This is a genomic window from Streptococcus sp. oral taxon 061, from assembly GCF_964211575.1.
Classification (GTDB): Bacteria; Bacillota; Bacilli; order Lactobacillales; family Streptococcaceae; genus Streptococcus.
Genome location: NZ_CAXOQQ010000002.1, coordinates 115344 through 173014, shown reverse-complemented (window position 1 = coordinate 173014; position 57671 = coordinate 115344). Strand labels below are relative to the sequence as shown.

Annotated in this window: 58 protein-coding genes, 1 tRNA gene, 1 pseudogene and 1 riboswitch (2 of these 61 cut by a window edge); of the genes and pseudogenes, 9 read left to right on the top strand and 51 right to left on the bottom strand. The window is 36.8% G+C overall.

What is annotated here, in order from left to right:
- From AB8E63_RS02465 to AB8E63_RS02340, 26 genes and pseudogenes are all read right to left on the bottom strand, one after another.
- Nucleotides 1–254: the 5' portion of a hypothetical protein gene (locus AB8E63_RS02465; protein ID WP_084857427.1), read on the bottom strand. The gene continues 553 nt to the left of window position 1, outside the view; 254 of the gene's 807 nt are visible here — the first part of the coding sequence; its start codon is at nucleotides 252–254; its stop codon lies off the left edge, out of view.
- A 33-nt stretch (nucleotides 255–287) separates the two neighbouring features.
- Complete coding sequence (locus AB8E63_RS02460) at nucleotides 288–599, bottom strand: hypothetical protein (RefSeq protein WP_368909778.1); 312 nt, start codon at nucleotides 597–599, stop codon at nucleotides 288–290.
- A 4-nt stretch (nucleotides 600–603) separates the two neighbouring features.
- The gene (locus tag AB8E63_RS02455) at nucleotides 604–786 is read right to left on the bottom strand and encodes a hypothetical protein (protein WP_368909777.1); all 183 of its coding nucleotides are present in this window, start codon (nucleotides 784–786) and stop codon (nucleotides 604–606) included.
- Between the two features lie 14 nt (nucleotides 787–800).
- Nucleotides 801–1685, bottom strand: a complete 885-nt coding sequence (locus AB8E63_RS02450) for a DUF4300 family protein (RefSeq protein WP_368909776.1) — start codon at nucleotides 1683–1685, stop codon at nucleotides 801–803.
- Between the two features lie 176 nt (nucleotides 1686–1861).
- Nucleotides 1862–2383 carry an RDD family protein gene (locus AB8E63_RS02445; RefSeq protein ID WP_368909775.1) on the bottom strand — a complete coding sequence of 174 codons (522 nt, stop codon included), beginning with the start codon at nucleotides 2381–2383 and terminating at the stop codon, nucleotides 1862–1864.
- A gap of 39 nt (nucleotides 2384–2422) precedes the next feature.
- Entirely contained in the window at nucleotides 2423–3304 is an 882-nt protein-coding gene (locus AB8E63_RS02440) for a diacylglycerol kinase family protein (RefSeq protein WP_368909774.1), read from the bottom strand.
- 242 nt (nucleotides 3305–3546) lie between these two features.
- Complete coding sequence (locus AB8E63_RS02435) at nucleotides 3547–4119, bottom strand: hypothetical protein (RefSeq protein WP_368909773.1); 573 nt, start codon at nucleotides 4117–4119, stop codon at nucleotides 3547–3549.
- A 104-nt stretch (nucleotides 4120–4223) separates the two neighbouring features.
- On the bottom strand, nucleotides 4224–5447 hold the full coding sequence (locus AB8E63_RS02430; protein ID WP_368909772.1) for a hypothetical protein: 1224 nt from the start codon (nucleotides 5445–5447) through the stop codon (nucleotides 4224–4226).
- 258 nt (nucleotides 5448–5705) lie between these two features.
- Nucleotides 5706–6524: pseudogene (locus AB8E63_RS02425) on the bottom strand (ADP-ribosylglycohydrolase family protein).
- Between the two features lie 11 nt (nucleotides 6525–6535).
- A complete protein-coding gene (locus AB8E63_RS02420) occupies nucleotides 6536–7342 on the bottom strand; it encodes an alpha/beta hydrolase (protein ID WP_368909771.1) in 807 nt (268 codons plus the stop codon).
- 267 nt (nucleotides 7343–7609) lie between these two features.
- Nucleotides 7610–8101, bottom strand: a complete 492-nt coding sequence (locus AB8E63_RS02415) for a nucleotidyltransferase (RefSeq protein WP_287294299.1) — start codon at nucleotides 8099–8101, stop codon at nucleotides 7610–7612.
- An 88-nt stretch (nucleotides 8102–8189) separates the two neighbouring features.
- Complete coding sequence (locus AB8E63_RS02410; RefSeq protein WP_368909770.1) at nucleotides 8190–8942, bottom strand: lysostaphin resistance A-like protein; 753 nt, start codon at nucleotides 8940–8942, stop codon at nucleotides 8190–8192.
- Between the two features lie 259 nt (nucleotides 8943–9201).
- The gene (locus tag AB8E63_RS02405; RefSeq protein WP_368909769.1) at nucleotides 9202–10884 is read right to left on the bottom strand and encodes an ABC transporter ATP-binding protein; all 1683 of its coding nucleotides are present in this window, start codon (nucleotides 10882–10884) and stop codon (nucleotides 9202–9204) included.
- Nucleotides 10885–10886: 2 nt separating this feature from the next.
- Nucleotides 10887–11624 carry an ABC transporter ATP-binding protein gene (locus AB8E63_RS02400; protein ID WP_368909828.1) on the bottom strand — a complete coding sequence of 246 codons (738 nt, stop codon included), beginning with the start codon at nucleotides 11622–11624 and terminating at the stop codon, nucleotides 10887–10889.
- Between the two features lie 135 nt (nucleotides 11625–11759).
- Nucleotides 11760–12500, bottom strand: coding sequence for a hypothetical protein (locus AB8E63_RS02395; RefSeq protein ID WP_368909768.1), 741 nt, complete (start codon nucleotides 12498–12500; stop codon nucleotides 11760–11762).
- A 279-nt stretch (nucleotides 12501–12779) separates the two neighbouring features.
- Nucleotides 12780–13409, bottom strand: a complete 630-nt coding sequence (locus AB8E63_RS02390) for a TetR/AcrR family transcriptional regulator (RefSeq protein ID WP_368909767.1) — start codon at nucleotides 13407–13409, stop codon at nucleotides 12780–12782.
- A gap of 137 nt (nucleotides 13410–13546) precedes the next feature.
- Nucleotides 13547–14902 (bottom strand): 23S rRNA (uracil(1939)-C(5))-methyltransferase RlmD, encoded by a 1356-nt coding sequence (rlmD, locus tag AB8E63_RS02385; protein ID WP_368909766.1) that lies wholly within the window; start codon nucleotides 14900–14902, stop codon nucleotides 13547–13549.
- Between the two features lie 74 nt (nucleotides 14903–14976).
- A complete protein-coding gene (locus AB8E63_RS02380) occupies nucleotides 14977–15951 on the bottom strand; it encodes a DUF1002 domain-containing protein (RefSeq protein ID WP_368909765.1) in 975 nt (324 codons plus the stop codon).
- Between the two features lie 81 nt (nucleotides 15952–16032).
- Nucleotides 16033–16635 (bottom strand): lysozyme family protein, encoded by a 603-nt coding sequence (locus AB8E63_RS02375; RefSeq protein WP_368909764.1) that lies wholly within the window; start codon nucleotides 16633–16635, stop codon nucleotides 16033–16035.
- Nucleotides 16635–17609 carry a nucleoid-associated protein gene (locus tag AB8E63_RS02370; RefSeq protein ID WP_368909763.1) on the bottom strand — a complete coding sequence of 325 codons (975 nt, stop codon included), beginning with the start codon at nucleotides 17607–17609 and terminating at the stop codon, nucleotides 16635–16637. Before AB8E63_RS02370 ends, AB8E63_RS02375 begins: the two co-directional genes overlap by 1 nt.
- A gap of 6 nt (nucleotides 17610–17615) precedes the next feature.
- Nucleotides 17616–18872 carry a serine hydroxymethyltransferase gene (glyA, locus tag AB8E63_RS02365; RefSeq protein WP_368909762.1) on the bottom strand — a complete coding sequence of 419 codons (1257 nt, stop codon included), beginning with the start codon at nucleotides 18870–18872 and terminating at the stop codon, nucleotides 17616–17618.
- Entirely contained in the window at nucleotides 18869–19315 is a 447-nt protein-coding gene (locus AB8E63_RS02360; protein ID WP_368909761.1) for a GNAT family N-acetyltransferase, read from the bottom strand. Before AB8E63_RS02360 ends, glyA begins: the two co-directional genes overlap by 4 nt.
- A gap of 1 nt (nucleotide 19316) precedes the next feature.
- Complete coding sequence (locus tag AB8E63_RS02355) at nucleotides 19317–19919, bottom strand: L-threonylcarbamoyladenylate synthase (protein WP_368909759.1); 603 nt, start codon at nucleotides 19917–19919, stop codon at nucleotides 19317–19319.
- Complete coding sequence (gene prmC / locus AB8E63_RS02350; protein WP_368909758.1) at nucleotides 19903–20739, bottom strand: peptide chain release factor N(5)-glutamine methyltransferase; 837 nt, start codon at nucleotides 20737–20739, stop codon at nucleotides 19903–19905. Before prmC ends, AB8E63_RS02355 begins: the two co-directional genes overlap by 17 nt.
- Complete coding sequence (gene prfA / locus AB8E63_RS02345) at nucleotides 20739–21818, bottom strand: peptide chain release factor 1 (RefSeq protein ID WP_368909757.1); 1080 nt, start codon at nucleotides 21816–21818, stop codon at nucleotides 20739–20741. The genes prmC and prfA overlap by 1 nt, the downstream gene beginning before the upstream one ends.
- Nucleotides 21815–22405: a thymidine kinase gene (locus AB8E63_RS02340; protein WP_016465889.1), complete on the bottom strand. Its 591-nt coding sequence runs from the start codon at nucleotides 22403–22405 to the stop codon at nucleotides 21815–21817. The genes prfA and AB8E63_RS02340 overlap by 4 nt, the downstream gene beginning before the upstream one ends.
- 123 nt (nucleotides 22406–22528) lie before the next feature.
- Here AB8E63_RS02340 and AB8E63_RS02335 point away from each other — a divergent pair, with 123 nt between their 5' ends.
- The 3 genes from AB8E63_RS02335 (at nucleotide 22529) to pepT (ending at nucleotide 25455) form a co-directional block, all read left to right on the top strand.
- Complete coding sequence (locus tag AB8E63_RS02335) at nucleotides 22529–22711, top strand: 4-oxalocrotonate tautomerase (RefSeq protein ID WP_156012064.1); 183 nt, start codon at nucleotides 22529–22531, stop codon at nucleotides 22709–22711.
- A gap of 124 nt (nucleotides 22712–22835) precedes the next feature.
- Nucleotides 22836–24209, top strand: a complete 1374-nt coding sequence (gene mnmE, locus AB8E63_RS02330) for a tRNA uridine-5-carboxymethylaminomethyl(34) synthesis GTPase MnmE (RefSeq protein ID WP_368909756.1) — start codon at nucleotides 22836–22838, stop codon at nucleotides 24207–24209.
- 22 nt (nucleotides 24210–24231) lie between these two features.
- Entirely contained in the window at nucleotides 24232–25455 is a 1224-nt protein-coding gene (gene pepT / locus AB8E63_RS02325; protein ID WP_368909755.1) for a peptidase T, read from the top strand.
- 26 nt (nucleotides 25456–25481) lie between these two features.
- Here pepT and AB8E63_RS02320 read toward each other — a convergent pair whose 3' ends face one another.
- The 12 genes from AB8E63_RS02320 to AB8E63_RS02265 form a co-directional block, all read right to left on the bottom strand.
- Complete coding sequence (locus tag AB8E63_RS02320; RefSeq protein ID WP_368909753.1) at nucleotides 25482–28970, bottom strand: pneumococcal-type histidine triad protein; 3489 nt, start codon at nucleotides 28968–28970, stop codon at nucleotides 25482–25484.
- Between the two features lie 7 nt (nucleotides 28971–28977).
- The gene (locus AB8E63_RS02315) at nucleotides 28978–29907 is read right to left on the bottom strand and encodes a metal ABC transporter solute-binding protein, Zn/Mn family (protein WP_368909752.1); all 930 of its coding nucleotides are present in this window, start codon (nucleotides 29905–29907) and stop codon (nucleotides 28978–28980) included.
- A gap of 155 nt (nucleotides 29908–30062) precedes the next feature.
- Nucleotides 30063–32624 (bottom strand): pneumococcal-type histidine triad protein, encoded by a 2562-nt coding sequence (locus AB8E63_RS02310; protein WP_368909751.1) that lies wholly within the window; start codon nucleotides 32622–32624, stop codon nucleotides 30063–30065.
- 291 nt (nucleotides 32625–32915) lie between these two features.
- Nucleotides 32916–33875, bottom strand: coding sequence for a hypothetical protein (locus AB8E63_RS02305; protein WP_368909750.1), 960 nt, complete (start codon nucleotides 33873–33875; stop codon nucleotides 32916–32918).
- 123 nt (nucleotides 33876–33998) lie between these two features.
- Nucleotides 33999–34910: a bifunctional riboflavin kinase/FAD synthetase gene (locus AB8E63_RS02300; RefSeq protein WP_368909749.1), complete on the bottom strand. Its 912-nt coding sequence runs from the start codon at nucleotides 34908–34910 to the stop codon at nucleotides 33999–34001.
- Between the two features lie 66 nt (nucleotides 34911–34976).
- Nucleotides 34977–35960, bottom strand: coding sequence for a dihydroorotate dehydrogenase (locus AB8E63_RS02295; protein WP_368909748.1), 984 nt, complete (start codon nucleotides 35958–35960; stop codon nucleotides 34977–34979).
- Nucleotides 35923–36723: a dihydroorotate dehydrogenase electron transfer subunit gene (locus tag AB8E63_RS02290; protein ID WP_368909747.1), complete on the bottom strand. Its 801-nt coding sequence runs from the start codon at nucleotides 36721–36723 to the stop codon at nucleotides 35923–35925. Before AB8E63_RS02290 ends, AB8E63_RS02295 begins: the two co-directional genes overlap by 38 nt.
- 249 nt (nucleotides 36724–36972) lie before the next feature.
- The gene (locus AB8E63_RS02285; protein ID WP_368909746.1) at nucleotides 36973–37662 is read right to left on the bottom strand and encodes a sugar phosphate nucleotidyltransferase; all 690 of its coding nucleotides are present in this window, start codon (nucleotides 37660–37662) and stop codon (nucleotides 36973–36975) included.
- 12 nt (nucleotides 37663–37674) lie between these two features.
- Nucleotides 37675–38553 (bottom strand): DMT family transporter, encoded by an 879-nt coding sequence (locus tag AB8E63_RS02280; RefSeq protein WP_368909745.1) that lies wholly within the window; start codon nucleotides 38551–38553, stop codon nucleotides 37675–37677.
- Nucleotides 38543–39412, bottom strand: a complete 870-nt coding sequence (locus AB8E63_RS02275; RefSeq protein WP_368909744.1) for a phosphotransferase — start codon at nucleotides 39410–39412, stop codon at nucleotides 38543–38545. The genes AB8E63_RS02280 and AB8E63_RS02275 overlap by 11 nt, the downstream gene beginning before the upstream one ends.
- Nucleotides 39413–39425: 13 nt before the next feature.
- Nucleotides 39426–40448: a ribitol-5-phosphate dehydrogenase gene (locus AB8E63_RS02270; protein ID WP_368909742.1), complete on the bottom strand. Its 1023-nt coding sequence runs from the start codon at nucleotides 40446–40448 to the stop codon at nucleotides 39426–39428.
- Between the two features lie 2 nt (nucleotides 40449–40450).
- Nucleotides 40451–41158, bottom strand: a complete 708-nt coding sequence (locus AB8E63_RS02265; RefSeq protein ID WP_368909741.1) for a 2-C-methyl-D-erythritol 4-phosphate cytidylyltransferase — start codon at nucleotides 41156–41158, stop codon at nucleotides 40451–40453.
- Between the two features lie 320 nt (nucleotides 41159–41478).
- Here AB8E63_RS02265 and AB8E63_RS02260 point away from each other — a divergent pair, with 320 nt between their 5' ends.
- Nucleotides 41479–41778, top strand: a complete 300-nt coding sequence (locus AB8E63_RS02260) for a YbaB/EbfC family nucleoid-associated protein (protein ID WP_368909740.1) — start codon at nucleotides 41479–41481, stop codon at nucleotides 41776–41778.
- 46 nt (nucleotides 41779–41824) lie between these two features.
- Here AB8E63_RS02260 and AB8E63_RS02255 read toward each other — a convergent pair whose 3' ends face one another.
- The 8 genes from AB8E63_RS02255 to AB8E63_RS02220 form a co-directional block, all read right to left on the bottom strand.
- Nucleotides 41825–43588, bottom strand: a complete 1764-nt coding sequence (locus AB8E63_RS02255) for a glycerophosphoryl diester phosphodiesterase membrane domain-containing protein (protein ID WP_368909739.1) — start codon at nucleotides 43586–43588, stop codon at nucleotides 41825–41827.
- An 8-nt stretch (nucleotides 43589–43596) separates the two neighbouring features.
- Nucleotides 43597–44187, bottom strand: coding sequence for a 3'-5' exonuclease (locus tag AB8E63_RS02250; protein ID WP_368909827.1), 591 nt, complete (start codon nucleotides 44185–44187; stop codon nucleotides 43597–43599).
- 69 nt (nucleotides 44188–44256) lie between these two features.
- Nucleotides 44257–44748, bottom strand: coding sequence for a DUF536 domain-containing protein (locus AB8E63_RS02245; protein WP_004252719.1), 492 nt, complete (start codon nucleotides 44746–44748; stop codon nucleotides 44257–44259).
- Nucleotides 44749–44913: 165 nt separating this feature from the next.
- On the bottom strand, nucleotides 44914–45792 hold the full coding sequence (gene truB, locus AB8E63_RS02240; protein WP_368909738.1) for a tRNA pseudouridine(55) synthase TruB: 879 nt from the start codon (nucleotides 45790–45792) through the stop codon (nucleotides 44914–44916).
- Nucleotides 45793–45803: 11 nt separating this feature from the next.
- Nucleotides 45804–47078, bottom strand: coding sequence for a DUF2130 domain-containing protein (locus AB8E63_RS02235; protein WP_368909737.1), 1275 nt, complete (start codon nucleotides 47076–47078; stop codon nucleotides 45804–45806).
- Nucleotides 47079–47158: 80 nt separating this feature from the next.
- Entirely contained in the window at nucleotides 47159–47956 is a 798-nt protein-coding gene (locus tag AB8E63_RS02230; RefSeq protein WP_368909736.1) for a formate/nitrite transporter family protein, read from the bottom strand.
- A gap of 87 nt (nucleotides 47957–48043) precedes the next feature.
- On the bottom strand, nucleotides 48044–48463 hold the full coding sequence (locus AB8E63_RS02225) for a hypothetical protein (RefSeq protein WP_006148440.1): 420 nt from the start codon (nucleotides 48461–48463) through the stop codon (nucleotides 48044–48046).
- A gap of 116 nt (nucleotides 48464–48579) precedes the next feature.
- Nucleotides 48580–49089 carry a QueT transporter family protein gene (locus AB8E63_RS02220; RefSeq protein WP_004252705.1) on the bottom strand — a complete coding sequence of 170 codons (510 nt, stop codon included), beginning with the start codon at nucleotides 49087–49089 and terminating at the stop codon, nucleotides 48580–48582.
- Nucleotides 49087–49184, bottom strand: a riboswitch (PreQ1 riboswitch). (Overlaps the previous gene by 3 nt.)
- 28 nt (nucleotides 49185–49212) lie before the next feature.
- Here AB8E63_RS02220 and AB8E63_RS02215 point away from each other — a divergent pair.
- The 3 genes from AB8E63_RS02215 to AB8E63_RS02205 all read left to right on the top strand — a co-directional run bounded on the left by AB8E63_RS02215 (nucleotide 49213) and on the right by AB8E63_RS02205 (nucleotide 50275).
- Entirely contained in the window at nucleotides 49213–49647 is a 435-nt protein-coding gene (locus AB8E63_RS02215; RefSeq protein WP_006148438.1) for a GtrA family protein, read from the top strand.
- A gap of 70 nt (nucleotides 49648–49717) precedes the next feature.
- Entirely contained in the window at nucleotides 49718–50098 is a 381-nt protein-coding gene (gene mscL / locus AB8E63_RS02210; protein ID WP_223334313.1) for a large conductance mechanosensitive channel protein MscL, read from the top strand.
- A 105-nt stretch (nucleotides 50099–50203) separates the two neighbouring features.
- Nucleotides 50204–50275 (top strand) — tRNA-Arg (locus AB8E63_RS02205).
- A 43-nt stretch (nucleotides 50276–50318) separates the two neighbouring features.
- Here the strand turns inward: AB8E63_RS02205 and abc-f are convergent.
- Nucleotides 50319–52217: a ribosomal protection-like ABC-F family protein gene (gene abc-f / locus AB8E63_RS02200; protein ID WP_368909734.1), complete on the bottom strand. Its 1899-nt coding sequence runs from the start codon at nucleotides 52215–52217 to the stop codon at nucleotides 50319–50321.
- Nucleotides 52218–52296: 79 nt separating this feature from the next.
- Complete coding sequence (locus AB8E63_RS02195; RefSeq protein ID WP_074324705.1) at nucleotides 52297–53520, bottom strand: DUF4352 domain-containing protein; 1224 nt, start codon at nucleotides 53518–53520, stop codon at nucleotides 52297–52299.
- Between the two features lie 236 nt (nucleotides 53521–53756).
- On the opposite strand from AB8E63_RS02195, the gene AB8E63_RS02190 reads away from it, so the two are divergent.
- Both AB8E63_RS02190 and AB8E63_RS02185 read left to right on the top strand, forming a co-directional pair.
- Nucleotides 53757–55475 carry a phospho-sugar mutase gene (locus tag AB8E63_RS02190; protein ID WP_368909732.1) on the top strand — a complete coding sequence of 573 codons (1719 nt, stop codon included), beginning with the start codon at nucleotides 53757–53759 and terminating at the stop codon, nucleotides 55473–55475.
- A 106-nt stretch (nucleotides 55476–55581) separates the two neighbouring features.
- On the top strand, nucleotides 55582–55929 hold the full coding sequence (locus tag AB8E63_RS02185) for a thiol reductase thioredoxin (protein WP_004252697.1): 348 nt from the start codon (nucleotides 55582–55584) through the stop codon (nucleotides 55927–55929).
- A gap of 37 nt (nucleotides 55930–55966) precedes the next feature.
- Here the strand turns inward: AB8E63_RS02185 and AB8E63_RS02180 are convergent, their stop codons facing one another.
- The 3 genes from AB8E63_RS02180 to vicK all read right to left on the bottom strand — a co-directional run.
- Complete coding sequence (locus AB8E63_RS02180; RefSeq protein ID WP_368909731.1) at nucleotides 55967–56740, bottom strand: potassium channel family protein; 774 nt, start codon at nucleotides 56738–56740, stop codon at nucleotides 55967–55969.
- Between the two features lie 94 nt (nucleotides 56741–56834).
- On the bottom strand, nucleotides 56835–57644 hold the full coding sequence (locus AB8E63_RS02175; protein WP_368909730.1) for an MBL fold metallo-hydrolase: 810 nt from the start codon (nucleotides 57642–57644) through the stop codon (nucleotides 56835–56837).
- A 1-nt stretch (nucleotide 57645) separates the two neighbouring features.
- Nucleotides 57646–57671 carry the end of a cell wall metabolism sensor histidine kinase VicK gene (gene vicK, locus AB8E63_RS02170; RefSeq protein ID WP_368909728.1) on the bottom strand. Its footprint extends 1324 nt past the window's final position, so the window shows 26 of its 1350 coding nt (coding positions 1325–1350); the start codon falls outside the window, past its right edge; the stop codon is at nucleotides 57646–57648.

Below are 57671 nucleotides of genomic sequence, written 5' to 3'. Positions count from 1 at the left end.
GCCCCTTTTTTGATAAGCACCAAGGTTTTATCTCTGATATCGTCTGTCAGGTAACCAATCTTCCACAGTGAGTAGGCAAGAGCAGTCCAATAAATTTCTGTAAAAAAGTCTGTTTGACAGTAATCTTTCTCCTCATCGAGGATATCCTTTATAATGTTCGTCACCTGTTCACCGTCTCTATAGCGACCGACTACTTCATTGTAAATGTCATAACCTAGATCACTGTCAATGATTTTAACGCCATCAATAGCCATACTCAACTCCTATATCTTATTAAATCTCAAAGCTTATTTAATCTTATGCTTATTCATTTTTTCTTTGAAAATATCTGTAAGAATTTGTCGTAAGTCTTGAGCTTCCTTTTCAGGAAGTTGGCCTTCTTGTTCAGCAACGGCGTATAATTCTGGATACTCAAGTGTAATTCTCTTGACAGTACGTGTAATGGCATGTCTTCTAACAAAAAACGGGATACGCTTAATCATCTCTTGAGGAATTAGAGCGATTATCTTATCGGCTGTTTCCTTATCGCTAAGTTTAGAAAAAGTTAATCCCTTTTTAATCATTTCTTGTTCTTGTTCTGTAAAATCATGTAATTCCATATGTCTACTCCTCATCTTCACTGACTTCCCAAATCTCAGCTTGGTAGGGTTCTCCATCTTCATCGTATCGATTGATATAACCAATAAATTTTTCATTCTTTTTTGGTTTGTACTGAGTACCCTTGATTGTCGTAGTAGCCCATGTTCCTATCAAGAATAAAACGACCAGTCCCAGCAAAGTATCCATAATAATCACTTCCTTTAGATTTGAACCCACTTATCATTATCCATAATAAATGGTTTAGCTAGACCTTCTCCTGTATAGTTTTCGTATTTTGTATCTAGATATTTGTAACAATCTTCCTTGGTCGCAAATTTGATGGCTTGATAAGGCTCCTCAAAGGTTAACTTTTCAACAAAGAGATAGCCATCCTCGCTTGGTACAAGAATACCGACATGACCGATAAAGAGAGATTGACCATCCAAGTCATCATGAACGACTACGGAGAGCATTCGAGCATTTTCGTTAAACTTGAACTGAGAAAGGAATTTTTCCATCTTTGCAGCATGAACCTTGACATCTGTCGTTGCTTCAGTCTTGACTCTTGAGAATAAAATATCAAAAGCATCCTTGTCTTCTGTAGCAAAGACCTTACCTTTGTCAATGGCATCATTATCGACGAACAAGAGGGAATCATCTTTCTTTAACTTAGGAATTTCGATGGAATTTTTTAATAAACAATAACTGTTAATACGACAGTTTGTACCTACGAAATCACCTTTTTTGGGAGTCCAAAGATCGGTAATTTTTTCCACATCATAGTCTGTTTTGGTGAAGGTAGAAAAATCTCCAGTTAAGCCTACTGAACCAACAGTATTGTTATAATCGTTGACAAGATTGAAAAATGCATCGACACTATCTTTATCCAAATGTGTAGCCAAGGCTTTTCGAACTTCATCTGCACTTTCCTTGCTATTGAGATTGCTATAGGTTCCTTTGTAGCTTTCTTTACCTGAGCTAACAACCTTAGTAGTTGAACTATTCTGTTTTTCCGTAGATTGGTTTTGGTTTGTACCACAGGCAGCTAAAGTAAAGATAGCTAAACCACAGCAGCTCATTAATCTAATTTTTTTAGTTACTTTCATAAAATGTTTCCTTTTTAACTAAGATTTTTTAGGTCGATTAGCTTCTCTTATATTATAGTTCAATTTTATTTTTAGTCCAAGCATTTTGCTAAGTAAAGTAGATTTTAAATCATTAAAAAGGAAGCTGGCACAAAGCACGCTCCCTAATAATTGAAATATCTATGAAATATTTAATTTTAATCACCTTTTAGCTGTACCTGTGTATGAGCTATAAGGTCACCTAAATGTCGCTTATCTTTCCTGAAAACCATCATTGCTAGTAAGGCAACTGCGAGGAGAGTAGCTAAACACGAGAGGATAATAGATAAGAAATCAAACTCACTATAGAAACCATGTATCGTGCCCATATGACCTATTTGCCAAGGTAAAAATTTAATAGTGTTTCTAATCAAGCTAGCTTGCAATGTTTTTTTCTTGTAAACCAATTGAAGTCCTGCTTTCGCCTTCCCAAAACTCCCATTTTTTTTATAATCTAAGAATGTAAAAAGTAGAGTGACTGGCAAAACAGAGGTAAAAAATACAAGACACTGTGACTGAATTTCTGTAAACTCTGGGATACCATTAAAAATAATAATGTAAAAAAGCATAGAACCTAAAAACAGAAGTGCTAAATAAGCTAGAATGAAAAGATAATCAAATAGTAATTCAATCATTCTTTTTTTAAACGAAATAGAATTAATTGCTAAAATCTTCGTCATCGTCGCCTCCTTTATTATCTACTATTCTTTTCAAAATTTTTATTCTTTCGGTTGAGAATAGACTTCGATATGCTGCCCTAATACCTTGATTTCTACTGGTAGGTCATCAGACTTATCACCGTCAACATCCGTTTCCAATTCAGTATCTGAAGAGATTTTTATGTGACGAGCTTTTATATACTCGATATTCTCATTCACGACGACATCCCCTTTTAATAAATCAGGGATAACTGACAATTTAGTAAGGATTGAGGCATCTTTTAAAATCAAAATATTGGCATAACCATCCTTGTCTTCATCAAAGATTTTTTTGTCAGCGAAATAATTTGTAAGGAGAACCAAGACATGGCTGGCAGGGCCGATGTAATTTCCTTTTTCAGTCTCAACAGTAATGTTAAATGCTTGATCTGTAACAACAGACTTCATGGTATTAATCGCATAGGAAAACATGCCAAACTTCGTTTTATCTTCTATCCCAACATTGTGAATCGCTTCTGGTAGTGAACCAATACTAAAAATGTATCCGAAATAGTGCCCATTTGATTTTCCGATATCAATCTTATTCGTAGAATTAAAATCGAGTTCGTCAATGGCACCATCAATATCTTGATTAATTTCTAATAGTTTCGTAATGAGATTTCCAGTTCCTCCTGGGATAATCGCTAGTTTAGGAATGTAGTCTTTTTCCGCTATACCAGAGATTACTTCATTGACAGTCCCATCTCCACCAAAAACAAGAACAGCATCATATCGCTCCTGAGAAGCTTCTGCTGCAAAGTTTGTGGCATCTTGCGCTTTCTCCGTAATTTTAATCTCCACATCTTCAAAGAAATCTCTAGCTTTATTCTCCAGTTTTACCTTATAATCCAAGGCTTTTTCGCCACCAGAGGTTGGATTGATGATTACCATAATTTTTTTCATTTATAATTCTCCTTAAGGATTTTAAAAACAATATAGATCAATTAAAAAACCTTTTTGTTTCTCATTCACTTATTTGATATCGTATTAGATAGGTAGTTTTATATTGAGTTAAAAACTATACATATAGAACTATCTAAACTCATTGTACTTGATTCTAGTTTATTTAGCAAGTTTACAAGATGAGCATTAAAAAACCAACCGATATTTTCTTTCGATTGGTTTTTTGTGAAGAATTCATAAGTTTAACTATACAAAAACTCTTCCATCGATTCTTTCACATATTCTTCGACATCTTCAATCTCAACAAACAGCGGGTCTAAATGACACAAGAAGTGCCAATCTTCGGTGCCTTTCTTTCTGTAGAGAATCGCTTCGCCGTCTTCACTTCCGAAAAAGCTTCTATCCACTTCATATCCTTTGCTTTCTAAGAATGCTTTTGCCTTGCGGAAGTTAGATTCTCTGGTTTCGACATAGGCTCTCACTTCATCGTTATTCACGACATACGCGTCGATTTTTGTAGTTCCTTCAATCACTTTATCGTTTTTAACCGATAGATTCGAAATTTCTTTCCAAACGATCTCAACATTTTCCTCAGGATTAAACGAAAGTCTAGATAAAGGAACAATATTTCCATTGAAGACAATTTCCATATAATCCGGCAAATGTTTAGGATTAACATACTCTACTTCAAAACCATCTTCATTTTCTAGAGTATATCCAGGTATTTTGGCTACAAATTCTTTCCCTTCTCCTATAGTCTCAAATACGACTAAATCCTTTGAATAATTGTTTTGGTACAATTCTAATATAACCATCGATAACCCTCCTCAACATTATTACGTTAATGTAAATAGGCATACCTCTTTAACGATTGTCAAATAAGGTTGCTTAACTTCATATTTTTTTCTCTTTGTTATGTTTAAATTTTATGCAATGATCTGCTGCCTTTATGACTGCTTCCTCGAAGCAAACTAGACGCAATCGGCTCCCACTCATAACCGCAGATTCTGCATCTAGCCTTTACTGGCGAATGTCTCCCTGTGTAATTACCGATAATTTCTACATTAGGATTAACAATAGCAATCTTTTGTTCAAATTCTTCCTGGTTATTTACAAAACTTACATGCGCTAATTTAGTTCCACACTTTCTGCAACTATCTCCGGAAAGTAAGTTTGCCGGAACAGCATCCCATTCAAATCCACATTGCTTACAACGCACCAATAACCTTCTATTTGCATTCTGATAAGTGCCCAGAATTGCAATTGACGGATTCACAACAGACATCCTTCTCGCAAAAATATCTTGTGTCATTGCTTTTGCATTAGAGTATGCATTTTTTTCAATCTGCTCCCACTCTTCGTCATCAATCTTTTCATTCAATCCGACTTCACTAAATAATTTTTGTATAAGACTTCTGATAATTGAGTGATTCGCAATATTTAAATATTCTGCAAATGTATACACATCATTCTCAAAAGGTGCTGTCTGTCCCTTAGGGAATTTATCATAAATTGTGATAAGCCTGATTCCTTTTTCAGAGCACAAAACCCGTTTTTGCTTATCTCTTTGTATTGATTTCTTATGGAGCCACCAGTTACCTGGTTCAATTGCGAATTTCAGCGAAGGGATAAAGATATCAAGTTCCATTCCTATTGTCTTTTTATCTCTAGAAAGAACCTTATCTGGTCCAAGTACACTTTGGAAACATAGTAGAATAGCTTGTTCCATAAAGCTGGTTCCGCTTTTTGCACACCTTGGGCATCCATGCCCAGCAAGAATCGAATACGGTTTTGCTTCCCAATCATTTCCACATCGTGAACAGTGTAGTTTTATATTTGTATGTCCATTAATATATTCACCATGTACCTCTATAGAATCGTCAACAACTTTTAAGTCTTCTATGAACCGCTCTGTTGTTTTTAATCCCGTTTTTCCACTATTATTTATTGCGCCTTTCTTTGCAGAACATGATGGGCACCCTTTTCCTTGGAGCAAACTATATGCTAACGGATTCCATATCTTTCCACAAGTCTTGCATTTGACTTGGACTCGCTCGACGGCCTTGGTATACGTTCCAAGGATCTCAATATTAGAATTTATTTCTTTCATTTCGAGAATAAATTTCTCTGGTGAACGAGTCATTAAAATCACCTACTTTATTAAATCAGTTTTTGTCAAAATCAAATCATCACAGAAATCTGTCCTAACGAGAAGAGCACACGCCTCAACATGCTCAGTTATCGGAAATATATCCACAGGTTCCACCCGTTTCAAAGTGCACATTGGTCACGCCATCAACTTCGCACATGTTAAGTTATTTTTCTGAGATTGAAGGCAGCCGATTGTATTGCCTTCTTTGGTATTTAAATATTGCCAAGCGATAGCCTTATTTCTATAAATTCAGCCAACTTCCTTTTCCCATCGTCTAAGCACCTCTTTCAAAGGCTCATCTAGATAGCTAAAGGCCTTGTCTTTGATCCACTGAGGAATTCCATAAGCTGCCTCGGCGATACTTCCTGTGATTGCAGCAAGAGTATCGCTGTCTCCACCAAGAGAAATCGCATTTCGAATCGCATCTTCAAAATCTGTACTTTCTAGAAAGGCAACGATAGCTTGAGGAACGGTATCCTGACACGTTTCATTGAATCGATACGTAGGACGAATTTCATCTAACGTTTAAGAAAGGTCATATCCATACTCTTTCTCGATATGTTCCTTAACACATCTTTTGATTTCCGCAGGGTTATCGCTACCATCACCGTCAAGGAAATAACGGCATATAAAAATCGCATCCGCTGTAGCCATCGCTCCTTTGATTCCTTCTGGATGGTTATGCGTCACCTCTGCAGAAAGTTGTGCCAGACGTTTCCCATCGGACGGCAACTCGTCTGTTGTGGCATCCATCACCCAAGCGCACGGAGAAACGCGCATCGCAGACCCATTCCCAAAACTATTGTAAGGCTCACGGTTGTCGGTCATCAGCCACCGGTTAAATCTAGCACCATAATCAGAATCAGGATACATCCAACCATATTTCTTCATGGCATCAATAAAGTCATTCTTCTGTCCGCCGTTCATAATTGCTTCTGCAACGGCGCAGGTCATGACAGTGTCATCTGTGAAAAAACAGTCATCCCTAAATAATGGAAAGTCTTTCGTTTTAATATTGTCCCATTCATAAACAGAACCAACAATATCTCCCACAATTGCTCCTAGCATCAGATTCCTCCTTATGATATATCAGATTCATTACACATTTCCAATGAATCGCTCTTTAAAAATGGCACTACCAAATTAATCCACTCTTGAGGCAGGTAAGCTGATAAATAGCCGTGGTTATAGCCCTTAGCTTCATACAAGATCGTGTTTTGATGTATTTGTTGAAATAATTTTGCCGATGCTTTCACACAGTTCAATTCTTTTTCACCGTAGATATACAGAACCTGCGCCTTACTAGCAGAAATCGTGTCCTTCAGCTTGTAACGCTCCATATAGGTTTTGTAAATAGTCACTAATGTTTTGATAGGCGTCCTTGGCAGATCCTCCAAATAATAAGCTTTTATTTCCTCTGGATAAGCCAGTTTAGGATAGAGTCTGTCCATCATGCTTAATTGGAGTTTGCAAGAGAATTTACTGAACATCAGTTTACCAAATAGAGATACTAGAAAGATGCTGATTTTAGCTAACCCTGGTTGAGGAATACAGAGGCTTCCGTCTATGATGGCCTTCTCAGCTATATTGCTATCTAAGGACAAAAGCTCCATAGCAATTTGACCACCAAGTGAAACACCACCGATTGCAAACAATTTCCCACCACAGTTTGCTTTGATATAGTCTAGAATCTCAAAAGCAGAATCTTCAGTAGAAACATAATCAAGTTGATATTCTTCGCCGTGGCCATTCAAGGTGGGTAGAATGACACGATACTCCTCCGACAAGATCCGTGCTTGACGAAGATAATTCCACCAAGAACTGCCACCGCTGTGTATCAGCAAGATAGAAGGCAAATTCTTATCACCAAATTCATGGAATTTCATATTTAAACTCCTTACTAAAGGACTTTCACTAGATAAATACTTGTTCAATCAGTTTGAACAAGTAGTGATGACTCATCAAATAAAAGGTCTCTAACATTGATTATCTAGAATGACCACACGTTACTTTCAATAATGGATATCCTAATCAAAATTTTAAAATGTTGTTTCCTTACTAATTCTATTACTCGCCAATATTGTATAAATTAAATAAGCAATAAAAATAACATAGTGGCTAGTCTTACAACTTACTACTTTTTATATGATAATTTATAAATGTCTTTCCAGCCACTCGATCTTCTTAAAATCCTTATTGTTATTGTGATCATTTCGATAGGAGTCTTGAGAAGAAGCTTTGTAAATACTTAGATACTGCTCCAGACTTGGAAGACGAAAAGTGATGCCTTCAATGTGAATAAGCTCTATATCTGATTCCGAAACTCCTGCAAAATCTAGTAAGGAATCGATACTTCCAAATTCAACACTCACTCTATCCTTTTGGAATTCATGCTCATGAATATCTATTAAGACGTAGCCTAATTCTTTCATCACTTTCATTATCTTGTCCCAGTCATAAATTCTGAGATGATCAGGTGCTTCCCAACCTCTAGGGTCACCAGGCACATGAATGTCAATGTCAGACGGCCCCCAATTTTCTTTCGTTCTAAACTCCAATCCCAAAGACCCCATCAGTGTCGGTGTAATTCCGACTCGATTTAAATGGAAACAAATAGTTTTAAATTCTTCAAATAAGAGACTCATGTTTACTCTAAACCTTTCATCTAAATGTTCGTTATTTCTACTTTATTACCTTGAACAAAATCATCTTCATTTTCTAGAGTATATCCAGTTATTTTGGATACAAACTCTTTTCCTTACTAATTCTATTACTAGCCAATATCGTATAAATCAAATAAGCAATAAAAATGATAATAAAAGTAAGATTAATCTTCAACACAAAATAGAGATTTAACAAATTTGCGAACGCATGAAATAATATACAGTATCCCACAGATTTCGTTTGACGATAAAGAAGCCCTAAAACAAAACTTAAAAATAATGTATATATAAAAAATAAAATAAAAGGAAATCCTTGATGACTTTCTCCAACTATAAACCATAAAGGCAGATGCCAAATTCCCCAGATTGAACCTACAATCAAATTAGATTGCCAATAAGTATATTTTTTATCAAGTAATGGTTGTAATATTCCTCTCCATCCTAATTCTTCATGTCCACCACCAAAAAAAATTAATTGAATAAAGAATAGTGGCATCAGATAAATTGATACTCTGTTTAATTCTAAGGAAGATACAGAAAATAGGATCGAAATTGCTAACATATGAATAATGAAATAGATACTACTATTTTCTTTCTTATTAAATAAAAAATGTTTAAATTTTATATTATTCCTTTTCAAATAAAAGCCACTTGCAATAGCTGGTCCAAGTGCACCTACTATATGTAATGTTCTTCCTATAATTGTTTCTAATCCCAAAATATGAGATTGCGTAAAGATGGCAAGAATCCCCCAAGCTATATAAGTAATTCCAAATGTAAAACAAAGATAATTTTTTAAATTCCTTTTATCAATTTCTGTCATTTTATCGCCCTTATCTTGATTATTTTTATGAATAATATTTTTACTGCTTCTTAGTTGCTCTCGATTATAACTACCTATATTCTATCACAAAAATGCAAAAAAAGCCTTACAATCAAGGCTTTTCATTATTGATTCATACCAAGCTTTCTAGGCTTTTACGAGCAAAGCTACACACTCGGCGTGGTGCTAGCAAACTTCTATATTATAGAATGAAAGGGATAGAGTGCTTTATAAAATTATACTATAAAACGAAAGAGAATTACGCACTCAACTCAAACAACTTATAAAACTCACCTCTCCTATCCATCAAGTCACAAAAAGAACCATCTTCAACAATGACGCCTGCTTTCATAAAGAGAATTCTATCGTATCTTTTCAAAATGTTTTCATTCAACTTGTGGGTTACTACGAGTGCAGTCAAATTTTGAATATCCAAGATTGAACTTTCAATTTCAGTAGTTACTTGATTATCCAAAGATGAAGTAGCCTCATCCAATAATAAGATTGGTGTTTTTCGAATCAAGGCACGCGCAATACTAACTCTTTGTTTTTGTCCGCCAGATAAATTTGATCCATTCTCTCCACATAAAGTTTGTAGACCAGATTCATTTTCTAAAACATAACTTTCTAGACCTGACTGCTGTACAGCTTGCTTTATTTCCTCATCAGTGAAGAATTGATTAAGAGTAATATTCGCTCTTAAAGTATCATCAAAAATATAAACGTCTTGCTGAACAATCGTCATCAAGTTATAAAGACTCTCTGCTGAAATAGCTTGTATATCTTGATTATCAATTGAAATATGTCCACTTGTTACATCATAAAAACGCAGCAATAGATTGAGCAAAGTTGATTTTCCACTCCCTGACATTCCTACAATTGCAATTTTTTCACCTTTTTGAATCTTCAAAGATAAATGATTAAAAATTTTTTCTTCAGCATTAGGGTAAGAAAAGTCTATATTTGAAAAAGAAATAACATCATCGAAATATTTTTTCGTTTTACCAGTTTGAAGTTCGATTACATCTTTTACCTCAAATGCATCTAGTGTTGCCTGACCTTCACGGAATTTACTCATTCCCATACCAACTTCATTTAGTGGCATTACTACAAAATTGACCAGTTGAACAATAGCTGTTACACTTCCAATTGTGGTATAGCCATTAAAAACAAGATACATTCCTCCACCAAAGGCTACTAAAAAAACAATCATCCCCGAAAGCTGCGAAATAACATTAGCTAAGACATCAAATATTCCTTTCATAAAATATATCTCATCCAATTTTTCGCTTTCATTTCTGTAATATTGACGGATAGCCTCTTTCACATTAAAACTTTTTATAACTAGAAACCCTGCTAAAATATCTTTAACCTTAGCTAAATACTTCTGATCGGCAATCATGGCACTCTTTTGAAGATAAGCTGATTTTTGTCCAATGAATCCAGAAATCATCATTGGAATAATGCTAGCAATGATAACCAATAAGGTCAAATACCAATTACCTATAAACATAGCTAGGAGCGAAAAAATCATTAAGGAAAGGTTTTTTGAAATATTAAAATACTGGTGTAGATAATCTTGCTCAATTTTCTTCATATTTTCGGTTAATACAGAAATAAATTTCCCTGATTTTTCTTTAGAAAAGTCTCTATAATCCCTATCTAAAATAGATTGGAACACCTTATTTTTGTATCTTGACATGATTTGCCTAACAAGTTTATTTTTCAATCGAAGAGATATAAAGTTGAGCCCTGCATATATGAAAATAACACTAGCTCCTACTAGTACCGCTTGAGTTAAGGTATCTTCATTTTGAGACATACCACTATCAATAATACCTTTAATAGAATAAGCAAAAGCAATATTAGTTAAAGGGACCAGTATATTAAATATCATGAAAGCATAAAAAGCCTTCTGATGATTCTTTATCAATTGTTTCATCCTTAATCTACCTCATAATTCTTAATTTCATTTAGAAAATGAGACATAAAATATTCATCTAAGTTAATATTCTCTCTCCTAATCTCTTTCATAGAGACCTGTTCTACAATTTCTCCATTTTTGATAAAACCAATTTTATCTGCTATCTGTGAAATTTCCGATAATATATGACTCGATATTAGTATTGTAATTCCATGCTCCTTAGAAAGCGACAACAAAAGATTTCGAATTTCTTGAATTCCTATTGGATCTAAACCATTGATTGGCTCATCTAAAATTAACAATTTAGGTTTTGTTAGAAAGGCACGAGCTAAACCAAGCCTTTGCCTCATTCCTAACGAAAAATCTTTTACTTTTTTAGTCGTATTCTTTAATCCGACCATTCTTAAGGCTCTTATTATATCTGATTCAATAATATTTTTCCCCATATACTGAGCGTGAATTTCCAAAATTTCTTTTGCAGTGTAATTATCATAAAAAATTGGTGATTCAATAATACTTCCAATCTGACTTAATATTTCTTCTCTGTGTTCTTGTAGATTTTTCCCAAAAATTTCAATACTACCTGATGTAATTGTTGATAAGGATAACATACATTTCATTAACGTTGTTTTTCCAGCACCATTCGGTCCTAAAAAACCATAGATTTCTCCTTCAGCAATTTGAAGGTTGATACCACTTAAAATTTCTTCTTTATCAATTGTTTTAAAAACTTCTTTTATTTCAACAATATTTCTCATTTCTATCTCTCTTTCTATATCTAGTTTTAAATGCAAGAATTTTTCTCCCAGAGCATAAATACTAATTTATACAGTCTCTTTTTTTATAGAAATCATTAAGGAATTATCACTTTCCTTCAATTAAACTTAGGTATGCTACTTGATACTAATATCTTGTCTTGAAATATTAAAAATTGAAAATGAAGTAATCATTAAACTTATGAAACTTGCAAATATCAAAAAGAATAAGTTATCAGCAATATTATTAGATAAACTTCCTGGACTTATATTCGAAAGTAATGCTGCTAAACCAAGTCCTGTAAGCATTGTTATAGCTGTTGAATGCTTAATCATACCTAAAAAAAATGGTAGTAATCCTATTAGTACTGTTCCAAACGTAACTCCAGCTAAGTTAATTAATTGATTAGCAACAGGGATATAACTAGATTCAGTGACAACAGCCATGAATCTAATGAAAAATTGAATCACTAAATGTGCAGAAAAATGGGCAATAAATGCTATTAGAATGACTGAAAGAATTTTTCCCCAAAGTAACTTTATTTTAGAAATAGGGTAAGAAAACAACTGAAAAATTGTTCTTCGTTTAAATTCATCAATAATAATCGTAGATAATAAATAAGATTCGAAAATCAAAAATGCTGCTTTTGTAAATAAAGATGAAAACAATGAAGCTACAATTGCCCAACCTTCCCATTTACCAGTAATTCTGATAACATTAGAATCCTGTCCAGTAAATTCTCCTAGTTTATTGTCAGTACCTAAACCCATAATAATGATTGCTGTAATACCTAACACTATAAATATAGTACACAACCAGGCTAAAAATAATTTAGATTTAGAAACTTTATTTAATTCAATTTTAATAAGCGACAACATAGATTATTTCCTCCAAAGTGTAAATAAAGAATAAACTATTCAAACTAATCTCAACAAATATTTAAAAATAAGCTTATTTTTCAGACAATGGCACTATACATACTGTCGGTATGTATATACTAAAAAACAAACATACCTTCGGTATGTATAATAGATTTTTAATAACACACTTATAAGTATGTTATTTTTTAACTATTAATTATGTAAGATAATTTATTGAATTGATAACACATAAATAGAAATTAGTATTAACATGAATGTCATGCGACTACTTATTTACTATTTTTTTAAGTGATCAAATAAGTTGAAAATCACCTCCATCATTTCATCAGAAATTAACTGTACCCCTAGACCTTCAAAAGTAAGTTTAATAAATTTCATTTTACGCTTTAATTCGACTAATGAAAAAACGGAAATTTGAAAACCAATCCAAATATTTAGAGTCAAAACAATTAAATCTGCTAGCTCTTCTGGATATTCTGTTTTAATAGACCCATCTTCAACTCCTTCGTAAACTTTTTCTCTAATTTCGGGTAAAAAATCAGAAAATAGACCTAGATACTGTTCCCCTAACAAACGTGGACTTCTTAGCATGATTGAGGCAGAGTATACGAGCCTTTGGTGTTCAAAATTAGAGAAAGAGTCCATCAAAGAATTTTGTATCTTTTCTAATCCAGTATTTCCTCTCCAATTATAATTTAAAATTTCTTGATTATTTTCGCTAATGATTGTTTGAAGTATATCATATTTAGACTCAAAATGATGATAGATAACACCTTTTGTTAATCCACCTAAGCCATCTATGATATCTTGTATTGACGTATTATCAAATCCTTTTTCTAAAAATAAATTTTTTGAGACCTCTAGTATTTTTTTTCTAGTTTCATGTGAGTTTCTATTCCTTGCCATTTTAGTCCCTTTCTATCATACCAACGGTATGTAATTCTATTGTAGTGGAAGTAACTAATAATGTCAAGTTCTTCATTGGAAAATGCAAAAAAGCCTTAAAATCAAGGCTTTTCATATTCCCTTTTGTTACAAGGTTTTTACGCTTTTACCAGCAAAGATACACACTCAACATGATGCGTTTGCGGAAAAAGATCCACCGGCTGGACTTTCTTCAAATCGTATCCCAGCTCTTGATATAGTTTGATATCACGCGCCATGGTGGCGACGTTACAGGAGATATAGGCGATACGGTTAGCTCCTGTTTGGGCACTTGCTTTGATAAAGCTTTCAGTCAAGCCCTTGCGTGGTGGGTCAACCAGGATGGCAGTTGGTTGGATGCCTTCCTTGAGCCAACTTTTCATGGCATTTTCAGCTGTGTTACAAACATAGTGGGCATTGGTGATACAGTTCAATTCTGCATTCTTCTGGCTATTTTCAACTGCTTCGGGGATGACTTCGACACCATAAACTTCCTTAACATGCTTAGCCACAGATAATCCAATAGTCCCGATTCCTGAGTAGGCGTCGATCACCACATCCTCTTCTCTTAACTCCGCAAAATCAATAGCTGTCTGATAAAGCTTCTCTGCCATTTCTGTATTGACCTGGTAAAAGGCTGGCCCAGAAATTTGGAAGCTATTCCCCAACATTTGGTCCATAATGTAATCTTGACCATAGAGAACCCGCCATTCTTTACCAAAAATAGCATTGCTATTCTGGTCATTAATATTTTGCATGACAGACACAATCTCTGGGAACTGCTTGATGACTTGTTCAATCAACTGTTCAACTCGGAAAATTTTAGGACGAGTAGTGACCAAAATGACCATGATTTGACCTGAATGATGGCCACGACGTACAACGAGGTTACGAATCAAGCCAGACTGTTCCTTTTCATCATAGGGTTTTAAGTCATAACGACGGAGTAAATCACGTAATTCAAGGATAACTTGGTCAATAACTGGATCTTGGATATAAAAATCTTCTAGAGGCATCAGATCATGAGAATTCTTACGGAAGAAACCAGTCTCTAGGACACCATTAACGCGACGAACAGGAACCTGAGCCTTGTTACGATACTTGACAGGATTTTCCATGCCAAGAGTATCTGAAACCTCTACATCCGTAATTCCAGCAATCTTATAAAGACTGTCTTTTACTTGCTTGGTTTTAAACTTGAGTTGCTCTGGATAAGCTAGATGCCCCAAGTCGGCAATGCCTGAACGCAGGTAAGCCAAATCTAAGTCTTGATTACGATGTGGAGAATGTGTAAGATATTCCTCGACTTTACCAAAGCCAATCTTCTTGTTGACTTTAAGGACTCGCATAAGGATTTTTTCTGTTGGTAAAGCGTTCTCAACAAAAAAGACCAAGCCATCTACCTTGGCAACTCCTGCTCCCTCATGGGTCAAATCGACAATCTCTACTTCTACAATATCATTTTTCTTCAACATATGTTTCTCTTTCTATAAGCCGACAAAAAAAGACGGCAACAATCCTGTTACCATCTATTATACCATGAATTGACCTAAGCACCAAAACTCTTGAAGAAATCAAGGATGGCTTGCCAAATAGAGCTGAGGATGTTCCCACCGTCTTGAATAGCTTTATTGGCGTCAAAGTTAAGGTCGATATTACTGAAACTGTCACCTGCTTGCGCAACGATACTTTGTTTCAGATCTTTTAGCGTCTTAGTAAAGTCTTCGTTATTTAAAATATCACTTTTTGAAAGATTAAAGGCAAAGTTGATGATGACATTGATCTGGTTTCCTGTTATAACCTGATCTAGCTTATAATTTTTTAATGTATCTTCGACAATTTTACGAACATCATCTTCTGTAAGTTCACCTTTGGACTCTTTAGCCTTAGCAACTGCAGCCTTGATATCGGCAAGGGCTACGTTTAGTTTATTGGCATCGAAGCCTGATTTGTCCTTGTTTTCATCATTAATATCAGACAAGGCCTTAAGCTCTTCCTGAGCCAAGTCTTTATTTTCTTGAGGTAATTTTACACCATTTGACTCAAGGGAATAGTAAATACCAGCTAGGGCACTTTCCCCAGTAACTGGGATTGGCGCTGCAACGGTGATACGTGCGTGCTCAACACCCAAGGTAACAGCCGCATTACGGTACATGTCTTGTGTCACTTTTGTGATATTTTCTGGTGTTTCAATCTTGACTTCAAGTGGAGATTTTTCTCCTAATTTTTGAATTTTCGCTGATGAATAAAGCTGAAGACTAGAATCGTTGGCCACATTCATAATCTTTGAATATACATCGGGTGTCATGGTCTTCAAGCCTTTAGTGTCTTTAGAGGCATCATAGCCTAGTTTTTTTAGTGTTTGATTTTTTTGATCTTCTGTTAGTGAAGAACCCAAGACGTACTCAGGTTGAACATAGGTTTCATCAATGACTTTTTGAACATCAGTTGCTGCTTGAACGTTTTGCAATGTTGCAACCGCCAAAAGAACTGCAGCACTCGTCAGAAAGAATTTCTTTCGCATGAGACGTTCCTCCTTTTCCACTCTAGCATATTAAAGTATCCTTAAAGAAAACTTATAAAAAGCACCTAGAAATTCTAGATGCTAAAATAGATTAAAAATTTTGATGATATAGAGATTTAGTTGAACCTGTCTAGAGTAATAATAGTTTCCCCCATCGACATAGAGTTCTCCCCCCTGAAAGATAGAAATGGGATTAATGTAGCTATAGGTTTTCCCTGTTGTATTTCCTAATGTCGGTGCAACTGTGTCTCTTGAGTATTGCTTAGCTAGTGCAATCGTATTTTTCTTCCCATTTTGGGCGATAAAATCAATATAAGCAGGCCCAAAGTTATAAGCTTGAATGGCTGTCCAAACATCCACTCCTTTTTCTTGAGCTAGGTAGAGATTTTCTGTCAAGGTTTGGACTCCTTGACGAATGCTACTTGCATTATCGTTTATGGTATCGGTAGAACCACTAGCAGATTCACTTGACTGCATCACGTCTCCTTCTTTACCCTTAGTTTCTGTATAGATCATGGCGAGCACAAGCTCTTCGTTTGCTGGCGTATCTCTTTCATTCAAAATTTCACGTACCATGGGTTGGTAAGTCATGACTTGTTTGACATCCTGACGAATGAGATAGGCTTTGTATCCAGCGAAAAGGAAGACTGCTAGTACCAGCACTCTTCGTATAAGTTTAAACATTATTTATTTTGAATATCCTCGATGTTTTTGATTAAGATAGAATAAGTTCCATTATCATTTTGGATGAACTCAACAGATTCCGCATCTTGATAGACATTGTTTGGAACAATAAGTTCAATCCCGTTTGACAAGGAAAGTTTCTGATTTTCAAATCTCTTTAACTGACGACTAGCATCAATCTCATCAAACTGAACTGGCTCAGGTACTGCTTCTTTGACTCTATCAATAAAGCTTAGACGAGCAGTAAGATTGTTGTCAAAGAGATCATTAGCTAATTTTTCTGGAGAGAGCTCATTGTTTTCTTCGATATTATTGAAGATTGCTGATTTAACCTTGGATTGAAATTGAAAATCATCCGCATTAAAGGTTTCGGCAATTTTTTGAGCCGTTTTTTCAAGTTCCTTGATTGATTTCTTAGGTGAAATCTTTGGTTGTGCTTGAATAAGATTCTCAGAAAAGTAGTTTAAAAAGGCTCCATTGTACTTGATGCGTTTTTCAATCAGGTGATACTTGCGGTTTTGAAGATTAACCACAAGGGCTTCATCAGCTCCAGTACCAAAACCTGGTAGATTATTCTGAGTCAGTTTGATTGGATTATCAACCTCACCACCTAGGTGTGTTAAGGTTTCTCGCAATGCAATTCGCAGGAAGGCAAAATGTTCCACTCCTTCTTTTGAAAACTGTACAAAGACCAAATCGTTTGTCTTTTGATTTTCAGATACAGAGAATTCCTCTTTCCATAGATTGGCAACCGTCACAGATGTTTCCATTAAATCTTCTGTAATGTTGTTAAAAAATGGGTTATCCTCTTCAAAAATCCCAGTTTTAGCATCATCAGAATACACACGCTCCACTTTTTTACGCAAGTATTCCTCGATTTTTGGAGTGATATTGAGAAATTTATCCGCTAGAAACAACTCTGTGTCATCCGGGCTGAACTGATGGATAATGGCTTTCTTAATATAAATATCCATAAAATATTAGTCCTCGTATAATGGGAAGGCATCTGTCAAGAATTTGACTGCATTTCTCACTTCTTCTAAGACAGCTTCGTTTTCTGCATTCTTAAGGGTTTTGATAATGAGTTTAGCCACTTTACGGCTTTCTTCTTCACCAAAACCACGTGCAGTTATTGCGGCTGCTCCGATACGAATTCCACTTGTCTTAAATGGTGACAGTGTTTCGTAAGGGATTGAGTTTTTATTTAGGGTAATATTAACTTCGTCCAACAAGTTTTGAGCTACTTTTCCGTTCTCTACTACCTTAGTCACATCAACAAGGAAGAGGTGATTTTCAGTACCACCAGAGATAATGCGGAAATCAGGATCTTGCAAGAATACCTCCGCCATGGCTTTGCTGTTCTTGATAACATTGGCAGCATATTCTTTGAATGCTGGATCCAATACTTCTTTGAATGAAACAGCCTTAGCTGCAATAACATGCTCTAATGGTCCACCTTGAATACCAGGGAAAATAGCAGAATTGATTTTTTTAGCAAGATCTTCGTCATTAGTCAAAATCAAACCACCACGTGGCCCACGAAGGGTTTTGTGGGTCGTAGTCGTTGTGATATGTGCGTATGGTACTGGACTTGGATGAAGACCAGCAGCAACCAAACCAGCAATGTGAGCCATATCGACCATCAATTTAGCACCTACAGCATCTGCGATTTCACGGAATTTTGAAAAATCAATGATTTGAGAATAGGCTGAAGCACCAGCTACAATTAGTTTGGGTTTTACTTCTTGGGCTTGTTTCAGGATAGCATCGAAGTCCAAGAGTTCTGTTTCAGGATCAACACTATATGAAACGAAGTTGTAGGTTTGACCTGAGAAGCTAACAGGAGCTCCGTGAGTCAAGTGCCCACCTGCTGCCAAATCCATCCCCATGACAGTGTCACCTGGCTCAATCAAAGCCATGTAAGCTGCACAGTTGGCTTGACTTCCTGAGTGGGGTTGTACATTAGCAAACTTTGCTCCAAAAATCTCCTTCGCACGTTCGATAGCTAGAGTTTCGATAATATCTACTACATCAGTTCCACCGTAATAACGACGTCCTGGATAACCTTCGGCGTATTTATTAGTCAAGATAGACCCTTGAGCAGCCATAACAGCTTTAGAAACTACGTTCTCTGAAGCAATTAATTCAATATTATTTTGTTGGCGTTCCTCTTCTTTAGCAATAGCATCCCAAAGATCCGCGTCATAAGCTTTAAAATCATCTTTGTCAAAAATCATAGTTTTTCTCCTTTAATTAACTTAATAAATCGTTTCTGTATTTTATCGCAGGTATAACCAACTCTTTCATAAAATGCATGCGCACCTGTACGATGGTCTGCAGAATTTAAGCGAATAAAGTTATAGCCACGTTTTTCTGCTTCCTGTTCTAATCCTTGAAGCAAAGTTTTACCGATTCCTTTACCTTGTGTTTGAGGTAAAACAGCTAAAGCCAGGATATTAAAACCTGGTTTTGAATAAAGGGATTCATAAACCTCAGCATGAACATAACCAAGTAAGTCATGGCTAATTGAATCCTCAAAACCAAGCAGGAAGTGATGGGAGTCTTGAGACAGTTTGGCTAGTTGACTAGCTGTTTCCTCTGGACTAAAAGTATAACCTAAAGCTTCTTTGTTAATGACACAAATCGCTTCAACATCTACTGCTTTTAAATCACGTAGCATCTTATACCTCCTCAAAAGAGATTTCGGGAATCTTGGCAAGAATGTCTTCTTGAGTGATGGAACCTTGCCGTAAAATTTTTACCTTTTCTCCGGACAAATCTATAATAGTCGAATCCTGACCTGTTAAAAAAGAATCGTCTTCTACTCCCAGAACCTCTTTGTCCAAGTCTTTTAGAATCTCTTTAAAGCTAACACCACTTGTATGTCCTGAAATGTTAGCAGACGGGCCAATTAAGGGACCAAATTCACGAATCAATTCTAGAGTGACGGGATGACTGGGCATGCGAAAACCAACAGTCGTCAAGTCTGAATTAACCCAGTAAGGGACCTTGTCATTAGCTTCTAGGATAATGGTTAAAGGCCCTGGCAAAAAACTGTCAACAAGTTGTTGTAAATAAGGTGGCTGATTCTTGGAAAAGTTCAAGATATCGTCTAAACTAGCAACATTGAGATTGAGCGCCTTGTCTCTAGGGCGACGTTTGAGCTGGTAAACATGATCAACAGCTTTTTCATCTAAAGCTTTTGCAAAGAGACCATAGACAGTCTCCGTTGGTAAAACTACAGCCCCACCTTTTTCCAATTCTTGCTTAATCTTCTCCATCATCAATGACAACCATCCTATCTTGACCAAATTGGTCTTTGAGCGTTCGAACTCGTTTATCAGGAATATTTTCCATAAAGAGAGCGGGTACACTTTGACCTTGTTTGTAGCCAATTTCAAGATAAATCTTACCACCATCAGTTAGATAGTCTTTGGAACCTTCCGCGATTTTACGGTAGATTGCAAGACCATCCTCGTCAGCAAAAAGCGCCAAATGTGGTTCTGAATGCAGAACATTCAAACTAACCTCTGCTTCATCTGCTCGAGAAATGTATGGTGGATTAGATACAATTATATCATATTTTGCAGAAATTTCGGAGAAACAGTCAGATTTGATAAAAGAGAGATTTAGATTTTGAGCGTTAGCATTCTCTGTTGCAAGTTCTAGGGCATCCTGTGAAATATCCGCAGCCGTAACTGACCAATTTGGTCTATTTTTCGCTAAAGCAAGGGCAATGGCTCCGCTTCCTGTTCCGATATCTAGTACTTTAAGATTTTTCTCAGGATTCTCAGTCAAAATGAGTTCCACTAACTCTTCTGTCTCTGGGCGGGGAATCAAGACCCGCTCATCGACTTTTAACTGCATTCCATAGAATTCAGTATGACCGATGATGTACTGGGCAGGTATATGTTCTGCTAATTTCTTGAAAATTTCTTCCACAAATTGCTTCTCTTCCTCTGTTACTTCTTGCTGGAGGGCAAAGACGAAGTCTGTAAAAGATAGATTTTTTAGGCTACGATAGACAAAGGAGAGGCTTTCTGCTTCCTCTCCTTGTGTTATTAACTTTTCCTCAAAATCTTTAAATATTTGAGCTAATTTCATTATTTGTTTAATTCTTCCAATTTTTGTGTTTGGTCATAAAGAACCAAGGAATCTACAACTTCATCCAATTTACCAGCTAGAATTGTATCAAGCTTTTGTAGAGTCAAGCCAATACGGTGGTCTGTGACACGGTTTTGCGGGAAATTATAAGTACGGATACGTTCTGAACGGTCACCTGTACCGATAGTTGACTTACGCTCAGCGTCTTGTTCATCTTGGGCAATCTGTGCAAAGTGGTCAGCAACACGCGCACGAATGATCTTCATAGCCTTCTCACGGTTTTTCTGCTGGGTACGTTCTTCCTGCATCTCAACCTTGATATTAGTTGGCAAGTGAACGATACGAACGGCAGTCGCAACCTTATTGACGTTCTGACCACCAGCACCAGATGCGTGGTAGATGTCAACACGAAGGTCTTTTGGATCGATATCGTATTCAACTTCTTCCACTTCAGGCATGACAAGAACTGTGGCAGTTGATGTATGGACACGACCTTGGCTCTCTGTCACAGGGACACGTTGAACACGGTGAGCACCAGACTCATACTTGAGTTTTGAGTAAACAGACTGACCAGAAACCATGGCAACGACTTCTTTGAAACCACCAACACCATTCATAGAAGCCTCCATGACTTCAAATCGCCAACCTTGAGCTTCAGCGTACTTTTGATACATCTGCAAGAGGTCACCAGCGAAAAGTGCAGCCTCATCTCCACCTGCAGCTCCACGAATTTCAAGGATGATGTTCTTGTCATCGTTTGGATCTTTTGGAAGAAGCAAGATTTTCAATTTTTCTTCGTACTCTTCTTTTTCAGCCTTAGCATCTTTAAGTTCCTGCTTGGCCATTTCTTCCAAGTCCGCATCTCCTCCAGATTCTTTAATCATCTCTTCGGCATCGATAATGTTCTGAAGAACTTGTTTGTATTCGCGATAGGCTGTAACTGTGTCACGAGTTGAAGCTTCTTCTTTTGAAAGCTCCATAAAACGTTTGGTATCAGAGACTACATCTGGGTCACTGAGCAATTCTCCCAACTCTTCGTAACGGTCTTCTACAGCCTGTAGTTGATCATAGATATTCATTCTGTGTTATTCTCCTTATTGATTTCAGGGGCAAAATAATGTTTACGGCAAACTGAGATATAGGTTTCATTTCCACCAATCTGGATTTGTTCACCATCATAAACAGGCAGTCCATCCTGGGTACGCAAGACCATGGTCGCTTTTTTCTTACAATACTGACAAATGGTCTTGATCTCATCAATCTTATCTGCTAAAAGCAAGAGGTGTTTAGAACCTTCAAACAGCTCATTGCGAAAATCATTTTTTAAACCAAATGCCATAACAGGTATGTCTAACTCATCAACAACACGAGCCAGGTCGTAAACATGGTGACGTTTTAGAAATTGAGCTTCATCGACAAGTACACAGTAAGGTTTTTCAGGTAAATCTCGGATAAATCCAAAGATATCTGTGGTTTCGTCAATAGCAATTGCTGGTCTTTTCATTCCAATGCGACTAGAGACATAACCGACACCGTCACGCGTATCCAGAGCTGAAGTCATGATAACAACTCCCTTTCCTTGCTCCTCATAGTTATAGGCTACTTTAAGAATCTCAATGGTCTTTCCTGAATTCATGGTCCCATAACGATAATACAACTGTGCCATGCTTCTATTTCACGTCCATTTCTAAATTTTTGCTACATTCTAGTATACCATATTTTCTCAAAGCTTTAAATGGCAAAATGTGGTAAAATAAAAGAAATCATTTAGTGAGTGGAGGGAACTATTATGCCATTTGTACGCATCGATTTATTTGAAGGACGCACGCTAGAGCAAAAGAAAGCCTTAGCTAAGGAAGTAACGGAAGCCGTGGTTCGTAACACTGGTGCACCACAATCTGCTGTTCACGTTATTATTAACGATATGCTGGAGGGAACTTATTTCCCACAAGGTGAAATGCGCACTAAATAAAGCTTAAGCGAAATGCTTAGGCTTTTTATTATAAGTGGCATTCGTTGAATAAAAAACTTTATTTTGTTACAATTTTAAGAGATATTAGTAAATAAAAGGCTTCAATTTTAAAAAAGGAATTAACATGATTACACGTGAATTTGATACCATTGCTGCAATCTCCACACCTCTTGGAGAAGGAGCCATTGGTATTGTCCGCTTGAGCGGAACAGACAGTTTTGCCATTGCGCAAAAGATTTTTAAAGGCAAAGACTTGAGTAAAGTTGCCAGCCACACACTGAACTACGGCCACATTGTTGACCCTTTGACTGGTAAGGTTATGGACGAGGTCATGGTTGGTGCTATGAAATCTCCAAAGACCTTTACTCGTGAGGATATTATTGAAATTAATACCCACGGTGGAATCGCCGTAACTAATGAAATCCTACAACTGGCTATCCGTGAAGGTGCTCGATTGGCTGAACCAGGAGAGTTTACTAAACGTGCCTTCCTTAACGGTCGTGTCGACTTGACACAAGCCGAGGCCGTTATGGATATTATTCGCGCCAAGACGGACAAGGCTATGAATATTGCGGTCAAACAGTTAGATGGCTCCCTTTCTGAACTCATTAACAATACTCGTCAGGAGATTCTCAATACACTTGCACAAGTTGAGGTTAATATCGACTATCCTGAGTATGACGATGTTGAAGAAGCCACTACTGCAGTTGTCCGTGAAAAAACTTTAGAATTTGAACAACTCTTAACCAATCTCTTAAAAACGGCACGTCGTGGGAAGATTCTTCGAGAAGGGATTTCAACAGCTATCATTGGTCGTCCAAACGTTGGGAAGTCAAGTCTACTTAATAACCTCCTGCGCGAAGATAAAGCCATTGTAACGGATATTGCAGGGACTACTCGAGATGTCATCGAAGAATACGTTAATATCAACGGTGTTCCACTGAAGTTGATTGATACAGCTGGTATTCGGGAAACAGATGATATCGTCGAGCAAATCGGTGTTGAGCGTTCGAAAAAAGCCCTTAAAGAAGCTGATTTGGTTTTACTTGTCTTAAACGCCAGCGAACCACTAACCGCTCAAGATCGACAACTTCTTGAAATTAGTCAAGATACCAACCGCATTATTCTACTTAACAAAACTGACCTGCCAGAAGCTATTGAAACAGAGGAACTTCCGGAAGATATCATCCGCATTTCAGTCCTTAAAAATCAAAACATCGATAAGATTGAAGAGCGCATCAATAACCTCTTCTTTGAAAATGCTGGCTTGGTCGAACAAGATGCTACCTATCTATCCAACGCCCGTCATATTTCCTTGATAGAGAAGGCAGTTGAAAGCTTACAAGCTGTTAACGAAGGCCTCGAACTGGGCATGCCAGTCGATCTACTTCAGGTTGATTTGACCCGCACTTGGGAAATTCTTGGGGAAATCACCGGTGATGCTGCTCCAGATGAACTCATTACACAGTTGTTCAGCCAATTTTGTTTGGGTAAATAAAAAATTATAAAAAGGAGTTATGATGAAATATCCAACATTACTAGAGCGTTTTTTAACTTATGTTAAGGTTAACACACGTTCAGACGAAAATTCTACTACTACACCAAGTACTCAGAGTCAGGTAGACTTTGCGACTAATGTCCTCATTCCAGAAATGAAACGTGTCGGTTTGCAAAATGTCTATTATTTGCCAAACGGTTTTGCTATCGGTACACTTCCAGCTAACGATCCAAGTTTAACTCGCAAAATTGGTTTTATCTCCCACATGGATACGGCTGATTTTAATGCTGAAGGTATCAATCCACAAGTAGTTGAAAACTACAACGGTGGCCTTATCGAACTAGGTAATTCTGGTTTCAAGCTAGATCCTACCGATTTCAAGAGCTTAGAGAAATATCATGGACAAACTTTAATTACTACAGATGGGACTACCCTTCTCGGTGCCGATGATAAATCAGGTATCGCCGAAATCATGACAGCCATCGAATACTTGACTGCTCATCCTGAAATTAAGCACTGCGAAATTCGTGTCGGCTTTGGACCTGATGAAGAAATCGGTGTTGGTGCCAACAAATTTGATGCAGAAGATTTCAATGTCGACTTTGCTTATACAGTTGACGGCGGACCTCTTGGTGAATTGCAATACGAAACCTTCTCCGCAGCAGGTGCAGAACTTCACTTCCAAGGTCGTAATGTACACCCTGGAACTGCTAAGGGACAAATGGTTAACGCTCTTCAGTTGGCAATTGACTTCCACAACCAACTCCCAGCTGGTGACCGCCCAGAATTGACTGAGGGTTACCAAGGATTCTATCATCTCATGGATGTAACTGGAACTGTTGAGGAAGCGCGTGCTAGCTATATCATTCGTGACTTTGAAAAAGAAACCTTTGAAGCGCGTAAAGCTACTATGCAAGCTATCGCTGATAAGATGAACCAAGAACTTGCTAGCAATCGTGTAACCTTGACTTTGACAGACCAGTATTACAACATGAAAGAAGTCATTGAAAAGGATATGACTCCAGTCACCATCGCTAAATCAGTAATGGAAAGTCTTGATATTACACCAATTATCGAACCAATCCGTGGAGGAACAGATGGTTCTAAGATTTCCTTTATGGGAATTCCAACGCCAAATATCTTCGCTGGTGGTGAAAACATGCATGGCCGTTTTGAATACGTTAGCCTACAAACCATGGAACGTGCAGTTGATACTATTATTGGAATTGTAGCTTATAAAGACTAAAAAAGAAGTAGCAATGCTACTTCTTTTTAATTTACTTCTTTGTCACTTGTTTCAGGACTTGTAGTAGTTGAATGTGAACTTGATTCTTCACTTGTTACTTCGGTCCTAGCTTGACCTGCTGTTTCTTGTTTTGCTTCAACAGGTGTTTCTTGACTTGGCGTTGCTTTAGATCTAAGCTCTTGGTTTAATGAAACAATTTCTTGAGCGACCGTTAGCAAAGCTTGCTTGTCTTTACTTGCTGCACTTAACTTGTCAAACAGAGCATCTACTTTTTCAAAGTCAGCATCTGAACCATTATTCATTTCCAAATAAGTATGGAGAGCAATGACACCGTTATAGAGTTTTTGGTAAAGAACTAAAACCTCTGGGTCTTGTTTCGAATTATCACGTTCATTTTGGATTGTTAGTGAAATACGTTTCAAAAGATCTTGAACCTGTGTATTTAATTCATCAAGGTCTGCGTCTTCTTTCTCCAAAGCAACGTTCAGATTTTTCACTTCGTCAGAGAGTGAAGCTTTAACCCCCTCCTCATTGACTTGATTCACTAATTCTTTAGCTTTTGTTAGTAACTCTTCTACTTGCCCTTTTAAGACATGGTTACTTTGTTCCTCAGGCTTGAGATCATCATACAAACCTTTCAAGAACTCATAGACTGCAGTTTTAGCACTATGGCCATCCACTTTTTCTGTATCTAAGATTGTTTCAGAAGCCTTGCTTGCAACTGGCTCATTTTTCAGTGCTTCTTCTACTTCCAGTTTTGTTTGATAGATTTCTGGGAAGAGTTTGTTTAAGTCAGTTGCCTTAAGGAAGGATTGTGACTGATAAAGTGTCCACGTTAGGTTGGCAACTTTATTTCTAAGAGTGTCATTTAAACGACCGTCAGATAGATGTTGGTAGAAATACTTGATGTATTCTACTGTTGTAACTCCAGTACGGTCATTAAAATCTTGCAAAGCTAGTAACTTAGCTTCAACTGCATCTAAACCTGCTTCATCTTGGGCAAGTTTATTTTCTTGAAGCTGAGTCAATAAATCCTTCTTAGGAAGTCCATAAGCATCTGTGTCTAAGGTATTAATCTTATCTACTAATGCTTGATATTTCTTGTCTAAAGGACTGATTTCTGTTGGTTTGACACTTGAGTCAATGTGAATATACTGCTTATCAAACAAATCCAAAGCTGCCAAATAACCTGCAGTAGAGTTGGTTGATAGCTTCTTCATATTCTCAGAAAATTGCCCCAAAGCAAGTTCAATCTGTCTTTGTAAAATCGGTTTATCTTTATAAATTTCGCGACTTTCTGCCAAGAGTTGATCAATCTTATACTGGACTGCTTTTTCATCAAAAGCACCAGGTTGGTAAGTTGACTGTAATGCAGGAATTTTGTTTTTCAAAGCGACTTCATAACCTTTAGTTTGAACCTTGATGTAGTGGTTATGGTCACCATGAGGGATAACAAAGCTACCATTTTCAACCTGCAAGCTATAAGGAGAAACACCATCACGTAGAGCAGTTGTATAGAGTTCGTTTAGGAAATCAAGCTCTGCATCTCCAGTTTGAATCGGAATACGAACGTGTTCCTTACGAACAGCGTAAGGGTGAATGTGAGTTGGGTCATAAGCCTGGTCTGGATTACCAAATACAAAGAATCCATTTGAAATTCTGATAGCCTCAAGAGGAACGCCATATGTTTTAGAAATATAAGCTATTTTTTCTTCATCGCTGGCATCTCTAGAGAAACTTTCAACCGTCTTGGCAAGAGGTTTAACAGGTTCTGTTTGCTGTTGGCCATGAAGATGGTCTTGTGCTGCCTTAATCTGCTCTGCTGATAAATCTTTCTTAAAGAAATAATGGGCATGGTCTCCATGCGAAACTACAAAACCTTGTTCATCCTCACTAATCACTCGGTCAGCATCGAATCCGTGATCGTGGTCTTCACCATGGTGGTGATCATGCCCGTCTTCATCATGGTGCTCATCTGATGGATTAGGTTTAACTTCGGTTTTACCTTTCAAGTGTTCCTGAGCTTCTTTAATCTGTTGAGCCGTCAAATCTTTCTTGTAAAAATAATGATTGTGGTCCCCATGAGAAACGACAAATCCTTTTTCATCTTCACTTATCACTCGATCAGCATCGAATCCATGATTATGGTCTTCACCATGGTGGTGATCATGCCCGTCTTCGTCATGGTGCTCATCTGATGGATTAGGTTTAACTTCGGTTTTACCTTTCAAGTGTTCCTGGGCTTCTTTAATCTGTTGAGCCGTCAAATCTTTCTTGTAAAAATAATGATTGTGATCTCCATGTGAAACTACGAAACCTTGGTCGTCCTCACTAATCACTCGATTAATAGCAAAGCCATGATCGTGGTCTTCACCGTGTCGATGATTAGCATGATCGTGGTCATGGTCTTCTTCGTGTTGATGATCAACATCTTCGTGATCATGGTCGTGATCATGGTCTTCGTTTGGTTTACTTGGAGTTTCTACAGGATTTGATGGTGTTACTAGACCTGAAAGTGGCATCAAGCGTGCAATCTTTTGCTCCAAAGCAGATAAACTACTATAAGGGATGAAGTGGTAATGATTTCCATGAGGGATAGCAACTCCATTAGGCGTACGACTGGTAATTTTAGCCGGGTCAAATACCAAACCATCAGATTCTTTATAGCGTTGATTAACTGGTAAAGCGTAAAGCTGTTCTAGAAGTTTTTGAAGATTATTTTCTTCTTGTACTGGATTGCTTGTAGCTGGTTTCTCTACTTGATGACTTGGTTCAACACTTGGAATCGGTTTGTAGTCTGTTAAACTTTGTTGACTTCCTTTTCCAGCAAGGTAAGCTTGAGCGGCAGCCAATTCACTTGAAGATAGAGCACTCTTAGGAACGTAATGATAATGGCCACCATGAGGAACGATATAAGCGTCACCTGTATCTTCAATAATATCTGCAGCATTAAAGACGTAACCGTCATCAGTTGTATATCGACCTTGTGCTCTGGCAGCAATAACTTCATTACTTGTACTGCTACTATCTGATGTGTGTTCTTGTTTTTGTTTCTCGATTTGGTCTTTGGTACGAATATTATCTGCGTGACTAGCATCTTTAAGATAGACATAATATTTGCCATCCACCTTGATGATATAGCCACCTTTAATCTCATTGACAATATCTCCATCACTTAGTTGATAGTTTGGATCTTTCATGACCAATTCTTCACTAAAGATGGCATCAAAAGGCACCTTACCATTGTAGAAATGGAAATGGTCACCGTGGGAAGTCACATAGCCTTGATCTGTAATCTTAGTAACAATCTGTTCGGCTTCTATTCCTTCTTTTTGGTTAACTTGATCAGGTGTCAGATTTTCATTCTTTTTAGAATCAGACTCTTTCCCATCAACATAGGATACACGGTTATTTTCTTTGTTCTCAGGCGCTTGGTGTTGATTTAAAGCGTAAGCGCAGACACTTAATGCAAGGACCACTGCAGATCCTGCTAGATATTTTTTATTAATTTTCATAAACTCCTCATTTCAATTCTTCAGCTAAAATAGCTATATTGTCTTCTAAATTTTCCAAGTAGGACTTGTCATTTTGTGGGTCGGCCTCTAAAGGATTGAGTGTTTTAAGACTCACACCTGTTGATTTGACAAGTGTATCAGCAACTTTAGACGAAGCATTACTCTCTGTAAAGATAGTTTTGACCTTATAATTTTTTACAAATTCTTGAATTTCGGTTAACTGTCTCGGACTTGGTTCTTGGTCTGGTGAAATACCAGCTATTCCAAGTTGATTTAATCCAAAGCGTTTCGCTAAATATGAAAAAGCTGTGTGTTGAGTTACAAAATTTCTTTGATTGACTTTTTCAAAAATTGGTTGGTATTTCTTGGTCAAATCATGAGCTTTAGCACTAAAACTTTGTGCGTTTTTCTGGTAAGTTTCCTTGTTAGCGCTGTCTAGTTCGGATAACTTATCAGCGATAATCTGGGCTTCTTCAGCAACCTTTTCAGGATCAAGCCAAGTATGAGGATCATACAAGGTCTTCTCATCAATCCCTTCTCCAGCTTTCATATCTTCTAATCCAGGCACGCGCTCCAAGGTCATACCTTCTGATGCTTCTAAGACCTTTACCTTAGACTTTTGCAGGCTTGGATCTAAACTTCCCGCCCATGACTCCAAAGTATGAGAATGATAAACGAAAACATCTGCATCATAAATGGCTGCAATGTCATTCGCAGAAGGTTCAAATGAATGGATACCTGAACTCGACTGAATCATCCGAACATCATTTAGGTCACCAGAAATTTCTTTGACCATAGCATAGACAGGGTAAAAACTAGTCACAATCTTCATTCCCTTAGTTTCATTACGATTATCTTGATTAGCCTTTTGTCCACATGCTCCTAAAACGAGAACAAAGAAGGTAATCATGACCCATAGAATACTTCTTTTTTTCATAACAACTCCTTAACTAGTATTTAACCATTTAATTAACTAGTAAATAGTTTACTCCTAAAAACTTAAAATGTCAATATTTTTTATGGATTTTCATGAAAAAAGTGAGAACTAGATTTCATGATCAGTTCTCACTAGTCATCTTTATCATTTGACTTTTAATTCTTTTCGTTTGTTATAGGCTTACTATTTTTTAGCAAGACTAAAAGATTTTCAGCCTGAGCCATAATACCATTGTTATCCATAGTTCCCAAAGTCAGATTGTTTCGCAAACCAACTAAGGTTTCGCTAGCATTGGATTTAAGGTTTGCATCTGTGACCGTCTTTATTAGTTCCTCTGCTTCTTTTAGCTTTGCTTCTACCTTTTCAGTTTCAACCTGTGGTTCTTCCTCTGGAGATTCTTCTGCTTCATCAGCTGGTTTAGAATCCTCTGGCTTTTCCATTTGCGGTTTCTCCTCAAGAGTTTTTTCATCTTCAGTTTTTTCTGTCTGAGGTTTCTCCTCAATTGGTTTTTCATTATTCGAATGGTCATGTTGTCCATTTTGGTTTCTTAGAACATGGTCACTTGCATTTCCCCAACCACTATCCGAATGCGGACGCTCGCTTGGATGCTCGACATAGTACTTCACAGTCGCAAAAAGATCTTCGAGCGCATATCCCTTAGGAGCTTCGTAAAGCCCTTCATCAAACCATTCAAACTTGATATTATGGTAATGATCAAAGTGAGGGATAATCAAGTTACCATTTTTGACATCAACTGCATACTGTAGATTGTAAGGCATACGATCTAGCGGTACCTTCTTCTCAGCTTTTACCCGATTATAGATAGCTTCTGCCCTTTTTGCTTCCGATTTTGTTGAGTTCTGATTATCAGTCTTAGGAGGCGTCAATCTCTTCTCTTTGGTATAAGCCTGAGCAGTTGCCCTCTCAGCTTCAGACAAACTATCCTTACCTATCCAGTGACTATGTCCCATATGTGGAGTTACATAGGCATCCCCCTCATCACTGATAATATCATGAGCATCAAAGATATATCCATCCGAGGTTGTGTACTTATCGGCTAGCTGGGCTACTCGAACTTCATCTTCACTATACTCGATTTGTGAATTTGGCTTACCAAGACGTTCTGGATGACTAATTGGTGCAATAAATCTAAGTAAATCATCTACAAAAGCTACCTTGTTTACATGTTCATCATTTAATCTCTCTAGCAACTGATCTAAAGCCTGAAAGTCAGTCAACCTGCCCTTATTTTCAAGTAAGTTCTTATGAGATTGCTCCAACAAACTATAAGCCTTATCATAGAATTCCTGATCTCGAGGAGCTACTGTGCTTTTTTTATCTGCCAAGCTATGTGATGATGTAGCCACCTTATTTAGCTCTTTCTCAAAAGCTATAAGATTCTCTTTAGACAGATCCTTAGTCAAGACATAACGAAAAACTCCCTTCTCTTCAAGGACATAACCCTGACCAACTTTTCTGACTACTTGCTTGGCAAGCTCCGCATTATTATGATTGTCAGGCACCGGAACTGGTGCTGGTTGCGGATTTGGAACTAGTTGAGGAAGAGGTTTTATCGTAAGATTCGGCTGTAAACTAGTAGCTCCAGGAACGGAAACAATTTTTTGATTTCCAACTGGAATCATCCGTGCAATCTTTTCTTCCAAAGCTGACATTTGACTATAAGGGATAAAATGATAGTGATCCCCATGAGGTACTGCAACCCCATTTGCTGTTCTTTTCGTGATTTGGGCAGGGTCAAAGAGCAAACCATCGGATTCCACATGACGTTGGCTGAGTGGCAAGGCATAAAGTTGTTTCAAAAGACTAGATACATCTTCACTTGGACTTGCTTGATAACTATTATCCACTTGTGGGCTAACACTTGGGGTCCATCTTCTAGTATTTGCCTCAACATTGCTTTGATTCGTTTGTCTATATGTACTACTATTCGAAGCATCTGATAAGCCGCTAGAAGAATTTGTTGACGGTCGATACCCAACTGAGCTTGTTTGACCACCTTTAGCGGATAAGAAGACCTGAGCAGCGGCTAGTTCGCTAGCTGATAAATCACTTTTGGGAATATAATGAAAGTGATTGCCATGTGGAACGATGTAAGCATCACCCGTGTCCTCAATAATATCACTAGCATTAAAAATATAACCATCATCCGTCGTATAACGTCCCTGAGTTCTTGCTACAGCGACTTCATTACTAACCTTTACTCCGCCACCATGTCCATGTTCCTGCTTCTGACGATTGATCTCATCCTTACTACGAATATTTTCGGAATGAGAAGCATCTTTGAGGTATACATAATAGCGACCATCAACCTTAATGACATAGCCACCCTTGACTTCATTGACAATATCCTCATTTCGAAGTTGATAATTCGAATCTTTCATCAAGAGTTCTTCACTAATAATAGCGTCATAAGGAACCTTACCATTAAAGTAATGATAATGGTCTCCATGTGAAGTTACGTATCCTTGATCGGTAATCTTAACGACTATCTGTTCTGCATTGATTCCTTCTCGCTGACTAACTTCATCTGGCGTCAAATTTTCGGTCTTAGTACTAGCCTGATTTCCATCTATATAAGCCACACGATTAGACTCTTTGCCAGTCTGTACTGCTTGGTAACGCCCTAATTCATAACTTGAAAGGCTTAAGGCTAAAAGAGCTACTGAACCAAGAACATACTTTTTATTGATTTTCATCTAAACACACTTTCTATTTTTACTACTAAATATAAGATTTAGGCAACACTATAAGTTTTGTTTCATTAACCAGTTAAGTTTATAAATAGAAATATTTATAAAAACAATTAAAATATTCTAATCCTTTTTATAGGTTTCTAGTATTGTTTAGCCAAATATATTGGATTCATAAACTTAACCATTTAATTAACCAGTAAATATTCTACTCCTTAATATTTAAGATGTCAAGTTATAAATTCACTTTTTTCCAAAATTTTACCCAAAAGAAAAAGCATCTTAAAAGATGCTTTCTTATAAACTACCAATGTTGATCTCAGGAAATTTTTTTGGAAGGAGATTCCAGAATTCTTCTAATTGTTCTTCTACTCTATTAGTATTTCGAATAGTTAGGCTATACTTCTTAGAACTATCATTTCGAGTGTATACAAACTGATAAACTTTTGTAAAACGACTATAACTTGTACGTACTAAATAGATCCTCCGCACATCTCTAAGATCTAGAGCTTGGGTTCCTTTGTAATAAGTAATGAGATGATTTTTATACAAAATAACTTTCAAGTCCTGGTCATAAAATTCAGCTTGAGTATCAAGCAGTTCAAGATTTCCATCTAATTCAGGGTACAGACGATACAGCTCTTTGAATGAATCAACTGTTTTCTTTCGTATGATAAAGGCTGCGATTAAAGTCATTAGCCCCATGCCAGAGAAAATCACAATACCAAAAATATAGCTCAAACTATCCCTAGAATATTCACTGAGACTGAGATAAATTCTTGTATTCATATTACGAGCGACCACTGCTTTAACAGGAAGAATAGAGCTAATAAATTCATCAAGATTGATAATCTTAGTGTTCTTCGAAGTATTGACAAAATTGGTATCAGTGAGGGGTTCTAACTGTATACCTGTGAGAGTTCCAGGATTATCAGCAAGACTGTCTGCGTTCTCAAGAAGTTTATTAATTAACTCATCTTTCACTTTAGACTCAACTACAGCAAATTTTCCTTCACCTTCGTTACTATATTGCACAATATAAACAACTGTTCCACCGTCAACTTCACCAACAGGTTCAGGATAGATACCGTAGACTGACATAGTAACTTCTTTTCCAGTATCAGTCGTATCTGCAAAGCACTCTGTAGGCTTCTTGTGCATTTGACCTAAGAATCCAGATATAGTAGCAAGTGCGAAAAATACGAGTGAAATCAAAAGAACTGCGGTAAAGCCTTTATTTCTTTTTTCTTTAAACATTAAAATCTCCTTTAGTCCCTTAATGAAATTATATCAGACTTTATTTCATATCTCATCTCTAATCCTAGCTTTTCTTAGATTTTAACAAAATAAAAAGCTCGAATTTTCATTCGAACTTCATTTTTATTTTCTTGCAGCTTTTTCATCTTCTTCAAGCTGTTTTACCAGTTGTTCAATGCCGTCAAATTTCACCATATCTCGAATACGATCAAGCCAATAAACAGTAACTCTTTCACCATAGATGTCATCTGAGAAATCAAAGATATGAACTTCAAACCTCTCTTCAACACCATCAAAAGTTACATTTTTACCAACACTAGCCATTCCTCGGTAGATTTTTCTTTGAATTTCAATATCTACAGTATAAACTCCATCCGCCGGCATATATGTTCTATCTAAAAGTACTAAATTAGCTGTTGGATAACCAATAGTTCGACCACGCGCATTCCCATGCACTACAACTCCTTTAGAGGGCAATGGAGCTCCAAGAAGCTGAGCAGCTTCTTTCACATTCCCATCAACAATACATTGTCGAACTCGGGTAGAACTGATTTTCCCTTTTTCATCTTCTACAGCAGGAACTATAACTACTTCCCCATCGAAAATTTCTTTAAGATCTTCAGCTGATTTACGATCAGATCCCAAACTATAGTCAAATCCAACTACTATCGTATCTGCTTTAACTTCCTTTACAAAAGTATTTACAAATTCTTGAGCAGTCATATTTGCAACACGACTTGTAAAATCCATCAAATACAAGGCTTCAACACCCGCTCGTTTTAATTTACGTTCACGTTCTTCAGCATTTAGAATATGTAATAATTGTTCTGGATTATATTGGTGTAATGTCAGTTTAGGTGATTCATTAAAGGTAACTACGGCAACACTCAAATGTTTTTTTGAGGCTATTTCGCCCGCAATATCGAAGAGCTTTTGGTGACCCACGTGCACCCCATCAAAGTATCCTAAAACTAGGACTGTTGGACCTGGTGTTGCGATATCTTTTTCTGTTTTAATCGGTACTGTTACAATCATAGTCATATTATACCAAAAAGACACAGGCTTTCAAAATAATAAGGATGTAAAACTTCATTTAAAAAACTAAAATTGACTTTTAACCTCACTTCTTAATTGCTCTAGATTTACAATACCATATTTGTCCATGACCCTAGGAAGATTGTCAATGATATCAAGGCAAGCATATGGATTGGTAAAGTTTGCTGTACCGACTCCAATTGCTGATGCTCCCGCCAAATACATTTCTAGCGCTGCCTCAGCCGAATCAACTCCCCCCATACCGATAATTGGAAGCTTAGTTGTTTGAGCTACTTGACGAATCAATTTGAGAGCTACCGGAAATACTGCAGGTCCAGACATTCCTCCTGTCCCATTTGCAATGATTGGTTTTCTAGTTTTGAGATCAAAGCGCATACCAACAAGAGTATTAATCATGGTTAGCCCACTAGCTCCTGCGTCTTCTGCAGCTTTTGCAACGGAAGTTATATCGGTCACACTTGGTGTCAATTTAACGTAAACTGGCACATCTGACGCCCCTACGGCTGCTTCTACCACATCATAAGCTAAATCTGGGTCTTGCCCAATCAAAAGTCCGTGATTCCCATGATCGACGTTTGGACAAGAAATATTGAGCTCAATGGCTTTCACGTTAGGTGCCTTGGAAATACCACTAGAAACTGCTGCGTATTCTTGCTTTGAAAATCCAGCAACATTGGCAATGATTGGAAGATTTGGATACTCTTTTTCTAGCCAAGGTAATTTTTCAGAGAGAACGGCATCTAGTCCTGGATTTTGTAGACCAATGGCATTCAGCATACCAGCAGGTGTTTCTGCCACTCGTGGAGTTGGATTACCAAAACGTGGTTCAAGGGTTGTAGCTTTAATCATGATAGAACCTAAAAGGTTCAAATCATAGTATTTGGCATACTCTTGTCCGAAACCAAAACAGCCTGAAGCAGGAATGATAGGATTCTTTAACTCTAAGCCTGGTAGAGAGACTTGTAATCGATTTGTAGTCATGACACTCTCCTTATAAAACAACAGTTCCTGTTTTAAATACAGGCCCATCTTCACAAACGCGTTGACTAACTATTTCACTATCTGGTACTTTCAATACACAAGCGTAGCAAGCTCCCATGCCACAGGCCATACGAGATTCTAGAGATAGATAAGCTCTTGGATGGTCATGGAAGGTTTGATTAATATATTTCATCATACCAGGTGCACCGCATGAGTAGATGGCGTCAAATTCAGTGTCAAATTCGTTAATCACTACAGAAACATTCCCTTTAATACCATAGGTGCCATCATCTGTTGTCACAAATACTTGACTATATTTGGCTAATTCGTCTTCCAAAATAACAGCATCTTTAGTAGAAAATCCTAGAACAGTTGTAATTTCTACACCTCTCTCATGTAGTTGTTTAGCTACTTCAAGTAATGGAGGAACTCCTATTCCACCACCAACTAGAAGGACTTTGCAATAGTCGTCTAGCTCAGATAAATCGAAACCATTTCCTTGAGGGCCCATGACATCTAAAAAATCGTCAGCTTTTAATCTTGAAAAGATTGCTGTACCAGAACCCTCAACTCGATAAATGAGGTGGCATTGATTATTAGGCTTATCTATAGATGAGATTGAAATCGGACGACGCAAGAGATGAGCATCATCAGGTACACGCAAATGAAGAAATTGTCCCGCTTTCATAGCTTCAACCATTTCTCCTTCGAGAACTAGTTCAAAGATTGCTGGCGCGATTTCCTCCTGGGAAACTACTCTCATCACTTCCAAGCGAATAGCTCCCATGCGCTTCTTACAATTTGGATTCATAACCTTTCCTCCTTAAATTTTAAGGGGATCAGATAAAGAAAAACCTTGCAATTGCAAGGTTTCAGGTAAGATGTTTACACAAAAGTAGCAAATAAGCACTTGCTTTACTTGCTTCAATCGTAGTTTCTTTTCTCTGACACCTTGTGAGTCTCTCTGGACTTCCCTTAAAGGTTAAATTTTCACTAGTATACTGTATCAAACATAAAAAGTCAAGTAAAAATAGGTAAGGTATCAGTTCATAAAAGTTGCTTATTTTTGTGAAGAAAGAATTTTTTCTAGTTTTTGATAATCTTTAACACTGTCAATTTCGTAGATAGAATTTTCTTCTAACTCCTCTACGTAAACATCTAGTTCTTTGATATTATCTTTAACCATGTTATCCCAGTAGAGGTCAACAAATTCACCACTTGCATAAGCATCATCGATAAACCCAACAATCTTCTCAGCTGTTGGAGCATCCCAGAATGACACACCACTCAAGATGCGTCCATTTTTGCTATCTACAATGATATCTTGAACTTTGTAATCATCTCCATAAACTAGGAACCACTCATTATCACAGTCTTCGCGATAAACACTAAAGTAAGTTGAACGTTCAATATCATTTCGGAACATATTCTTGAAAAGATAGTTATCCGCATCGATAACGTAGCTGTTAGCCAATTCTTCTTTTACCAAGTAAAGCGAGTAAAAGTTATTGTAATCAGCATACTTATCGTTGAAGACTAAACGCACACCGTACTTTTCTTTAAGATAGTCGAATTGTTCTTTTAAATAACCTACAACGATGATAATGTCATCAATTCCACGTTCTTTCAAAAATTCAATTTGATATTCAACCAAAGGTTTTTGATTGACTTGTACCAAGGCTTTGGGAGTATTTTCTGTCATGGGTCTCAAACGAGTTCCCAATCCCGCTGCTAGAATAATCGCTTTCACGCGTTTTCTCCTTTATTCTTTAATAATAATATAAACACCAGCCATTACAATAAGTGAAGTAATGATGGTCAGTAAATTAAGGGGCGAACCCAAGAAAATTGCTGCAAATAAAACAGTCCATACTACATAACTCACATTTAATCCAGTAGCTTTTGCTGGCTGCAATCGATTGATAGCAATGTAGTAGGCAAGGTAAGAAATCATATTAAATGCCGCAAAGACAATTAATAGACCAAATAATTGTCCATTTGCCACTTCTGCAAACGAGTGATGCGAGAAGAGAACAATGACTAGGTAGGACAAGAAAGATGTTACTTGTCGAATCAAAAGGGCTTCTAGTTCACTGAGTTCACTTTCCATAGCAAATGAGCTGAGAACACTTTCACTTCCCCAAGCAAGCGCACAAATCAAGGCACAGAGTATTCCGATATAGAAGGAATTAACTTGTTCAACCTTGTAAGTCTGAGCAATAATTCCTGCAATGATTAATAAAATTCCAAATACCGTATTCTTCGAAACCTTATGCTTTAAGAAAAAGAAAGCGAGAATGACAGATACTGCAGGATAAATAGCTGAAACTGAGGATGCTAAAGAACTACCGATATACTTGACTGCATAAAGATTGGCCTGCATGCCAATTGGTCCAGCCAATAGTGCTCCGATAATAACACTGACATTTCGAATGTTCAAGAAGATTGAAAAACGTACCTTACCTTCTTTAACTAAAAGATATCCTAGCAAGATAAAAATACTAAGAAAGTCGTGCGCTGCTGCTACTACAAAAGGTGATAGATCAGTAAATATAGAGAAGATATAAGCACTAATGGTTAGCCCTAATCCCCAAAAAATCCCTGAGATAAGTCCAAAGGAAACTCCGTTTTTAGTTTTCATCAATACCTCCCTGAGACTGCAATTCTTTTACAGCTCTATTATAACGAGTGATTCCATAATCTCCAAAATCTGCACCATTTTCCTCTTTGTAAATGGTCCATAGGCTCCAAATAATATCTTGCAATATTTTATAAATACGAATCTTCTCACGAGAAACTGGTGTCTGTTCGCTTTCATAATATGACAAAAAGGAATCTTCTTCGTCTGGAGTAAATTCAGACTCTAAAAAGAGAGCCGCAAGATCCCACATAGGGTCATTCATGGAAGAATATTCCCAATCAATTAGATAAAGATGCCCATCTGGTGATTCAATAAAGTTTTCAGGAACCAAATCAATATGACATGATTTCTTCTCAATTCCGATTTGTTCAAGCTCTTCTTTCAGAGAAAATACTGATTTTCTTACAGCTTCATAGTTTGGATAGTATATCTCTCCTTGAATCAAGGATTCATATTTTTTGATCTCATCAAAAGGAGCAAACTCTCCTTTTAATTTTTTTCCAGAAGCATGAATCGTTTGTAGAATGGGAGCAATTTTCTCAAATTTAGTTTTAATGGTATTTAAATTAAGTGTTTCAGCATTTTCAATGTATTGATTGACTTTGATACCAGCTTCAATATCAAAAAGATAATTTTCTACATCTAATTCTAAATCTTTCAACAATTCAATATTAAACTTTTCATTCTGGCGGTCGATTAATTTTTCTGTACCTTTACCGAAAAACTTAACGATATATTGATTTGAGGATGTTTGAACCAAGTAGTTTTGATTGGTCATTCCACCCAACTGTTCAACGCTCTGAATTTCTTCATCACCTGATAATAAAGAGGCAATCTTCTCTTTAACGATTTCCTTCATAATCTTCCCCCCATTAGACTTCCCACTTAAATACTGTCTTGAAGGCAGTATTAAGGTCCGTTGCAAAAACTCGATGAATATCTTTAATTCCTCTGACTGGCTCTTCTAGATAAATGATATTCTTCAAACGATTGGCAAATTTTTTAATTTCCATCATTTGGATAGCATTTTCAAAGTCAACTCTTCCAGAACGAGAAGATCCAACTAATAACAGGCCTTTTTCCAATGAATCACGAGTGTTGATATTAACCTTATACTCACTAACACCCATCATCAAAATGGTACCTTGGGGTTTGATGTAACGAATCAAGTCATTGATAGCAGGGCCGCATCCATCACCACCACAACACTCAAATCCATGATCAAAGCTAAGATCTTCTGGAATACTGTCAGTAATATAACGTTCATGCGCAAACGAGAAGAGTTCTAATTTTTCCCAGTGGCGACCAATGACAATAATCTCAGCATCAGGCAAAGTGTAGTTGATAATATTGGCCATGACAAAAGCTAAACTTCCATCACCAATGACAGCGATGCGTTGGCGTCTGCTGTGAGATACCGTCATGAAACGATTCATAGCATGCATGCCAACACTGACAAACTCTGTAATGGCGGCAACTGTGTCTTCGATTTCTTCGTATGATACAACACGATCCTTAGGCAGAGATACAAATTCTCGCATAAACCCATCATAACCACTTGATAAGAAATATGTTCCAGTCATGTAATTTTCGTAGAATTCCTCATCACTTTGCATAGGTGGTTGATTTGGAATCATGACAACCTTCTGACCAACCTTGTAGGTACCTGTTGGGTCAGAAATGACTGTACCACAAGACTCATGAATCATAGCCATTGGTAGTTTTTTCGCTAAAATTTTTGGATCGCGTTTACCTTGATAGTAGCGTTGATCCGCGTGACAAACCGCCATGTAATTTGGTCGGATGAGGATATGATTCTCTTGATCAATTTCTTCTTCCTGATATTTAATATTGATAAACTTTGGTTTTGTCAGTTGATAAATTTGATTAATCATGTCTATTCTTTCTCAATCATGCTTTTAGCAATCTTCAAGTCTGTAACTGTTGTAATTTTAAGGTTTGAGTATTCACCTTTTGCCAAGGCTACATCTTTACCCTTAATGACAAAGATTTTACATGCATCTGTTAAAATTTCTTTTTCTTCTGCTGATAAAGAACCATACAAATCAATGAAGTCTTTACAACGGAAGGTTTGAGGAGTTTGCCCTTGATAGAGATGAGCACGATTTGGAATATCTGTGATAAACTGACCGTTTGTACTTTCAACAATGGTATCTACTGCTTCAACCACAGTATCAACCGCATCATGTTTTTGAGCAAGAGCGATATTGTCTTGAATCATGCGAAGTGTGATAAAGGGACGAACCGAATCATGCGTCACTACGATATCATCTTCTGTTAGTGGACGGTAAGCGTCAATAGCTTCAATAATCTTTTCAATACTAGAATTACGATCAGCCCCACCTTTTGTGATGATGATACGGTCCTTGTGAAGTGGAAGGAATTTTTCAACTAGATCTTCTGCGTGTGTCACCCAGTCTCCGTGAACTCCAACAACGATTTTTTCAATACTTGGTTCTATGACAAATTTTTCAATTGTATGGATTAGAATTGGGCGGTCTCCCAACTCAAGAAATTGTTTGGGTAGATTACTAATACCCATGCGCGTGCCGGTTCCACCTGCTAAAATTCCAGCGTAAATCATTTTGATACTCCTTTGGTTTGTTTTAAAAACTCATTCCTTACTATTATACCATAATCTAGCACTATCTTGAAATAAATACTAGTTCTCTCTAGTTAGAAACTAATGACGAGACCACTTTATGCTTTGAACATTAAAAAATTAAATCCTTGCATTTTTTACTCTCGGTTAATATAGAGTTCTTCAGAATAGTATAGAAAGCTTAAAGAAACCTTAAACCTTTAGTTGATATATATATAAATCCTGAAATTTTAATTAGACTTTTCCAATTAAAATTGTTAAAATAAAATGGAGAATAAAAGAAAAGGAAGCTAACTACCGCCATGATGAATATGCAAAACATGATGCGTCAAGCACAAAAACTTCAAAAACAAATGGAACAAAGCCAAGCTGAATTGGCTGCCACAGAATTTGTTGGGAATTCTGCTCAAAACCTTGTAACTGCTACCTTAACAGGTGATAAAAAAGTTGTAAAAATTGATTTTGATCCCGCAGTTGTGGATGCTGAAGATATTGAAACTCTTTCAGATATGACTGTTCAAGCTCTCAATGCTGCGCTCGAACAAATTGATGAAACTACTAAGAAGAAACTTGGAGCATTTGCTGGTAAGTTACCATTTTAATTAGATTATCAAAAAGAGGCTGGTTCACAGCCTCTTTTAATTTATGTTAAAAAGCAAATAATTCAGTTGCTTTATTTAGCAATAAGTCACTATATTCGGGATCTTCCTGAGCAGTTTCTAGTTCTTCTTTTATGTTTTCCAAGTCATCCGTAATCATTCCGTCAACACCTAGGTGAAAAGACTTATTAAAAGATTCGGAACTATTGATTGTCCATACATAGAGTTTTTGCTCAGTATTCCATAGTTTCGTGACAAAATATTCATCCAAAGTAGAGTACTCCATTGTGTAGCCTGTCGCAACCGTTCTAGGAAAAACAGAATTATAGGGAAGAATAAAGTAAACAGGAATATCTTTATCATACTCTCTTACTTTTTCAATAACCTTATAATCCAAGGATTGCATTTGATGACCATAAACCTTAATTTTTGCACCGTATTTTTCTAGAAAATGTTCCATCATCTGCGGGCTATCTTTGTGGCTGGTCTTAATTTCAATGAGTAGTTTCTGATGCAGTTCATTTGCACGAGTCAGATAATCATCGAAACTTGAAATCTTTGTATCATAACCATTCTCATGAATGTCAATCTGCTTTAACTCTTCTAAGGTCAAATCTTGTGGTGTTTTATTAATACCAGCTAATCCTCTAAGATTCGCATCATGCATCATGACAAATTGCCCATCCTTTGTTTCCTGGATATCCATCTCGATTAAATCTGGTTTTAATTGAGATGTTTTTTCTAGGGATTGAATGGTATTTTGTACACCATTGCCATTTGATACACCACGATGTGAAATCACAAGAGGTGGATTGACTACAGGAGCTTCTAGATAATTATAGCCTTCAATCGCAAAGAAGATACATGCACACACCATAACACCCCACCTCATGATATGGTCCTTCTCGCGTCTTGGCATAATATCAAGTTCTTCTCCTGTTAGGAAGGACGTAAATTTTACAAGGAAATAGGTTAATGCCATATAGTGGAAATTTTTGATAAGAACAAAATTCAAAATAGCTAGAACCAGAGACTCTCTCTGAGTAAGACTATCCACTATATACTGAGTAGATAATATTGGGATGAGAGGAAGATAGAAGAATAGATTGGTTTTTACAATAATTAAGAATAAATGCCAGGCGTAAAACCAAAAGTGATCTTTAGTTTTATCCAAACTATAAATGATTGCTTCCTTAACCGTCATCTTTTCATAAAAGACCTTGGGCAGAGTGAATATCAAGCGAACTGAAACATAGAAGAATAAGAGTGATAAGATAACAATGGCTACCCACCACATCCAGTACTTATCTTCCATGTAGGTTTGAATAAACTCTGGAATTACGATTTTATTGAAATAATAAATCTTAAATATCTTTCTGATAAACGGAAATAGCATTGCTACAAATATAAAGATGAACAAAGCTTTTGAAATAGTCAATTTCTTCATAAAAGCAAGGCTTTCACGAAATACTTTTCGACTGTATTCTATAAGAGTTCTTTTTTCGTGATATAGGAGGTGGCGAGCTCCAATAAAGAGAATACTAAGTTGAAAATAGGCTACCAGCAGATTGATGGCTATTAAGATTACAAAGCCAAGACTGACTATAGGTGCGTTTTTTATAATCTCAAAAATATTGTTGTAGGAAATAAACAAATATCCAGTCTGACTTAGCAAAAATCCAGCTATCACAGAGTTTAATGGCAACCAGATATAGTCAACCAACATAAAGATTAGAAAGAATAGAAAGAGGATTTTATCTAGATTTAGGTAAATCTTTTTAAAACCCAATTTTTTCGGTTTTTCAGGTTTCATAAAAACTCCTAATCAAAAAGCTGTGATAGATCTAAGGCGCCAAATGGATTCGAATTGAGACTGCTCTGAGAATTGAGTAACAGTCTACTCTCATCCGACTCCAGAAAAGCTTCATAAACTTGCGCAGTCATGCGAGCGTCTTCTAAACTATTATGAGATTGCCCTTTAAATCCTAGAAAGCTAGCCACAGTTTGCAATTTTAGATTAGCGATTCCGTGTAGATCAGAACTACGACGTTCAAAAGCCTCATCATAAAGATCGACTTTATATTGATCACGATAGTCAAACCCATGTTCTAGTAAAATCGGTAAATCACTCTTTGCTGCATTATAACCAACAAGTGGCAAGGCTCCAACAAAATCTTGAAACTTTTGGAGAACTTCTTCTACCTTTGGAGCATCTTTGAGAGTCTCTGAAGTAATACCAGTCAAACCATTAATAAAACTTTTCAAAGGAACATCAGTGTAGACATAAGAGTCAAACGCTCCTACTTCTTCACCGTCCTTAAAATGTACCGCTGATACTTGAATCAAATGAGTCTTATCCTGGTGTTTGTTAAATTCTAAATCAAATGAGATATAATCTCTTACTGTTTCCATCATATCGTACCTAATTAGTTTGTAAAAAGAAACCACCTGGTCTAATTATAGAAACCAAGCAGTTTTTTCTTATTTGCCAAATAAGCGAGCAAAGAAGCCTTTCTTCGATGCCTGAACTTCTTGCTTAGCTTGATCCAACTCCAACTGGAGTGTTTCTTGATCCTTCATAGCTTGAAGGGTTAACTGTTGTTGTTGGTCCAATTGCTTATCTTTTTCAGCGATTTGGCGGTCTTTCACACGCATCTGTTCATCTTTCTCAGCAAGTTGCTTATCTTTAGCTTTCAATTGCTCGTAAAGACGGATAATTTCGGCGTTCTTTTCATCAACAAGAATCTCCATAAGCTCTCGTTGTTTCACTTCATCACTGACCGGTTCATCTTCAAAGATAGTTTTTTTGTAGATTTCTTCAAGTTTGATCAATCCACTACGAGTAACAACGGTAACACCCTTGTCGTTTTTGGTAATATCTTCTTCAGGTAATTCCTTGACACGATTATTGATTGCTTGTCGGGATAGTCCCAAGACCTCAGCAATCTCACTGACAGTCATTTCAATACTCATAATATCCTCTATTTTTCTCTAGCATTTCTTAAATTAAATCTTATCATAAGTAAGCAAAACTGTCAAATAACACTGTATTTTCAATGGTTTTTAAAAATGATATAAAAAAGATGAGAAAATCTCATCTTTGGACTAGTAGATAAAAATCATTGGTTTGTCAAATACTTAAGAGAAAACCTTTCTAGGTTTATAAAGATTTTCACGCTTTTCTAAAATAGCTAAAAGCTTCTCGCCTTCAAACGCAGCTAATTGTTTTTCTGTTTGTTCTAACTCAATAAAACGCCCATAACGCACCTCTTCGGCCTGTTCAGGTGTAAGAAAAACTTTGACAAGGTCACCGGTCCCAATCTCTAGAGGATGGAGAAAGTCAAATTCACCAGACTCTACTTTTGCAGTAATTTCTTCTAGAGTCAATGCGTCCTCCAATTGCAAACCAGCAGCACTGGTCCGTGTTAACTGAGACATATGGGTAGCATAACCAAGTTTCGCTCCCAAGTCGACTGACAAAGTACGGATGTAAGTTCCCTTACTGCATTTTACACGAAAAGTAAATCGTGCAAGATGCCCATCATAAGAAATCGGACTCGTTCTTTCAAAACTATAAATGGTCACCTGACGTTCTGGACGCTCCACTTCCTGACCAGCACGCGCATACTCATAGAGTTTGCATCCATTAACCTTGACAGCCGAGTACATAGGTGGAATCTGAGTGATAGGACCTGTCAGACTAGCAATCGCTTCATCGACAAGATATTCATCCAATGGAGCTAAAATAGGAGTTTCATCAACTATTTCACCACTAGCATCCTCAGTAGTCGTAGAGTATCCAAGTGTGATTTCACCTTCGTAAACCTTACCCTCATCCTGCATAAACTCGACCATACGAGTCGCCTTCCCTACAGCAATGGGTAAAACACCCACAACATCAGGATCCAAGGTCCCACCGTGTCCGATTTTTTTAGTTCCTAAAATCTTACGTAGCTTAAAAACCGCATCATGCGAGGTCATGCCTGCTTCTTTTTTTAAGTTGATAATACCGTTCATGTGTTTTTTTCTCACTCCCCCTTCAAGGCATCAAATTTCGCTTTCATAGTTGGATTTTTTCTTGTCAATTTTTTAACGGAAACATCGTCCAATTTATTATTGGCGAGGCGGAGTTGATTTTCGGATGTGGTTAGGAATTTCTTGACTTCTTCCATCCGCTTGATGGCCTTGTCGATTTCGTCAATAGCCTTGCCGAAGTTGACTGAAGCCGAATTGTAGTTCTTAGCAAAAGCTACCTTGAAGGCTTCTAAGTCTTCTTCAAAGTGAGTAATATCAATGTTTTGCTCACGTATAAGTGCTAGTTCCTGCTTGTATTTTAGGGAATTAAGGGCAGCATTGCGCAAGAGACCAATTAACTGAATAAAGAACTGAGGACGAATGACATACATTTTCTCATATTCGTGACTAACATCGACAATCCCAGTATTGAAGTAATCATTGTCAGCTTCAAGCATAGTTACCAATACTGCATACTCACAGTTTTTCTCACGACGATCCTTATCCAACTCTTTGTAGAAATCGGCATTCTTATGCTTCTTCTCAGTCCCGTCAGCTTCATTTTTCATCTCAAACATGATAGAGATGAATTCTAGCCCATTTTCATCAAAATCACGAAAGATAAAGTCTCCTTTAGAACCACGCGCTGAAATCTTGTTGTCCTTTTCAAAGTAAGCATTTGGGAAGGCAAAACTACGAACCTTGTTAAACTCGCTCTCTGCATACTGTTCTAGACTTTCACCAATAGCTTTTGTAGATTGTTGTGCCTTGAAATTCTTGTAGAACTCAACTTGCTCATTTGCTGCCTTAAGTTGGGCTTCATAGTTTTGTTTCACCGAAGCAAGAGAAAGCTCGTTTTCTTTTTCTTGTAAAAGGAGCTGATTTTTAACCTGATCGCGTTCTTTTTCAAGATCAGAAAGAGTTTTTTGTAGTTGATTTTCATGCTCTAAGCGTAAGGTAGCTAATTGATTCTCAAGAGCTTGGACCTCTTTTTCTTTTTCTAACAGACTTTGGCTAGCACTTTGCTCCACTTCTTTCTTAGCCAATTCTTTTTCAGTATCGAAATTTTGGATTTGACTTTGTAGCTGGGCAATTTCTTGGTCTTTTTGAGCGAGTTTTGCCTGTTGTTCATTCAAGGTCTTTTGTTCCACCAATGTCAACTCTTGCTTGATTCGCTCGTGCAATTCCTTGTCAAACTCTACAGTGCGAACTTGAGAAATCAGTTCTGCATATTGACTTTCATTTACTGTAAAAACTTCCCCACAATTTGGACATTTAATTTCGTTCATGATTTTCCTCTGTATTTAACATTACTACATTCATTATAGCATGGAAAAACAAAAAGAAAAAGTTGGAATCAATCCAACTTTTAGTCTACGTAGGTATCTTCGTTCTTGTTTAAGAAGGCATAAGGCAATCCAATCAGTAGACCACCTCCTATAAAGTTACCAATAAAGGTTACCCCCCAGTGACGAAGAATATTTCCAATACCGAAGTTTGCGATTGAATCAGCAGCAACACTGAATTTCACAATAGCAAATGATGCAAAGTTTGCGGCGATGTGCTCGTTTGTTAAGAATACAAACATGTAAATGGCTGATAGAACCAACCAAAGTTTTGCTCCACCATCCTTAACTAAAACAAATGAAAGAATGGCGATGTTTACAAAGATATTAGCTAAAATACCTTCAAGTAAAACTAGTTCATTAGAGCGTCCCAACTTCATTTCTACAACTCCAGAAATAAAGCTATCGTGCGTTAGATTAGCATAAGCTGCTGAATGAGCAAATCCCCAACCAGCGATAAGCGCACCAATTAAGTTAAAGAAAGTACAATATAGAAGAATTTCAGCTGTTTTTCTCCAGCTAATTTTTTTCAAAAAACTACCCGCTGTTAAGAACATCATGTTTGATGTTACCAATTCAGCATTTAAGAAGACAATGTAGGCCAGTCCCCAAGCAAAAACAAACGGGAAAAGGAAGCGTCCACTACCTGGTGCAATCTTATTGATCAAATCTGCACCAACGGCTCCTGCTGCCGTACTGAAGGTAAGGAAAGCACCTGCAAACATTGAACGAATCGCATACTTAAATTTACTATTCGAATAAAGACTTTCCTTTTTCTTACAAGCAAATTCGATTTTTGAAATAAATTCTGATGAGACCATATAAACTCCTAAAACTTTTATTTGTGAATATTATAACATAAAATCAACTTTATGGAAAGGCTTTCTGAAATTTTAAAAAATTAAAACCTATGATTCTAAAATACGGATCTTGATATTGTATTTTTTTGTTTCATTCTTTAAGTTATTGACTAGTTGATCATTCTCTTTTGATTTGCCAAAGAAAAAGGCTAGAGAATTTCCGCTCTTTTGTTCGATAGTCAAAAAATATCTAGCTCCATTCAATTTAACACTTGGAATAAAATGGACCTCAATCTTTTTAATATTATTCAGTGGTATAATGCGCTTTCTAAAAACATAAGCATTATGAATATAAAATCTTCCCTTAGCAATATGAAACGGGGCAAAAAAGTTTCCACCACTTTGACGCACAATGACATAACGACGCCAAAGAATCAATAAAAGAAGGAAGGAAATAAAGGAAATAGCAAAAGTCAAAACCGAGCTTTTCATCATCGATTTTATCCCAATCAAAAAATAATCTATCATAATTAAACAGTCTTTTCTACCTTATTATATCACTTTTGTTTAGCTTCTAGGTTCATGGACAAAGAAAAAGACTGAACAAAGTTCAGCCCTTTCTACGAATGGTTGATAAGATATCTTTATCTAGTCAAATCAATACGTTGACCAATTTTACCAATGATAATTGCACCGACAATTAGTGAAGCGAATTCTCCGATACCAGTAGTGAACCATGTAAAGAAGAATGGTGCTTCTGCTACAATGTTCAATTCAGCAGCAATGGTGATCATTGAAATTGAAAATAGAATTGAAAAGAAGAAATGATCTTTTCGAATCAATCCATTAAAAAGATAGTCTTTACTATATTTACTGAACAACCAAACTCCTAAGCTTAGGAAGACAAGAGTTGATCCTCCACCAACAGCGACATCAATGAGTCCAAAACTGAAAAAATTAGCTATCATACATCCAAGAGTAACACCAATAATGTACTTAGGATTGTAAAAAGCCAGAAAGTTCATCATTTCAGAAATACGGAACTGATAGGCACCATAACTGATGGCATTAAGGGGTGGTGTGATGGTCAAAACCACATAAATAGCTGCGACAATGGCAATGTCAGCCAAATCGCGGACAGTAAGTTTTTTCATATTTTCTCCTTTAGCGGCTATCCCGCGTCTAATATGCTTGGTGAAAGAAGCTAAGCACCAAGGGTTGAGCAAGTCAACTTTACAAGTATAGCACATTTATCAGCTTTATGCTATACTAATCTTATGAAAACATATATAAAAAAATTCTTTGATAACGAGATTTTATCCTATCTATTTTTCGGAGTTGCGACTACCGTAGTATCAATATTTGTCCGCATCGTCATCTTTTATCTTACTCAACAAGAGTTAGTTGCGACTGCCTTGGGAAATATTGCTGGAATCCTATTTGCGTTTTTTACAAATGACACATTTGTATTTAAGCAAGAAAGAAAAAACTGGTTTAATCGATTAATTAAATTTACCTCTGCAAGACTTATCACCTTTTTATTAGATCTTCTACTAACTTTTATTTTTGTAACAAGCTTCCCTCAGATCATTGGTTACTTTGTTGGAAATGATATTAATACAATTAATACAGTTGAAATCTTTATTGCACAGGTTACGATGGTTGTTCTCAACTACGTTTTTAGTAAGCTTTTTGTATTTAAAAAAAAATAAGCACTTTTCTTGCATTTAATATAAATATACGATATAATCTAGTCTGAAAAATTTCGAAAGGAAAAAGAAAATGTTAAAAGATCTTAAAGCATTTTTGCTCCGCGGTAATGTCGTAGACCTTGCTGTCGGTGTGATCATTGCCACTGCATTTGGTGCTATCGTAACTTCATTCGTTAATGATATCATCACTCCACTTCTATTGAACCCAGCCTTGGAAGCTGCGAATGTACAAAACATCGCTGAGCTTGCATGGAATGGTGTTACATATGGTAAATTCTTGAGCGCTGTTATCAACTTCGTTGTAATTGGTACTGTTCTCTTCTTCATGATTAAAGCTATTGAAAAAGCTCAAAACCTTCGTAAGAAAGAAGAAGTTGCTGAAGAAGTTCCAGCAGGTCCAACTGAATTGGAAGTTCTTCAAGAAATCAAAGCACTTCTTGAAAAAAACTAAAAATGTAAAAGGATTTAGATATTGTCTAAATCCTTTTTCTTCCTCTTTTTATATTGGTTTTAGTCTTGAGTAAAACTCCTATTTTTGATATAATGATGAGAGTTTCCACCCTTAGTGTAATGGATATCACGTAAGATTCCGGTTCTTGAGATGGGGGTTCGATTCCCTCAGGGTGGATAGATGAAAACAAAAAAGCAACGGTGCCGTTGCTTTTTTAGTATTAAACTTTTTCCGACAATTCTTCCCACTCAAGCATAGCTTCTTCCTGGTGCTGACTAATCTTATCCAGTTCTGCCTGTAATTGCATGAGTTCATCTGCATCATTGGTTGTATGCATTTGTTCAGAAATAGCTTGGGCTTGATTTTCTAATTCTTCGATTTCTGTCTCAAGATTTTCAATTTGTTTCATTAGCTTACGAAGCTCTTTTTGACTCTCTTTTTGGGCTTGATAGTCATTAACTGGAGAAGCTTCATCTTCTCGACTAACAGCCACCATTTCTTCTTGGTTAGTTGCTAGCTCTGTTTTTTTCTCCACATAATAGTCATAATCACCCAAATAGAGGGTCGAACCATTTTCGGACAATTCCAGAACATGTGTAGCGACACGGTTTATAAAATAACGGTCATGGCTGACAAATAGAAGAGTCCCATCAAAGTCAATCAGTGCATTTTCCAGAACTTCCTTACTATCAATATCCAAATGGTTGGTCGGCTCGTCAAGAATCAGAAAGTTATTATTTTCCATTGATAGTTTAGCCAGTAACAAGCGAGCTTTCTCTCCACCTGAAAGCATGCCAACTGATTTCTTAACATCATCACCTGAAAAAAGGAAGGCGCCTAAACGATTTCGGATTTCCACTTCTGGCATCAATCTAAAATCATTCCAAAGTTCATCTAGAACACTGTTACTTGGTGTAAGTTTGCTTTGTGTTTGATCATAGTAGCCAACTTCAACATTTGCACCGAAACGCTTCTCACCCTTTATAAAAGGAATCTGATCAACAATAGACTTGATAAAGGTTGTCTTACCAATACCATTCGGACCTACAACTGCTACGGCATTCATCTTACGAAGGTCGAGGTTGATAGGCTCTGATAATATTTCTCCATCATATCCAATAGCAGCATTCTCAACTGTCAGCACAATATTACCAGACGTTTTCTCAGAGTGAAAGGTCATATTGGCTGATTTATTCCCAGCTTCAGGCTTGTCTAAACGCTCCATCTTTTCCAGTTGTTTACGTCTAGATTGGGCACGCTTGGTTGTCGATGCTCGAACGAGATTTCGGTTAACAAAGTCTTCTAAAGCAGCAATTTCCTTCTGTTGCTTTTCGTAGTTCTTAGCTTCAGTCAGTAACTTCTGCTCTTTCTGCTCCACAAAGCTTGAGTAGTTCCCTACGTATCTATCTAAAGAATGTTTGGTTAAGTCGAGCGTTATGGTTGCTACCTTATCGAGGAAATAACGGTCGTGACTAACAATTATCAAGGCACCACTGTAATTAACCAGGTAGTTTTCTAACCAGGCAATGGTTTCAATATCCAGATGGTTAGTTGGTTCATCTAAAACTAAAAGGTTTGGTTTCTCAAGTAACATTTTTGCCAGAGCTAAACGTGTATTTTGCCCACCAGAAAGCTCGGCAATTTTCATCTGCCACATAGACTCATGAAACTTAAAACCATTTAAAATGGCGCGAATATCAGCTTCATAGGTAAATCCTCCAGCCTGACGGAATTCTTCAGATAGACGATCGTAGTCTGACATGAGCTTATCGAGATCTGCACCGGTCTTTTCCCCCATCTCTAGCTCCATCTGGCGAAGCTGTTTCTCTGTAGTACGTAAGTCGTCAAAAACATGAAGCATCTCGTCATAGATAGTATTTTCGGATTCAAATCGACTATCCTGTGCTAAGTAAGAAAGGGAAATGTCTTTTTTCTTATTAATTTCACCTGAAATTGGCTTTTCTTCCCCGACTAATATCTTTAATAGCGTCGACTTACCTGCTCCATTTTTCCCAACGAGAGCAATACGATCTCTTTCATCAACTTGTAGATTAATATTCTCAAATAGAACATCGCCTGCAAATGAGCGTTCAATTTTATTAGCTTGTAAAATAATCATGTAACTATTTTACTATCTTTTTGCGTTTTTAACAATTCAAATAAAAAAAGTTCGAGCTTTAAACTCGAACTTTTAGATATTAATAACCAATACCACCACGGAACGTACGTGCCATATCTTTTAAGTTATAGTTCTTAGAAGATGTGTCGATTGTCCATTTACCGTCTTTCTTAGTCATCTTTATTTCGTATCCTTCTTTTTGCATATTATCGCTAGTATCAAGAGGAGTTGAATCAAATTGACTTGGTGCATTTTCTAAAATGTACTTCTCACCAGCTTTCATAGCTTCTGAGTAGCTGCTGTATTTACCTTTGTTTTCTTCATAGAATTTACGGCTCAATTCATGGACATTCAAGTTATCCAAGTCGATTGTTTCAGGTCTTACATAGATAACTGCATAGTCTGGCAAGTAAGTTTTTACTTTGTAATCAACTTTTGCTCGTTTTGCATTTGCTTTGATATATGCTTCTGCAAATGTACGAAGTTCAGAATCAGAAGGTTTGTAGTTGTAGAATCCTTTACCGAATGACTCGATGAATTTCTTGATAAATTCTTCTCTATCAACCTTCACGTCATTTGTAATCACATCAGAATCCTTAGAAGATTTTTTGTCTTCAGACTTATTATCATCTTTCTTTTCTTCAGATTTCTTATCGTCTGATTTCTTGTTGTCTGATTTTTTATCTTCAAGTGCGACGATTTGAGTTTTATCATTAGTAAAGCTTACGTTTGATGCACCACCAGTGTTTTCACCATCTAGGTAAACAGCATCAACATATTTTTTCATAGCTTCTTTGGCTTCATCAATATTGTCTTCGTATTGACTTGGATCAACCTTGATAGCTACGTCATTTTTACCTTTTTTATTTTCTTTTACATCATCGTAAAAGCTCGGTGCAAAGTGAAGTTCATATTTAGAATCTTTATCAACTTCATAAACTACATAACCAGCAACACTCTTGCCTTTAGAGAGGCTATCTCCGTATGACATAAATTTAGTTTTACTGTCTGACTCATAAATTTGAATTGGTTCAACTTTTTCGTCTTTTTCGTTATAAAGTGCAATATCTTGGCTAGTAAAGCTAAACTGTTTATCACGATTATTTTTAATCTCAACTTGAAGTGCAAGGTAGTGTGAATTTGAATCTTCATCTTTAGGAAGAACATACATACCGTCTTTAACAGAAACTTCAAAGTTTGAGTTAGATGCAGTACCATTATCACTTGCTTTCTTACTATTTCCACAAGCTACCAATGCTAAAGCAGTCAAAACTAAAGCAGAATGCTTAAGAACTTTTTTCATAATAGAAAATCTCCTTTTTTTATTTATTATATTGTACCATACAGTCAATAATTTTCAAACTAAAAAAGGAAATCGCTTTAAAAACATTGTAAATTTATAAATATAATAAATTTCTACTCATTCTATGATTAAAATGAAACTTAAATTCAAAGAACTGAGCCACGCTAACGTTTTACTAAAACTTTAAATCGTGGTATAATGAAGGCGATTAGATTATATATTAAAGGAGATAACTTATGACTTACCAAGAAAACTACCAAAAATGGGTTGATTTCGCAGATCTTCCAGACTATCTTCGTCGTGATTTGGAAAGCATGGATGAAAAAACAAAGGAAGATGCCTTTTACACAAACCTTGAATTCGGTACTGCTGGTATGCGTGGTTTGATTGGTGCTGGTACAAACCGCATTAATATCTACGTTGTTCGCCAAGCAACTGAAGGTTTGGCTCGTTTGATCGAATCAAAAGGTGGAAACGAAAAAGAACGTGGTGTTGCCATCGCTTATGATAGCCGTCACTTCTCTCCAGAATTTGCCTTTGAATCAGCAGCAGTTCTTGCTAAACACGGTATTAAATCCTATGTTTTTGAAAGTCTCCGTCCAACTCCAGAACTTTCATTTGCCGTTCGTCACCTCAACTGCTTTGCAGGTATCATGATTACTGCCAGCCACAACCCAGCTCCATTTAACGGATATAAGGTATATGGTGAAGACGGTGGACAAATGCCTCCACACGATGCAGACGCTTTGACTACCTACATCCGTGCTATCGACAATCCTTTCGCTGTAGAAGTTGCGGATGTAGAAGCTGAAAAAGCTTCTGGCTTGATTGAAGTTATCGGCGAAGCAGTCGATGCAGAATACCTCAAAGAAGTTAAAGATGTAAACATCAACCCAGCCTTGATTGAAGAATTTGGTAAAGACATGAAGATTGTCTACACCCCACTTCATGGTACTGGTGAAATGTTGGCTCGTCGTGCTCTTGCTCAAGCAGGATTTGACTCTGTTCAAGTCGTTGAAGCTCAAGCAACTCCAGACCCAGACTTCTCAACTGTTAAATCTCCAAACCCAGAGAGTCAAGCAGCTTTTGCACTTGCTGAAGAACTTGGTCGCCAAGTTGGTGCAGATGTTCTTGTCGCAACTGACCCTGACGCTGACCGTGTCGGTGTTGAAGTCCTTCAAAAAGACGGAAGCTACCTTAATCTTTCAGGGAACCAAATCGGTGCTATCATGGCTAAATACATCTTGGAAGCTCATAAAAATGTTGGGACTCTTCCTGAAAATGCAGCCCTATGTAAATCAATCGTATCAACTGACTTGGTAACGAAGATTGCTGAAAGCTACGGCGCAACTATGTTCAACGTCTTGACTGGGTTCAAATTTATAGCTGAAAAAATTCAAGAATTCGAAGAAAAACACAATCACACATACATGATGGGATTTGAAGAAAGCTTCGGTTACTTGATTAAACCATTCGTACGTGATAAAGATGCTATCCAAGCCGTTCTTGTCGTTGCTGAACTTGCCGCTTACTACCGTTCACGTGGTTTAACACTTGCAGACGGTATCGAAGAAATCTACAAAGAGTACGGCTACTATGCTGAGAAGACAATCTCTGTTACTCTTTCCGGTGTTGACGGTGCTGAGCAAATCAAAGCAATCATGGCTAAATTCCGCAACAATGCTCCAAAAGAATGGAACGCAACAGAAATCACAGTCGTAGAAGACTTTAAAGCACAAACTTCCACTGCCGCTGATGGTACTGTAACAGCCTTGACTACTCCTCCAAGTGATGTCTTGAAATACACACTTGCTGATGGTTCTTGGATTGCAGTTCGTCCTTCCGGTACTGAACCAAAAATCAAGTTCTACATTGCCGTTGTTGGAGAAAGCAACGAAGATTCACAAGCTAAGATTGCTAATATAGAAGATGAAATCAATGCCTTTGTAAAATAAACAATTAAAAGATGAGATCAACCAATCTCATCTTTTTTCGTATCAAATCTAAGCATTTTTAAAAACTTTATGGCATACTAGATTTAAAAGAAAGCGAGGAAAACTCATGGAACAATTTTTAGAAAACATTAAAGATCTTGAAGTTACAACTGTTGCGCGTGCCCAAGAAGCTCTTGATAAAAAAGAAACTGCTACATTCTTTATCGGCCGCAAAACTTGCCCTTACTGCCGTAAATTTGCTGGCACATTGGCTGGTGTGGTAGCTGAAACCAAAGCACACATCTATTTCATCAATAGTGAAGAACCAAGTCAACTTGAAGCTTTACAAGATTTCCGTTCACGTTACGAAATCCCAACTGTACCAGGTTTTGTTCATGTTGAAAATGGAGAGATTAAGGTCCGTTGTGATTCTTCTATGTCAGCTCAAGAAATCAAAGAATTTGCTGGATTATAAAAACCACTCGTTTGAGTGGTTTTTGTTTTTTTCTAAACTAATACTTTTTAAGCAATTCTTGTACCATTTTATGAAGTTCTTCAATCCTTTCAGCCTGCTTCTCGACTAAACGCCTTTGCATAACTAATTCATTCTGTAGTTCATCTAATTTGGATTCTTCATTAGAATTTTCTTTAACAAAAAAATTAGTTAAGGCGCTAGTTAGCATCCCAATCGTTCCAATTCCCACTAGCATTAAGATTATTGCTAACCATTTCCCAAATATTGAACTTGGGACTATATCACCATAACCAACAGTTGTTACTGTAATAATAGCCCACCAAAGACTATCTGAGAAAGCCTTCTCCTCTACAACTGAGAAGATTGAGCTTCCAACAAATACAATAAATACATTGACATATAAGATATAAAGCAAGCCATTCGTTCGTAGTAATCTACTAGCTTTTCTTTGTAATTTTCCACTTAAGCCAATTATTCTTAATAATCTTGTAAGTTTAACTAATTTTGTTAATTTTGCTAAACGAAAAATACGTCCCAAACGGAAAACTGTAAAAATAGCATTTGATGGAAGGATTGCCAATAAATCAAAAATATTATCAATAATGAAACGAAATTTTTCTTTACTAGTAAAGAAACGCCATAGATAGTCTACTATAAACACTATCCAAATCATTAAATCAATAATATTGTAAGGCGGATTATGCAAATCTATAACATCCATAAATCCAAAAATAACTAGCACCACAGATATCAATGCTAATAATAATATGATTGTGTCATAGTAATCTGAAAATGTCCAAGTCTTCTTCAATTTATATTTCTCCATTATAATCGCTTATGAATTTATTATAGCATAAATTTAAAACTACGATTCATTAAAAATGAACACCACTTGGTGTTCATTTTTATATATCCGTTAAAGGTGTTGCAGTGTCTGGAGACGTATCGTAAACTTGAAAATCCACTCCTACTCCTAGATCTGCTTGAGCTAACTGATTGACCATGGTCATGTGGGCTAGCTCCTTGATATTATTCTCTTTAGATAGATGTCCTAGGTAAATCTTCTTGGTACGATTACCTAGTGTGCGAATCATAGCATCTGCTCCATCTTCATTTGAGAGGTGACCAAGGTCAGACAGGATGCGTTGTTTGAGTCGCCAAGCATAAGAACCGGCTCGCAGAATTTCAACATCATGATTTGACTCAATTAAATAGCCATCTGCATTCTCGACTATGCCAGCCATACGGTCACTAACATAGCCTGTATCCGTCAGCATGACGAAACTTTTATCGTCCTTCATAAATCGATAAAACTGTGGAGCGACTGCATCGTGACTAACACCAAAACTTTCGATATCAATATCTCCAAATGTTTTAGTTTTTCCCATTTCAAAAATATGCTTTTGAGAAGAATCAACTTTACCTAAGTACTTACTATTTTCCATAGCTTGCCAAGTTTTCTCATTGGCATAGAGGTCCATGCCATATTTACGCGCTAAAACTCCAACACCGTGTATGTGATCCGTGTGTTCATGCGTGATTAATATCGCATCCAAATCTTCTGGTTTACGATTGATCTCACCTAATAAACTTGTGATTTTTTTACCGGATAAGCCGGCATCTACTAAAATTTTTTTCTTAGGGGTTTCTAGATAGAAGGAATTACCACTAGAACCCGATGCTAAAATACTATATTTAAAGCCTGTTTCACTCATTCTAGTCTTCTACTTCATCCTCCCAAA

Coding starts and splice junctions, on each gene's coding strand:
- AB8E63_RS02460 (WP_368909778.1), bottom strand. CDS start 599: ATGGAATTACATGATTTTACAGAACAAGAACAAGAAATGATTAAAAAG.
- AB8E63_RS02455 (WP_368909777.1), bottom strand. CDS start 786: ATGGATACTTTGCTGGGACTGGTCGTTTTATTCTTGATAGGAACATGG.
- AB8E63_RS02450 (WP_368909776.1), bottom strand. CDS start 1,685: ATGAAAGTAACTAAAAAAATTAGATTAATGAGCTGCTGTGGTTTAGCT.
- AB8E63_RS02445 (WP_368909775.1), bottom strand. CDS start 2,383: ATGACGAAGATTTTAGCAATTAATTCTATTTCGTTTAAAAAAAGAATG.
- AB8E63_RS02440 (WP_368909774.1), bottom strand. CDS start 3,304: ATGAAAAAAATTATGGTAATCATCAATCCAACCTCTGGTGGCGAAAAA.
- AB8E63_RS02435 (WP_368909773.1), bottom strand. CDS start 4,119: ATGGTTATATTAGAATTGTACCAAAACAATTATTCAAAGGATTTAGTC.
- AB8E63_RS02430 (WP_368909772.1), bottom strand. CDS start 5,447: ATGACTCGTTCACCAGAGAAATTTATTCTCGAAATGAAAGAAATAAAT.
- AB8E63_RS02420 (WP_368909771.1), bottom strand. CDS start 7,342: ATGAAATTCCATGAATTTGGTGATAAGAATTTGCCTTCTATCTTGCTG.
- AB8E63_RS02415 (WP_287294299.1), bottom strand. CDS start 8,101: ATGAGTCTCTTATTTGAAGAATTTAAAACTATTTGTTTCCATTTAAAT.
- AB8E63_RS02410 (WP_368909770.1), bottom strand. CDS start 8,942: ATGACAGAAATTGATAAAAGGAATTTAAAAAATTATCTTTGTTTTACA.
- AB8E63_RS02405 (WP_368909769.1), bottom strand. CDS start 10,884: ATGAAACAATTGATAAAGAATCATCAGAAGGCTTTTTATGCTTTCATG.
- AB8E63_RS02400 (WP_368909828.1), bottom strand. CDS start 11,624: ATGAGAAATATTGTTGAAATAAAAGAAGTTTTTAAAACAATTGATAAA.
- AB8E63_RS02395 (WP_368909768.1), bottom strand. CDS start 12,500: ATGTTGTCGCTTATTAAAATTGAATTAAATAAAGTTTCTAAATCTAAA.
- AB8E63_RS02390 (WP_368909767.1), bottom strand. CDS start 13,409: ATGGCAAGGAATAGAAACTCACATGAAACTAGAAAAAAAATACTAGAG.
- rlmD (WP_368909766.1), bottom strand. CDS start 14,902: ATGTTGAAGAAAAATGATATTGTAGAAGTAGAGATTGTCGATTTGACC.
- AB8E63_RS02380 (WP_368909765.1), bottom strand. CDS start 15,951: ATGCGAAAGAAATTCTTTCTGACGAGTGCTGCAGTTCTTTTGGCGGTT.
- AB8E63_RS02375 (WP_368909764.1), bottom strand. CDS start 16,635: ATGTTTAAACTTATACGAAGAGTGCTGGTACTAGCAGTCTTCCTTTTC.
- AB8E63_RS02370 (WP_368909763.1), bottom strand. CDS start 17,609: ATGGATATTTATATTAAGAAAGCCATTATCCATCAGTTCAGCCCGGAT.
- glyA (WP_368909762.1), bottom strand. CDS start 18,872: ATGATTTTTGACAAAGATGATTTTAAAGCTTATGACGCGGATCTTTGG.
- AB8E63_RS02360 (WP_368909761.1), bottom strand. CDS start 19,315: ATGCTACGTGATTTAAAAGCAGTAGATGTTGAAGCGATTTGTGTCATT.
- AB8E63_RS02355 (WP_368909759.1), bottom strand. CDS start 19,919: ATGATGGAGAAGATTAAGCAAGAATTGGAAAAAGGTGGGGCTGTAGTT.
- prmC (WP_368909758.1), bottom strand. CDS start 20,739: ATGAAATTAGCTCAAATATTTAAAGATTTTGAGGAAAAGTTAATAACA.
- prfA (WP_368909757.1), bottom strand. CDS start 21,818: ATGAATATCTATGATCAACTACAGGCTGTAGAAGACCGTTACGAAGAG.
- AB8E63_RS02340 (WP_016465889.1), bottom strand. CDS start 22,405: ATGGCACAGTTGTATTATCGTTATGGGACCATGAATTCAGGAAAGACC.
- AB8E63_RS02335 (WP_156012064.1), top strand. CDS start 22,529: ATGCCATTTGTACGCATCGATTTATTTGAAGGACGCACGCTAGAGCAA.
- mnmE (WP_368909756.1), top strand. CDS start 22,836: ATGATTACACGTGAATTTGATACCATTGCTGCAATCTCCACACCTCTT.
- pepT (WP_368909755.1), top strand. CDS start 24,232: ATGAAATATCCAACATTACTAGAGCGTTTTTTAACTTATGTTAAGGTT.
- AB8E63_RS02320 (WP_368909753.1), bottom strand. CDS start 28,970: ATGAAAATTAATAAAAAATATCTAGCAGGATCTGCAGTGGTCCTTGCA.
- AB8E63_RS02315 (WP_368909752.1), bottom strand. CDS start 29,907: ATGAAAAAAAGAAGTATTCTATGGGTCATGATTACCTTCTTTGTTCTC.
- AB8E63_RS02310 (WP_368909751.1), bottom strand. CDS start 32,624: ATGAAAATCAATAAAAAGTATGTTCTTGGTTCAGTAGCTCTTTTAGCC.
- AB8E63_RS02305 (WP_368909750.1), bottom strand. CDS start 33,875: ATGTTTAAAGAAAAAAGAAATAAAGGCTTTACCGCAGTTCTTTTGATT.
- AB8E63_RS02300 (WP_368909749.1), bottom strand. CDS start 34,910: ATGATTGTAACAGTACCGATTAAAACAGAAAAAGATATCGCAACACCA.
- AB8E63_RS02295 (WP_368909748.1), bottom strand. CDS start 35,960: ATGGGCCTGTATTTAAAACAGGAACTGTTGTTTTATAAGGAGAGTGTC.
- AB8E63_RS02290 (WP_368909747.1), bottom strand. CDS start 36,723: ATGAATCCAAATTGTAAGAAGCGCATGGGAGCTATTCGCTTGGAAGTG.
- AB8E63_RS02280 (WP_368909745.1), bottom strand. CDS start 38,553: ATGAAAACTAAAAACGGAGTTTCCTTTGGACTTATCTCAGGGATTTTT.
- AB8E63_RS02275 (WP_368909744.1), bottom strand. CDS start 39,412: ATGAAGGAAATCGTTAAAGAGAAGATTGCCTCTTTATTATCAGGTGAT.
- AB8E63_RS02270 (WP_368909742.1), bottom strand. CDS start 40,448: ATGATTAATCAAATTTATCAACTGACAAAACCAAAGTTTATCAATATT.
- AB8E63_RS02265 (WP_368909741.1), bottom strand. CDS start 41,158: ATGATTTACGCTGGAATTTTAGCAGGTGGAACCGGCACGCGCATGGGT.
- AB8E63_RS02260 (WP_368909740.1), top strand. CDS start 41,479: ATGATGAATATGCAAAACATGATGCGTCAAGCACAAAAACTTCAAAAA.
- AB8E63_RS02255 (WP_368909739.1), bottom strand. CDS start 43,588: ATGAAACCTGAAAAACCGAAAAAATTGGGTTTTAAAAAGATTTACCTA.
- AB8E63_RS02250 (WP_368909827.1), bottom strand. CDS start 44,187: ATGGAAACAGTAAGAGATTATATCTCATTTGATTTAGAATTTAACAAA.
- AB8E63_RS02245 (WP_004252719.1), bottom strand. CDS start 44,748: ATGAGTATTGAAATGACTGTCAGTGAGATTGCTGAGGTCTTGGGACTA.
- truB (WP_368909738.1), bottom strand. CDS start 45,792: ATGAACGGTATTATCAACTTAAAAAAAGAAGCAGGCATGACCTCGCAT.
- AB8E63_RS02235 (WP_368909737.1), bottom strand. CDS start 47,078: ATGAACGAAATTAAATGTCCAAATTGTGGGGAAGTTTTTACAGTAAAT.
- AB8E63_RS02230 (WP_368909736.1), bottom strand. CDS start 47,956: ATGGTCTCATCAGAATTTATTTCAAAAATCGAATTTGCTTGTAAGAAA.
- AB8E63_RS02225 (WP_006148440.1), bottom strand. CDS start 48,463: ATGATAGATTATTTTTTGATTGGGATAAAATCGATGATGAAAAGCTCG.
- AB8E63_RS02220 (WP_004252705.1), bottom strand. CDS start 49,089: ATGAAAAAACTTACTGTCCGCGATTTGGCTGACATTGCCATTGTCGCA.
- AB8E63_RS02215 (WP_006148438.1), top strand. CDS start 49,213: ATGAAAACATATATAAAAAAATTCTTTGATAACGAGATTTTATCCTAT.
- mscL (WP_223334313.1), top strand. CDS start 49,718: ATGTTAAAAGATCTTAAAGCATTTTTGCTCCGCGGTAATGTCGTAGAC.
- abc-f (WP_368909734.1), bottom strand. CDS start 52,217: ATGATTATTTTACAAGCTAATAAAATTGAACGCTCATTTGCAGGCGAT.
- AB8E63_RS02195 (WP_074324705.1), bottom strand. CDS start 53,520: ATGAAAAAAGTTCTTAAGCATTCTGCTTTAGTTTTGACTGCTTTAGCA.
- AB8E63_RS02190 (WP_368909732.1), top strand. CDS start 53,757: ATGACTTACCAAGAAAACTACCAAAAATGGGTTGATTTCGCAGATCTT.
- AB8E63_RS02185 (WP_004252697.1), top strand. CDS start 55,582: ATGGAACAATTTTTAGAAAACATTAAAGATCTTGAAGTTACAACTGTT.
- AB8E63_RS02175 (WP_368909730.1), bottom strand. CDS start 57,644: ATGAGTGAAACAGGCTTTAAATATAGTATTTTAGCATCGGGTTCTAGT.